At 71.2% G+C, this 57,671-nt stretch carries 49 protein-coding genes and 2 tRNA genes (2 of these 51 running past the window's edge); 14 read left to right on the forward strand and 37 right to left on the reverse strand.

Annotation, left to right across the window (positions count from 1 at the left end; translation table 11 throughout):
* The 14 genes from obgE to NI17_RS13675 all read right to left on the reverse strand — a co-directional run.
* Positions 1-648: the start of a GTPase ObgE gene (gene obgE, locus NI17_RS13610; RefSeq protein WP_068688822.1), read on the reverse strand. 717 nt of this gene lie to the left of the window's left edge; only the first 648 of its 1,365 coding nucleotides appear in the window; its start codon is at positions 646-648; its stop codon lies off the left edge, out of view.
* Between the two features lie 95 nt (positions 649-743).
* Positions 744-1,010: a 50S ribosomal protein L27 gene (rpmA, locus tag NI17_RS13615; protein WP_068688820.1), complete on the reverse strand. Its 267-nt coding sequence runs from the start codon at positions 1,008-1,010 to the stop codon at positions 744-746.
* Between the two features lie 15 nt (positions 1,011-1,025).
* The gene (rplU, locus tag NI17_RS13620) at positions 1,026-1,337 is read right to left on the reverse strand and encodes a 50S ribosomal protein L21 (protein ID WP_068688818.1); all 312 of its coding nucleotides are present in this window, start codon (positions 1,335-1,337) and stop codon (positions 1,026-1,028) included.
* Between the two features lie 229 nt (positions 1,338-1,566).
* Positions 1,567-4,320 carry an Rne/Rng family ribonuclease gene (locus NI17_RS13625; protein ID WP_068688816.1) on the reverse strand — a complete coding sequence of 918 codons (2,754 nt, stop codon included), beginning with the start codon at positions 4,318-4,320 and terminating at the stop codon, positions 1,567-1,569.
* Between the two features lie 113 nt (positions 4,321-4,433).
* The gene (locus NI17_RS13630; RefSeq protein ID WP_267887167.1) at positions 4,434-5,225 is read right to left on the reverse strand and encodes a TIGR03936 family radical SAM-associated protein; all 792 of its coding nucleotides are present in this window, start codon (positions 5,223-5,225) and stop codon (positions 4,434-4,436) included.
* Between the two features lie 475 nt (positions 5,226-5,700).
* The gene (locus tag NI17_RS13635; RefSeq protein ID WP_068688815.1) at positions 5,701-7,635 is read right to left on the reverse strand and encodes a TIGR03960 family B12-binding radical SAM protein; all 1,935 of its coding nucleotides are present in this window, start codon (positions 7,633-7,635) and stop codon (positions 5,701-5,703) included.
* Between the two features lie 31 nt (positions 7,636-7,666).
* Positions 7,667-8,068, reverse strand: coding sequence for a PIN domain-containing protein (locus tag NI17_RS13640; protein WP_068688814.1), 402 nt, complete (start codon positions 8,066-8,068; stop codon positions 7,667-7,669).
* Positions 8,069-8,332 carry a hypothetical protein gene (locus tag NI17_RS13645; protein WP_068688813.1) on the reverse strand — a complete coding sequence of 88 codons (264 nt, stop codon included), beginning with the start codon at positions 8,330-8,332 and terminating at the stop codon, positions 8,069-8,071.
* Positions 8,333-8,375: 43 nt separating this feature from the next.
* The gene (gene rodA / locus NI17_RS13650; protein WP_068688812.1) at positions 8,376-9,554 is read right to left on the reverse strand and encodes a rod shape-determining protein RodA; all 1,179 of its coding nucleotides are present in this window, start codon (positions 9,552-9,554) and stop codon (positions 8,376-8,378) included.
* A gap of 15 nt (positions 9,555-9,569) precedes the next feature.
* Positions 9,570-9,869, reverse strand: coding sequence for a hypothetical protein (locus NI17_RS13655; RefSeq protein WP_324609946.1), 300 nt, complete (start codon positions 9,867-9,869; stop codon positions 9,570-9,572).
* A gap of 162 nt (positions 9,870-10,031) precedes the next feature.
* Positions 10,032-11,066, reverse strand: coding sequence for a rod shape-determining protein (gene mreB / locus NI17_RS13660; RefSeq protein ID WP_068688811.1), 1,035 nt, complete (start codon positions 11,064-11,066; stop codon positions 10,032-10,034).
* Between the two features lie 296 nt (positions 11,067-11,362).
* The gene (ndk, locus tag NI17_RS13665; protein ID WP_068688809.1) at positions 11,363-11,770 is read right to left on the reverse strand and encodes a nucleoside-diphosphate kinase; all 408 of its coding nucleotides are present in this window, start codon (positions 11,768-11,770) and stop codon (positions 11,363-11,365) included.
* Between the two features lie 165 nt (positions 11,771-11,935).
* Positions 11,936-12,274, reverse strand: coding sequence for a DUF4233 domain-containing protein (locus NI17_RS13670; RefSeq protein ID WP_068689141.1), 339 nt, complete (start codon positions 12,272-12,274; stop codon positions 11,936-11,938).
* 2 nt (positions 12,275-12,276) lie between these two features.
* Positions 12,277-13,608: a bifunctional folylpolyglutamate synthase/dihydrofolate synthase gene (locus tag NI17_RS13675; RefSeq protein ID WP_068689140.1), complete on the reverse strand. Its 1,332-nt coding sequence runs from the start codon at positions 13,606-13,608 to the stop codon at positions 12,277-12,279.
* 205 nt (positions 13,609-13,813) lie between these two features.
* Between NI17_RS13675 and NI17_RS13680 the strand changes: the two genes are divergently transcribed.
* On the forward strand, positions 13,814-14,035 hold the full coding sequence (locus NI17_RS13680) for a hypothetical protein (protein WP_068688807.1): 222 nt from the start codon (positions 13,814-13,816) through the stop codon (positions 14,033-14,035).
* A 1,219-nt stretch (positions 14,036-15,254) separates the two neighbouring features.
* Here NI17_RS13680 and NI17_RS13685 read toward each other — a convergent pair.
* Positions 15,255-16,694 (reverse strand): LVIVD repeat-containing protein, encoded by a 1,440-nt coding sequence (locus tag NI17_RS13685; protein WP_119267938.1) that lies wholly within the window; start codon positions 16,692-16,694, stop codon positions 15,255-15,257.
* A 235-nt stretch (positions 16,695-16,929) separates the two neighbouring features.
* On the opposite strand from NI17_RS13685, the gene NI17_RS13690 reads away from it, so the two are divergent.
* Positions 16,930-17,622 carry a DUF305 domain-containing protein gene (locus NI17_RS13690; RefSeq protein WP_234401708.1) on the forward strand — a complete coding sequence of 231 codons (693 nt, stop codon included), beginning with the start codon at positions 16,930-16,932 and terminating at the stop codon, positions 17,620-17,622.
* Positions 17,623-17,773: 151 nt separating this feature from the next.
* Positions 17,774-18,361 carry a PepSY domain-containing protein gene (locus NI17_RS13695; RefSeq protein ID WP_068688805.1) on the forward strand — a complete coding sequence of 196 codons (588 nt, stop codon included), beginning with the start codon at positions 17,774-17,776 and terminating at the stop codon, positions 18,359-18,361.
* 64 nt (positions 18,362-18,425) lie between these two features.
* Here the strand turns inward: NI17_RS13695 and clpX are convergent, their stop codons facing one another.
* From clpX to NI17_RS13720, 5 genes are all read right to left on the reverse strand, one after another.
* Positions 18,426-19,700 (reverse strand): ATP-dependent Clp protease ATP-binding subunit ClpX, encoded by a 1,275-nt coding sequence (gene clpX / locus NI17_RS13700; protein WP_068688803.1) that lies wholly within the window; start codon positions 19,698-19,700, stop codon positions 18,426-18,428.
* A 591-nt stretch (positions 19,701-20,291) separates the two neighbouring features.
* Positions 20,292-20,960 carry an ATP-dependent Clp protease proteolytic subunit gene (locus tag NI17_RS13705; protein ID WP_068688802.1) on the reverse strand — a complete coding sequence of 223 codons (669 nt, stop codon included), beginning with the start codon at positions 20,958-20,960 and terminating at the stop codon, positions 20,292-20,294.
* Between the two features lie 53 nt (positions 20,961-21,013).
* On the reverse strand, positions 21,014-21,616 hold the full coding sequence (locus NI17_RS13710) for a ClpP family protease (protein WP_084012443.1): 603 nt from the start codon (positions 21,614-21,616) through the stop codon (positions 21,014-21,016).
* A gap of 229 nt (positions 21,617-21,845) precedes the next feature.
* Positions 21,846-23,270 (reverse strand): trigger factor, encoded by a 1,425-nt coding sequence (gene tig / locus NI17_RS13715; RefSeq protein WP_068688799.1) that lies wholly within the window; start codon positions 23,268-23,270, stop codon positions 21,846-21,848.
* Positions 23,271-23,492: 222 nt separating this feature from the next.
* A tRNA-Pro gene (locus NI17_RS13720) sits at positions 23,493-23,567 on the reverse strand.
* Between the two features lie 108 nt (positions 23,568-23,675).
* Here NI17_RS13720 and NI17_RS13725 point away from each other — a divergent pair.
* The 3 genes from NI17_RS13725 (at position 23,676) to NI17_RS13735 (ending at position 26,788) form a co-directional block, all read left to right on the forward strand.
* Positions 23,676-23,749: transfer RNA gene (locus tag NI17_RS13725), tRNA-Gly, on the forward strand.
* 482 nt (positions 23,750-24,231) lie between these two features.
* Positions 24,232-24,735, forward strand: coding sequence for an adenylyltransferase/cytidyltransferase family protein (locus NI17_RS13730; RefSeq protein ID WP_068688798.1), 504 nt, complete (start codon positions 24,232-24,234; stop codon positions 24,733-24,735).
* 172 nt (positions 24,736-24,907) lie between these two features.
* Complete coding sequence (locus NI17_RS13735) at positions 24,908-26,788, forward strand: ABC transporter ATP-binding protein (RefSeq protein ID WP_199859956.1); 1,881 nt, start codon at positions 24,908-24,910, stop codon at positions 26,786-26,788.
* Positions 26,789-26,896: 108 nt separating this feature from the next.
* On the opposite strand, the gene NI17_RS13740 is transcribed toward NI17_RS13735, so the two are convergent.
* The 4 genes from NI17_RS13740 to NI17_RS13755 form a co-directional block, all read right to left on the reverse strand.
* Positions 26,897-27,325: a (2Fe-2S) ferredoxin domain-containing protein gene (locus NI17_RS13740; RefSeq protein ID WP_369974849.1), complete on the reverse strand. Its 429-nt coding sequence runs from the start codon at positions 27,323-27,325 to the stop codon at positions 26,897-26,899.
* 150 nt (positions 27,326-27,475) lie between these two features.
* Positions 27,476-27,676, reverse strand: coding sequence for an antitoxin (locus tag NI17_RS13745; protein WP_068689133.1), 201 nt, complete (start codon positions 27,674-27,676; stop codon positions 27,476-27,478).
* 94 nt (positions 27,677-27,770) lie between these two features.
* Positions 27,771-29,114 (reverse strand): magnesium transporter, encoded by a 1,344-nt coding sequence (mgtE, locus tag NI17_RS13750; protein WP_068689131.1) that lies wholly within the window; start codon positions 29,112-29,114, stop codon positions 27,771-27,773.
* 296 nt (positions 29,115-29,410) lie between these two features.
* A complete protein-coding gene (locus NI17_RS13755; RefSeq protein ID WP_068688795.1) occupies positions 29,411-30,517 on the reverse strand; it encodes a PP2C family protein-serine/threonine phosphatase in 1,107 nt (368 codons plus the stop codon).
* 357 nt (positions 30,518-30,874) lie between these two features.
* Here NI17_RS13755 and NI17_RS13760 point away from each other — a divergent pair, with 357 nt between their 5' ends.
* Complete coding sequence (locus NI17_RS13760; protein WP_068688794.1) at positions 30,875-32,134, forward strand: GNAT family N-acetyltransferase; 1,260 nt, start codon at positions 30,875-30,877, stop codon at positions 32,132-32,134.
* Positions 32,135-32,451: 317 nt separating this feature from the next.
* Here NI17_RS13760 and NI17_RS13765 read toward each other — a convergent pair whose 3' ends face one another.
* From NI17_RS13765 to NI17_RS13780, 4 genes are all read right to left on the reverse strand, one after another.
* Positions 32,452-32,919 carry a ribose-5-phosphate isomerase gene (locus tag NI17_RS13765; RefSeq protein ID WP_068688789.1) on the reverse strand — a complete coding sequence of 156 codons (468 nt, stop codon included), beginning with the start codon at positions 32,917-32,919 and terminating at the stop codon, positions 32,452-32,454.
* Between the two features lie 98 nt (positions 32,920-33,017).
* The gene (locus tag NI17_RS13770) at positions 33,018-33,155 is read right to left on the reverse strand and encodes a hypothetical protein (protein ID WP_170163060.1); all 138 of its coding nucleotides are present in this window, start codon (positions 33,153-33,155) and stop codon (positions 33,018-33,020) included.
* Between the two features lie 89 nt (positions 33,156-33,244).
* Positions 33,245-33,412 carry a hypothetical protein gene (locus NI17_RS13775; protein ID WP_170163061.1) on the reverse strand — a complete coding sequence of 56 codons (168 nt, stop codon included), beginning with the start codon at positions 33,410-33,412 and terminating at the stop codon, positions 33,245-33,247.
* Between the two features lie 24 nt (positions 33,413-33,436).
* Positions 33,437-34,051, reverse strand: coding sequence for a mycothiol-dependent nitroreductase Rv2466c family protein (locus NI17_RS13780; RefSeq protein ID WP_068688788.1), 615 nt, complete (start codon positions 34,049-34,051; stop codon positions 33,437-33,439).
* Between the two features lie 217 nt (positions 34,052-34,268).
* Here NI17_RS13780 and pepN point away from each other — a divergent pair, with 217 nt between their 5' ends.
* Positions 34,269-36,809, forward strand: a complete 2,541-nt coding sequence (gene pepN / locus NI17_RS13785) for an aminopeptidase N (RefSeq protein WP_119267939.1) — start codon at positions 34,269-34,271, stop codon at positions 36,807-36,809.
* Between the two features lie 388 nt (positions 36,810-37,197).
* Here the strand turns inward: pepN and malQ are convergent, their stop codons facing one another.
* Positions 37,198-39,306, reverse strand: a complete 2,109-nt coding sequence (malQ, locus tag NI17_RS13790; protein WP_119267940.1) for a 4-alpha-glucanotransferase — start codon at positions 39,304-39,306, stop codon at positions 37,198-37,200.
* Positions 39,307-39,461: 155 nt separating this feature from the next.
* Between malQ and NI17_RS13795 the strand changes: the two genes are divergently transcribed.
* The gene (locus NI17_RS13795) at positions 39,462-40,688 is read left to right on the forward strand and encodes an MFS transporter (RefSeq protein ID WP_234401706.1); all 1,227 of its coding nucleotides are present in this window, start codon (positions 39,462-39,464) and stop codon (positions 40,686-40,688) included.
* 19 nt (positions 40,689-40,707) lie between these two features.
* Here NI17_RS13795 and NI17_RS13800 read toward each other — a convergent pair whose 3' ends face one another.
* Positions 40,708-42,138: an amidase gene (locus NI17_RS13800; protein ID WP_068689128.1), complete on the reverse strand. Its 1,431-nt coding sequence runs from the start codon at positions 42,136-42,138 to the stop codon at positions 40,708-40,710.
* 329 nt (positions 42,139-42,467) lie between these two features.
* Between NI17_RS13800 and NI17_RS13805 the strand changes: the two genes are divergently transcribed.
* Positions 42,468-43,154 carry a nuclease-related domain-containing protein gene (locus NI17_RS13805; protein ID WP_068689126.1) on the forward strand — a complete coding sequence of 229 codons (687 nt, stop codon included), beginning with the start codon at positions 42,468-42,470 and terminating at the stop codon, positions 43,152-43,154.
* Between the two features lie 228 nt (positions 43,155-43,382).
* Positions 43,383-45,254 (forward strand): dihydroxy-acid dehydratase, encoded by a 1,872-nt coding sequence (gene ilvD / locus NI17_RS13810; protein ID WP_084012441.1) that lies wholly within the window; start codon positions 43,383-43,385, stop codon positions 45,252-45,254.
* 57 nt (positions 45,255-45,311) lie between these two features.
* Here ilvD and NI17_RS13815 read toward each other — a convergent pair whose 3' ends face one another.
* Both NI17_RS13815 and NI17_RS13820 read right to left on the reverse strand, forming a co-directional pair.
* The gene (locus NI17_RS13815) at positions 45,312-45,515 is read right to left on the reverse strand and encodes an FmdB family zinc ribbon protein (protein WP_068688784.1); all 204 of its coding nucleotides are present in this window, start codon (positions 45,513-45,515) and stop codon (positions 45,312-45,314) included.
* Between the two features lie 180 nt (positions 45,516-45,695).
* Positions 45,696-46,241: an HNH endonuclease gene (locus NI17_RS13820; protein ID WP_068688782.1), complete on the reverse strand. Its 546-nt coding sequence runs from the start codon at positions 46,239-46,241 to the stop codon at positions 45,696-45,698.
* A gap of 296 nt (positions 46,242-46,537) precedes the next feature.
* Between NI17_RS13820 and NI17_RS13825 the strand changes: the two genes are divergently transcribed.
* The 3 genes from NI17_RS13825 to NI17_RS13835 all read left to right on the forward strand — a co-directional run bounded on the left by NI17_RS13825 (position 46,538) and on the right by NI17_RS13835 (position 50,398).
* On the forward strand, positions 46,538-48,631 hold the full coding sequence (locus tag NI17_RS13825) for a prolyl oligopeptidase family serine peptidase (protein ID WP_068688774.1): 2,094 nt from the start codon (positions 46,538-46,540) through the stop codon (positions 48,629-48,631).
* Between the two features lie 96 nt (positions 48,632-48,727).
* Entirely contained in the window at positions 48,728-49,162 is a 435-nt protein-coding gene (locus NI17_RS13830; protein ID WP_068688773.1) for an acyl-CoA thioesterase, read from the forward strand.
* A gap of 90 nt (positions 49,163-49,252) precedes the next feature.
* Positions 49,253-50,398, forward strand: coding sequence for an MFS transporter (locus tag NI17_RS13835; RefSeq protein WP_068688772.1), 1,146 nt, complete (start codon positions 49,253-49,255; stop codon positions 50,396-50,398).
* Positions 50,399-50,461: 63 nt separating this feature from the next.
* Here the strand turns inward: NI17_RS13835 and NI17_RS13840 are convergent, their stop codons facing one another.
* The 5 genes from NI17_RS13840 to NI17_RS13860 form a co-directional block, all read right to left on the reverse strand.
* A complete protein-coding gene (locus tag NI17_RS13840) occupies positions 50,462-50,953 on the reverse strand; it encodes a globin (protein ID WP_084012440.1) in 492 nt (163 codons plus the stop codon).
* A 109-nt stretch (positions 50,954-51,062) separates the two neighbouring features.
* Complete coding sequence (gene ettA, locus NI17_RS13845) at positions 51,063-52,727, reverse strand: energy-dependent translational throttle protein EttA (protein ID WP_068688768.1); 1,665 nt, start codon at positions 52,725-52,727, stop codon at positions 51,063-51,065.
* A 55-nt stretch (positions 52,728-52,782) separates the two neighbouring features.
* The gene (locus NI17_RS13850; RefSeq protein WP_119267941.1) at positions 52,783-53,844 is read right to left on the reverse strand and encodes a DUF4192 domain-containing protein; all 1,062 of its coding nucleotides are present in this window, start codon (positions 53,842-53,844) and stop codon (positions 52,783-52,785) included.
* A 64-nt stretch (positions 53,845-53,908) separates the two neighbouring features.
* Positions 53,909-55,255, reverse strand: coding sequence for a sensor domain-containing diguanylate cyclase (locus tag NI17_RS13855; protein ID WP_068688767.1), 1,347 nt, complete (start codon positions 55,253-55,255; stop codon positions 53,909-53,911).
* A gap of 623 nt (positions 55,256-55,878) precedes the next feature.
* Positions 55,879-57,671 carry the 3' portion of a YfjP family GTPase gene (locus tag NI17_RS13860; protein WP_119267942.1) on the reverse strand. The gene runs 334 nt beyond the window's last position, so 1,793 of the gene's 2,127 nt are visible here — the last part of the coding sequence; the start codon falls outside the window, past its right edge — the gene reads right to left on this strand; it ends in the stop codon at positions 55,879-55,881.

Genomic DNA, 57,671 nt, shown 5'->3' on the forward strand with positions numbered 1-57,671 from the left:
GAGCCCGGGCACGTCGGCGATCACGTACTGGGTCTGTCCGGCCTCGACGACGCCGAGGTTGGGCACCAGCGTGGTGAACGGGTAGTCGGCGATCTTGGGGCGGGCCGCGGAGAGGGCCGCGATCAGTGAGGACTTGCCCGCGCTGGGGAAGCCGACCAGGCCGACGTCGGCGATGGTCTTGATCTCCAGGCGGACGTCCAGCGCCTCGCCCGGCTCGCCCTTGAGTGCGAAGCCGGGGGCCTTGCGCCTGGGGGAGGCGAGTGCGGCGTTGCCGAGTCCGCCGCTGCCGCCGCGGGCGGCCACCAGTCGGGTCCCCTGCCCGACCAGGTCGGCGATGACCTCGCCGTCCAGGGTGGTCACCACGGTCCCCTCGGGGACCGGCAGCACCAGGTCGGCACCGTTGGCTCCGGCGCGGTGGCCGCCCTGGCCGGGGGTTCCGTTGCCCGCCCTGCGGTGGGGACGCCGCTGGTAGTCCAGCAGGGTGGCGGTGTTGCGGTCGACCTCCAGGATGACGTCGCCGCCCCGGCCGCCGTTGCCGCCGTCGGGACCGCCCAGCGGCTTGAACTTCTCCCGGTGGACGGAGGCACAGCCGTGCCCGCCGTCCCCGGCCTTGATGTGCAAGACCGCCTCGTCGACGAAATCGGACATGTCGCTGGCTCCTCGATGCCGCTGGACGAATGCACGTGAGGCGGGCCAGTGGCACTGGCCCGCCTCACGTTCTGGTACTGCGCCGTTCCCCGGACCTACTCGCTGGCGGCCGGGGTCGGGACGATGCTCACGGCCTTGCGGCCGCGCAGGTTTCCGAACTGGACCGTGCCCGCGACCAGCGCGAACAGGGTGTCGTCGCCACCGCGGCCGACGTTGTCGCCGGGGTGGAAGCGGGTGCCGCGCTGACGGACGAGAATCTCGCCGGCGTTGACGGCCTGCCCGCCGAAACGCTTGACACCGAGCCGCTTGGCGTTGGAGTCGCGTCCGTTACGGCTGGACGACGCGCCCTTCTTGTGTGCCATCTCGCGCTCCTCCCGCTACTTCGCGGCGATGCCGGTGACCCGGACCTGGGTGTACTTCTGGCGGTGCCCCAGGCGCCTCTTGTAACCGGTCTTGTTCTTGTACTTCAGGATATTGATCTTGGGGCCCGCGGTCTCGCCGAGGACCTCGGCGGTGACCTCGTATCCGCCCAGCTCGGCAGTGTCGCTGATGACCTTGCCGTCGTCGACGACAAGCAGCGGCTGCAGGTTGAGCGTGGCACCGGCCTCTTCGGCCACCCTGTCGATGGTCAAGACGTCATCGACGGAGACCTTCTCCTGTCGGCCGCCCGCTCGCACGATCGCGTACACCGGGAAACTCACTTCCTGCTCGCTTCAGAAAAGAATGCGCTCAAAATCGACCGCAGTCGTCAACCCGCTCGCCCCCCAAACGTGGTGGCGTGGGATTCGAAAGGAGGTCTCGGGCGCGCGAACATGTGGGGCGCGCCGACGCACCATAGTTCAGACTACCACTCGCCCGCCGGGGGTGAGCACGACGCGGTCGGGGCCGGGCGGGCGCGGACCCGCCCGGCAGTCCGAATCATCCGGCCTCGGCCACCGCCGTCTCGGGGGCGGCCACGCTCGCCTTGCGCCGGGTCCGGCGGCGGCGGGGCCGTTCGGTGACGGCGTCGGAGTCGGCCGCCTGGCCGTCGTCGGCCTCGGCCGCCGGAACGGACGCCACCTGCACGGCGGCGGGCGCTTCGGGTCCCGTCTCGTCGGGGCCCTGCCCCTCCGCCTCCGGCGGTGGTCCCGCGGCGCGCTTGGCCCGCCGGGTGGTGCGGCTCGACTTCTTGGGCTCCTGCGCGGCGGGCTCGGTCTGCGGAGCGGCCTCGACCTCCGGTGCGGACTGCGCCTTCTCCGCCGCAGCCGCCCTGTCCGAGGACTTGTCCGAAGCCTTGTCCGAGCCGTTCTTGTTCTTCTTCTTGCGTCCGCCGTTGCCGTTGGACCTGGTCTCGACGAGGTCGGTGTGCAGGACCAGGCCGCGGCCGCTGCACTGCTCGCAGGTGTGCGAGAAGGCCTCCAGCAGCCCCTGGCCGACCCGCTTGCGGGTCATCTGCACCAGTCCCAGCGAGGTGACCTCGGCCACCTGGTGCTTGGTGCGGTCCCGGGACAGGCACTCCAGCATGCGGCGCAGGACCAGGTCCCGGTTGCTCTCCAGCACCATGTCGATGAAGTCGATCACGATGATGCCGCCGATGTCGCGCAGCCGCAGCTGCCGCACGATCTCCTCGGCCGCCTCGAGGTTGTTCTTGGTGACCGTCTCCTCGAGGTTTCCGCCCTGACCGGTGAACTTGCCGGTGTTGACGTCGATGACGGTCATCGCCTCGGTGCGGTCGATGATCAGGGAGCCGCCGCTGGGCAGCCACACCTTGCGTTCCAGCGCCTTGGCGATCTGCTCGTCGATCCGGTAGGCCTCGAAGACGTCGCGGTCCTCGGTCCAGTGCGACAGGCGGTCGGCCAGGTGGGGGGCGACGTGGTCGACGTAGTCGCGTATGGTCTCCCAGGCGTCGCCGCCGGAGACGACGAGGCTGGAGAAGTCCTCGTTGAAGATGTCGCGGACCACGCGGGTGGTGAGGTCGGGCTCGCTGTTGAGCAGTGCCGGGGCGGTGGCCGACTTCGCCTTGCGCTTGATGGCCTCCCACTGCTTGGCCAGGCGGGAGATGTCGCGCTCCAACTCCTCCTCGCTGGCCCCCTCGGCCGCGGTGCGCACGATCACCCCGGCGCCGGTGGGCATGACCTTCTTGAGGATCTGCTTGAGGCGGGCCCGCTCCTTGTCGGGGAGCTTGCGGCTGATCCCGGTCATGGAGCCGTCGGGCACGTACACCAGGTAGCGGCCGGGGAGGCTGATCTGGCTGGTCAGGCGGGCGCCCTTGTGGCCGAGCGGATCCTTGGTGACCTGGACCAGGACGGACTGGCCGGACTTGAGCACCGACTCGATCCGGCGGGGCTGGCCCTCCAGTCCGGTGGCGTCCCAGTTGACCTCGCCCGCGTACAGGACGGCGTTGCGTCCCTTGCCGATGTCGACGAAGGCCGCCTCCATCGAGGGCAGGACGTTCTGCACCCGCCCCAGGTAGACGTTGCCGACGTAGGACTTGTGGTCGGCGCGGTCGACGTAGTGCTCGACGAGCACGTTGTCCTCGAGCACGGCGATCTGGGTGCGCTCACCGGTGCGGCGGACCACCAGGTCGCGCTTGACGGACTCGCGGCGGGCCAGGAACTCGCTCTCGGTGATGATCGGGGGGCGGCGGCGTCCCTGCTCGCGGCCCTCGCGGCGGCGCTGCCGCTTGGCCTCCAGGCGGGTGGAGCCGCGGACGGCCTGCACCTCGTTCTCGATCGGGCGTTCGGTGCGGGCGGGACGCACCCGGACCACCGTGTTGGGCGGGTCGTCGGGTTCGGGTTCGGCCGCGACCTCCGTTCCCGAGCGGCGGCGGCGACGGCGGCGGCGACGGCTGGTGCCCGTGGCCTCGGCCTCCTCGGCGGAGTCGTCCTGCTCGGAGCTGTCGGCACCGCCGGTCTCGGCCTGCTCGGCGGTCGCGGTCTCGGTGGTGGTCCCGGCGCGGTCGTCGGCGTCGTCGGAGGTGGTGGAGGCGTCGGCGGCCGTGGCCTCCGCGGTCTCGGTGTCGTCGCCGTTGCGCCTGCTGCGCCGTCCGCCCCTGCGACGGCGGCGGCGGGTGGACCGATCCTCCGCGGAGTCCTCGGCGTCGGATTCGGGTGTCTCCTCGGCATCCTCCGTCGCGGCGCCGGAGTCGTCGGCCGTCTGGTTCTCCTCCACCACGGGGGGTTGGAAGAGCACCATGGGCGGCTGGAAGGTGACCGCGGCCACGGCGGGGGGTTCGGCCGGTTCCGCCGCGCCGGTGTCCTGCGAAGCGCCTACCTCGGCCGTCTCGGGCTCGCTCGGCGCGTCCCGGTGGTCCGGCTCGGCGCCGTCGGCCCCGGCCGTGCCGGTCCTGCGGGTGCGCGTCCGCGGGCTCCGGGTCGCGGTCTTGCGGCTGCGCCGCTTCGGCTCCTCCGCGGCCTCCTCGGAGGCCGGTTCCGCTCCCTGCGGGACCGGGTCTGCGGGCACCAGTTCCACGGAGGAGGCGGCCACGGTCGTGGGTGTCGACGCCGGTGCCGGCTCTGGTTCGGGCGGCGGTCCGGCGGGTCGGCTCGCGGCACGGCCACGGCGCACCGGCGCGGCCGGGCGCACGGTGCTGGACATGCCTGCGGGGGCCGATCCGTTCGGCCTGGCGGTTGTCTCTGTTTCAGTTGTCCCCTCGGTGCCTCCGGCACCGTTGCTGGGCTCGTTCTCGAGCATCCGGGCGGTCTCCCGTCAAGTTCTCGGGCGCGGCCCGCACAAGGTGCCCGGCCGCGGCTCGCAAGAACTGTCGTTGTCAATATCCGCACCGACGCCGCACTGGGCGGCACCGGTCAAAGTCCTTGAGGTGCGCTCACGTTCCCCGATCCGGGCCGCGCGGGGGCGTGCCCGGCGTGTGCGCTGACGACGGTGGCGCCTGTCTCCGAGGCCGCGTCGTCCGCGGCGAGCGGGTCCGCGATGGTTCCGGAGTCCTCGTCGAGCGGCCCCTGCGCCAGTCGGGTCATCCTCGTCGATGACTGCGGCGCGAGTTCGGCGATCTGACGGAGGCCGGTCACCACGTCGTCGGGTCGTACGACAGGGATGGTATGCCGCACGATCAAGCGAAGTATGGCATATGTCTCTTGTTGTTCCGTTGCGGCGCGCCTGTCGACATCCAGTCGAAGGACCGGTGAGCGTGCGTCGAAGCGGCGGCGCCCCTTCTTGGTGAGCCGCTCCACCTCGATCCGTTCGGCCGCGAGGAACGCGGCCACGGCTGCCGCGGCGTCGTCAGGGTCGACACCCGGAAGTTCGATGCGCCACTCCGACGCCTCCAGACGGTCCGCCAGACCGCCCGCCGTCGCCGGGACCACGGTGAGGATGTCGATGCCCTCGGGCATCGCCTCGTCGAGTCGCGCGCGCAACTGTTCCGGGTCCATCGGCTCGGCCAGAGTGAGTTCGCAATACTCCGCCTCACTCGCCACTCCCGTGGGTGCGGCACCCGTGTAGGAGATCTTGGGGTGAGGCGAGAACCCCGCCGAGAAGGCCACGGGCACCTGGGCCCTGCGCAGCGCACGCTCGAGTGCGCGGGCGATGTCGCGATGGCTCGCGAATCTCATCCGGTGGCGTTTGGCGTACCGTACGCGCAACCGTCGGCCCTGGTTTCCGTTGGAGAGCGAATCGGCGCCCTCAAGTGCGGGGGGCAGCTCTGCTCCTTTCCTCGGACTCCCTCGGGGACCGGCACGGCGGCCCGTGCCTCTCCCCTGGGAGAGTTCGTCTTCTTTTCAGCCTACGGGGCGTACCGGCGACTTCGCGCCACCGCCCTGTTGATGTACAACCTGCTCCGGCGGACGCGTGTTCCGGCACTGTCAATGCTGTTCCCACTGCGACCGGAGTTGAAAAGCGCTGTTTGCGGCGCTCGGCGACGGATCGGAGCGCTCCACCGCCCGCCCGGGGCCCGATCCGGGGCCGCGCGGGGCTTTCTCGAAAAAATCCGAAACCTTTGCCAACCAACCCCGGACCCGGTACGTCCAAGTACGTGTACGGCCCGGCGCGAGCGGGGTGCCGGGCCGTACCTCCTCCTTCGGGGCCGGCCGCCCCGGCTCCCGCGCGGACCGGTCGCCCTCACACCACGCTCAGCGGCAGCAGTTTGCGTCCCGCCGTGTCGTGGGTCTGGATCTCGGTGCCCATGCTCGGGCAGACCCCGCAGTCGTAGCAGGGGCTCCACCGGCAGTCGTCGACCTCCACCGACTCCTCGCCGTGCAGGGCGTCCTGCCAGTCCTGCCACAGCCACCCGCGGTCCAGTCCCGCGTCGAGGTGGTCCCAGGGCAGCACCTCGTCGGCGTCGCGCTCGCGCACCGTGTACCAGTCCACGTCCACCGGCTCGTCGGCCAGGACCGCCTCGGCGGCCTCGATCCAGCGGTCGTAGGAGAAGTACTCGCTCCAACCGTCGAAGCGGCCCCCGTCGCGCCACACCCGCTCCACGACCCGGCCCAGTCGGCGGTCGCCGCGGGAGAGCAGTCCCTCGATGATGGAGGGGCGTCCCTCGTGGTAGCGCAGCCCGATCGACTTGCCGTAGGCCCTGTCCGAGCGCAGGGCGTCCCTGAGCCCGCGCAGCCGGGCGTCGACGACCTCGTGCGGGGTCTGGCCCGCCCACTGGAAGGGGGTGTGCGGCTTGGGCACGAACCCGCCGATGGAGACCGTGCAGCGGATGTCCCTGCGTCCGGTGACCTCGCGGCCGGCCCTGATGACCTCGCGGGCCAGATCGGCGATGGCCAGGACGTCGGCGTCCTCCTCGGTGGGCAGCCCGCACATGAAGTAGAGCTTGACCTGGCGCCACCCCGCGGCGTAGGCGGCGGTGACGGTGCGGATCAGGTCCTCCTCGGTGACCATCTTGTTGATGACCCGGCGCATCCGCTCGCTGCCGCCCTCGGGCGCGAAGGTGAGCCCGGAGCGGCGGCCGTTGCGGGTGAGCTCGTTGGCCAGGTCGATGTTGAAGGCGTCCACCCGGGTGGAGGGCAGGGACAGTCCGGTGTGGGTGCCCTCGTAGCGGTCGGCGAGGTTCTTGGTGATGTCGGCGATCTGGCTGTGGTCGGCGCTGGACAGCGACAGCAGGCCGACCTCCTGGAAGCCGGAGGAGCGCACTCCCTGCTCGACCATCCCGGCGACGGCCTGCTCGCTGCGCTCGCGCACCGGGCGGGTGATCATCCCGGCCTGGCAGAAGCGGCAGCCGCGGGTGCAGCCGCGGAAGATCTCGACGCTGTAGCGCTCGTGGACGGACTCGGCGATCGGGACGATCGGGTTCTTGGGGTAGGGCCACCTGTCGAGGTCCATGACGGTGTGCTTGTGCACCCGCCAGGGCACCCCCTCCCGGTTGGGCGTGTACCGCTCGATCCGGCCGTCGGGCAGGTAGGAGACGTCGTAGAACTTGGGCACGTACACCCCGCCGGTGGCGGCCAGGCGGGTCAGCAGGGCGTCACGTCCGCCCGGGGAGCCCTCCCGCCTGAACTCGCGGACGAGTTCGGTGACGGCCAGCGCGATCTCCTCGCCGTCGCCGAGGATGACGGCGTCGAGGAAGTCGGCGATGGGTTCGGGGTTGAACGCCGCGTGGCCCCCGGCCAGCACGATCGGGTGCTCGTCACCCCGGTCGACCGCGTGCAGCGGGATGCCCGCCAGGTCCAGCGCGGTGAGCAGGTTGGTGTAGCCCATCTCGCTGGCGAAGCTGACGCCCAGCACGTCGAAGGCGGCCAGCGGCCGGTGCGCGTCCACGGTGAAGTGCGGCACCCCGTGCTCGCGCATGAGCTTCTCCAGGTCGGGCCAGACCGCGTAGGTGCGTTCGGCGAGCACGCCCTCGCGCTCGTTGAGGATCTCGTAGAGGATCTGGATGCCCTGGTTGGGGACCCCGACCTCGTAGGCGTCGGGGTACATCAGCGCCCACCGCACCTCCGTGTCGTCCCACTCCTTGACAACGGAGTTCAGCTCACCCCCCACGTACTGGATCGGCTTTTGCACCTGCGGCAGCAGCGATTCCAACTGCGGGAAGACGGATTCGACAGGCATTGGTCCAGAACCTTTGACGGGAATTGTCGTGTTAGGGAGTGTGGATCGCCGGAACCATGCTGCGGCCCGACGCCTCGCACAGCTTGGCGATGTCCCCCGGATCACTGGTCACGATCCGGATGGCGGCTCGGTCGAAGGCGGCGGCCACCACCATCGCGTCCACCGCGTCGCTCAGTCCACTGCGTCCGATGAGCTCTCCTGCACGATATGCGAGCCTCTCGGTCGGCGCGAGAATCGAGCAGGTCTTCAGGAAGCGCGCCAGTCGCTCCTGACGCGCTCCGTTCCGCCATGCCTGCGCGAGGACCGGCGTGATGACGAGCAGCGACCGCCCCTGTCTGCAGAGCCGCTCGTGGCGATCCAGGAAGTGCTTGTCGTTGCGTTCGGCCGCGAGGAGGGCTCCCGTGTCGTAGACGACGGGAAGGGTGGTGCTCATTCAGGAGGCCATCCGCTCCGCGTTCAGGAAACGCGCCTCGTCTGCGGCGATCTCGGCGTCGATCTGCGCGGCCTCGGCGGGTGTCAGCTCGCCGATCTCCGCCCGGATCTCCGCCAGAATCGCGAGGGTCTCGGCCCGACGGTTGGCCTCCTGCGTCGCCTGGGCGAGATAGGCGGAAAGGGAGACTCCCTGCTCGCGGGCGATGCGGCGTGCCTCGCTGACAACCGCCTCCGGAAAAGTGACGGAGATCTTCTCTGTTGCCATATCCGAATCCTACCAGAAGGAACCCAGGGGGAATCATTCACTACTACTCCGCTTCCCTGTCATGCGCGCGGACGGCCAGCACCAGGCCGATCCCGGTGAGGTTGGCGACGGCGGCGGACCCCCCGTAGGAGACGAACGGCAGGGGCAGTCCGGTGACCGGCGTGAGCCCCAGGGTCATGCCGATGTTGACGAACGCCTGGAAGCAGATCCAGGCGGCGACCCCGACGCAGACCAGCCGGCCGTAGGGGTGGCCGCAGCGGGCGGCGACCCGCAGGACGCGCAGCAGCACCACGCCCAGCAGGACGATGGCGGCACTCCCCCCGACGAAACCGAGCTCCTCGGCCACGACGGTGAAGATGAAGTCGGTGTGCTGTTCGGGGACGAACTTCCCGCTCGTCTGCTCACCCCGGAACAGTCCGGAGCCCCCCAGACCACCCGAGCCGACGGCGATGAGCGCCTGGTTGACGTTGTACCCGGCGCCCAGCGGGTCGGCCCCCGGGTCGATGAAGGAGGCGAAACGTGCCACCTGGTAGTCCTTCAGCAGGTCGAACCGCCACACCGCGAGAGCGCCCAGCAGTCCGCAGCCGAGAAGGAGCAGCACCCAGCGCGGCGACGCGCCCGAGGAGGCGAGCATGGCCAGGTAGACCGCTCCCAGCACCATCGCGGTACCCAGATCGGGTTGCAGCAGGATCAGTCCCATCGGCACCGCCAGAACCGCCAGGCTGAACAGCACGTCCCGGGTGGTGGGGGCGGGCTCCCCGTCCCGGGGTTCGCCCAGCAGCACGGCCACCCCCAGGATCAGCGCGATCTTGGCGACCTCCCCCGGCTGGGCCTGCAGACCGCCGATCACGATCCACGAACGGGCGCCGTTGATGACCTCACCCAGCGGGGTGAGCACCAGGAGCAGCCCGACCGTGGCGACCGCGAACACGACGGGCACGCAGGCGCGCACCACCCGGTGGCCCAACGAGGCGACGGCGAGACAGACCAGCAGAGCGAGCACCAGGTGCCCCAGGTGCCGCCAGGCGTACTCGGTGAGCCCCGTCGACCCGTCGGGCGACAGGGTGGCCGACCACACCACCAGGACCCCCAGCACACCGAGGGCGAGCACCGCTGCCAGCAGCACCCAGTCCACACGGTGGGGCGCGGCCCACACGGCGAGCCGCCTGAGGCGCACCCCCGGGGAGGCCGGCCGCACGGACGTCTCGGAGCGAAGCGACATGCGATCCTCCCGGGGTCACTCGTCGAGGAGGCGGACGGTTCCGCCGGGACGGACCGTGGACGCCTGGGTGGACGACTCGCCGCCGGTGCGCACGTCCAGGGTCTGCCCCCGCGTGGCCGGAGCGGCCACCGCCTGGACGCGGTTTCCCTCCGCCAGCGTCCGGTAGTGCTCGCCCATCGGCACCTGGAGGTACCACAGTCTTCCCACCAGGACCGCCAGCAGGCACACGACCAGCACCTGGGCGGCGACCACCGGGCCGCCCCCGCCGGAGCGGGGACCGGTCCGGCTGTCGGGACCATCCGCCAGAACACCCATCAGGCTCTCCCCCTTCCTGGCCGCTGGGCACCGTCGATCGCTGCGAGGTCGCCGTCGGGGGGAGTGCGCGGCACCCGCACCGCCGCGTACCGCACGGCCGGGGCTGCGGTGGTCGGCGGCAACGCCGTTGCTCTCCGAGGTCGGACGGTGTCGCGGGTCATGTCAGCGCCGCCGCTCGGGAACCAGGACCCGGTCGAGCCGCTCGTAGTTCTCCGCGCAGGTGCCCGCGCCCACGGCCACCGAGTCCGGCGCGTTCTCGGCCACGTGGACCGGCATCCCGGTCTCGTGGCGCAGCCGCTCGTCCAGGCCGCGCAGCAGCGCTCCGCCGCCGGTGAGGGCGATGCCGCGGTCCATGATGTCGCCCGCCAACTCCGGGGGGCAGCGGTCCAGGGTGGCGCGCACCGCGTCGATGATGGCGCAGACGGGTTCCTCGACGGCCTCGCGGACCTGCGCCGCCGACAGGAGCACGGTCTTGGGCAGGCCGCTGACCAGGTCCCGGCCGCGCACCTCGGCGCGCAGCTCCTCGGTCGCCGCGGGATGGACCGAGGCGACGGCCTTCTTGAGCTCCTCGGCGGTGCGCTCCCCCACCGTCAGGGAGTGCTCCTTCTTGACGAAGGCGATGATGGCCTCGTCGAGTTCGTCCCCGCCGACCCGGACGGACCGGGAGATGACGATGCCGCCCATGGAGATGACGGCCACCTGGGTGGTTCCGCCGCCGATGTCCACGACCATGGTGCCGGTCGGCTCGTGCACGGGCAGTCCCGCTCCGATCGCCGCGGCCATGGGTTCTTCGATGACGAAGACGCGGCGCGCCCCGGCCCGGTGGCCGGCTTCCTTGACCGCGCGGTGCTCCACCGGGGCGACTCCGCTGGGCACCGCGACGACCAGACGCGGTCTGGCAAGATGGCGGCGCCGGTGGGTCTTGTGGACGAAGTACCGCAGCATCCGCTCGGTGGTCTCGAAGTCGGCGATGACGCCGTCCTTGAGCGGACGTACGGCGGTGATGCCTTCGGGGGTGCGGCCGATGATCTGCTTGGCCTCGGTGCCGACCGCCACGATCCTCCCGGTCGAGGTGTTGAGGGCCACCACCGAGGGCTCGTTCAGGACGATTCCCCGGCCGCGCAGGTAGACGAGGGTGTTCGCGGTTCCCAGGTCGACCGCCATGTCACGGCTGAGAAAAGCGGGTCTGGTGGTCATGCGGCGTCCTCAGCGGCGTCGAACGGGATGCGGCTCGTCAGGGGCGGGTGCGGTGCGCTTCGTGCCTCCGTCACCCGCAAGAATAACTCCGCGCATCCGACTAGTTACACAAACGCGCCGGTTTGTCGCGAGGCGCCGAAAAACGCGACCGCGGCCGGACGGAGGAATCCGTCCGGCCGCGGTCGGTGAAGCGCGGTACCGGTGCCCTGGTCGCCGCCGGTCGGGCCGGACCGGGCGGCGGGCAGCCCCCGCGAGACGCCGTCGAGGGCCCCTCCCGCGTCGGCGGGCGCCCCGCCTCAGGCCAGGTCGGGGAAGAACAGCTTGATCTCGCGCTCGGCCGAGTAGGTGGAGTCCGAGCCGTGCACGATGTTGGCCTGGACGTCCAGGCCGTAGTCACCGCGGATGGTGCCCGGAGCGGCGGCGATCGGGTCGGTGGTGCCGGCCAGGGAGCGAAACGCCTCGACCGCGCGGTTGCCCTCCACGACCATGGCCACCAGCGGGCCGCCGGTGATGAACTCGACCAGCGAGGGAAAGAACGGCTTGTCGGTGTGCTCCTCGTAGTGGGTCTTGGCGGTCTCCTCGTCCAGGGTGCGCAGTTCGAGGGCGGCGATCTTGAGCCCCTTGCGCTCGATGCGGGAGATGACGTCGCCGATGATGTTGCGACGCACGCCGTCGGGCTTGATCAGGACAAGGGTGCGCTCCACGGTTGTTCTCTCCTCGACGGATCGTTCACTGGGCCACGGTGTCACCGGTGCGGGGACCGCCACTGCCGCGGTACGCACCGCCTCCGGTGGTGCGTACCCTACCGGTTCCGCGGCCCCGGGCCCGCCTTCCGCGACCGTGGCCCGCCGGGCCCTGCGGGTGCCGCCTCAGGCTCCGCCCGCGTCCCCGGACGCGGTCCGCACCGCCTCGACCCGCCGTCCGAGGACCACTCCGGCGATCCACAGCCCGGCGAAGACGATCCCCAGGTAGGTCAGCCCCGGTACGAGCAGGCTGCTGGCCACGAACGCCACCTGGAGCGCGCACGCGGCGTAGAAGCCCCAGGCGAAGCGCTGCGTCCCGGCCAGAACCAGCGCGGCCAGGGCGAGACCGCCCCAGACCCCTCCGGCCAGGCCCGGCGAGTGTCCGCCGAGCTGGATGGCGACGGGGATGGCCAGGCCCAGCACCACCGCTTCGAAAGCCAGGACAACGGCGCAGACGGTCCGCACGGTCACTCCCTCTTCATCAGGTGGGTGGCGTCTCCGGCGGTGACGACCGAACCGGTCACGAGCACCCCGGCGCCACCGAACTGCGCGTCCCGCTCGGCCAGGGTGACGGCCTGGTCGATGGCGTCGTCCAACCGGGCGGCCAGGTGGACGCGGTCGGCGCCGAAGACCTCCTCGGCGATCTCGCGGAGCTCCCGCGGCGGCATCGCGCGCGGCGAGGAGTTGGCGGTGACCACCACCTCGCCGAGCAGCGGCTCCAACGGTTCCAGGATGCCCTCGACGTCCTTGTCCGCCAGGACCGCCACCACCCCCACCAGCCGGTCGAAGGTGAAGGACTCGCGGACCGCCTCCACGGTCGCGGTCATCCCCGCGGGATTGTGCGCGGAGTCGACGAGGACCGTCGGACTGGTCCGCACGATCTCCAGCCGTCCCGGAGAGGAGGCCTTGGCCATGGCGGTGCGCACCAGGTCGGGGTCGAGTCCCTCCTCCCGGTCGGAGGGAACGGCGAACGCCTCGACGGCGGCCAGGGCCACGGCGGCGTTGGACGCCTGGTGGGCGCCGAACATCGGCAGGAAGATCCCGTCGTAGCCGGAGCGCAGCCCCTTGACGGCGATCTGCTGTCCCCCCACGGCGAGGTCCCTGTGGAGGACGCCGAACTCCAGCCCCTCACGGGCGACCTCGGCTCCCACCTCGGCGGCCCGGCGCAGCAGCGTCTGCGCGGCGGGCAGTGTCTGCTGGGCGAGCACCGCGACGCTGCCGGGTTTGATGATGCCCGCCTTCTCCTCGGCGATGCCCTCGACCGTGTCGGAGAGGTAGCGGGTGTGGTCGACGGAGACGGGGGTGACGACGGCGACGTCGGCCTCGACCACGTTGGTGGCGTCCCACGTGCCGCCCATGCCCACCTCGACCACGGCCACGTCCACGGGCGCGTCGGCGAAGGCCGCGTACGCCATGACGGTGAGCACCTCGAAGAACGACATGGGCACGTCGCTTCCCTCGTCCACCATCCGCACGTACGGCAGGACGTCGGCGTAGAGGTCGACGAACGCCTCCTCGGAGATCGGCTCACCGTCGATCACGATGCGCTCGCGCATGCTCGTCAGGTGCGGACTGGTGTAGCGTCCGACCCGCAACTGCCGCTCCCGGAGCAGGCCGTCGATCATCCGCGCGGTCGAGGTCTTGCCGTTGGTCCCGGTCACGTGGATGACGCGGTAGTTGCTCTGGGGGTGGCCGAGCAGGTCCATCGCCGCGCGCATGCGGTCCAGCGTGGGATGGATGACCGACTCCCCCGCGCGCGCGAGGATCCCGGCCTGCGCCTCCCGATAGCGCGAATGCACCTGTTCCCTGTTCACAGCGTCGGTCCCGTCGACTTGTCCACCGTCTCAGCCTACTCACCCGCGGGACCGACCGGGGTCGGGCGGCCCCCGCGCGGGACCCGTACACGGTGGCCTTGGTGTTTCTTTGCCGACACGGACGCGTGGGGCGGACCGCTCCCGGACAGCGGGCACAGCGGCACCACCGCCGACACGGGAGGAGATCCCCATGCAACGGAAGAGGAGCACCACCGGGTTCGTGGCCGCCGTGGCACTGGCGCTGGCCGCGTTGAGCGGCTGCGAGACCGGCGTGGACGACACCGGCGTGGAGGAGAACGGCGTGGAGGAGAACGGCGTGGACGACAACGGCGTGGACGACAACGGCGTGGAGGAGAACGGCGTGGTCGAGGAGACGGCTCCCCAGGAGGAGATGACGGAGGAGGAGCAGTAGGAGCCTCCGTCCCCACGGCCGCAGCCGAACTCGACGCTGCCGTGGCCGTGGCACCGGTCGAGTACGGCGCCGTACCGGTGGAGCGGCCGGTTGACCTGACGCTGCGGCGGCGCGGCGCGGAGACCGAGGAGCCGGAGGTGTGCAGGCGGTCATCGGGTCGCGCGTGCCGGCCCCTCCTCTCTCCGCATGCGGACGGCAACCGGGTGCGGGACGCGGCCGCCGGGGAAGGCGCCGCGGGACCACCTCACGACGGCGGCCACCAGTGCCGTGCCCCCCTGAGCGGGACCGCCGCACATCACCGACAGCGGTGCCTCCTCGGCGAGGACGCGCGGCCCCGAGCACCGGTGCCGCGGAGGGCAACCCGACGCAGCCGCTGGATACGCCGCGCCGTCGCGACCCGCTCCTGGCTCAGGCAGCCTGTCCGTCCGCCCACGCACCGGCGCTGAATCCGGTGGAGGACGTGTGAGCAGGTCTCAAACGCACTGCGTCGGCCGACCTCGCCGCGTCGGGTCTTGCCGAACCCGCCGCTGTCGCCCGTGCCGCACCGCATCCGGCAACGCTCCGACCTGCCCGCGCAGTTCCTCTCCCGGGCCGGACCCAGCCCGAGGCCAGTGGCCCGACTCCGGTCGGCCCCTCGCCCGCAGGGCCGACCGGAGTCGGGCGGCCTCCGCGCGCGGACGTATGCGGTGGCCTTGGTGTTTCTTTGCCGACACGGACGCATGGAGTGAACGCGCCCAGACAGCGGGCACAGCGACACCACCGCCGACACGGATCGGAGGTCCCCATGCACTGGAAGAGGAACACCACAGGATTCGTGGCCGCCGTGGCACTGGCGCTGGCCGCGTTGAGCGGCTGCGAGACCGGCGTGGACGACACCGGCGTGGAGGAGAACGAGTAGGAGTCCGCGTCCTCCGCGGCCGCAGGCGAAGAGGAGACCGGGAGGTGTGCGGGCGGTCACCGAGGAGGCGTCCGGGACCACCTCACACGGGCAGGGGCCACCTGTTCCGTGCCCTGCCGACCGGGCCTGCCGCTCCGGGAGCAGCCCGTCGGTCATCCGCGGGGCCGGGGGCCTGCCGCCGGCCCCGGTCACGTGGAGGACCCGGTAGCCGCTCCGGGAGTGACCGAACAGGTCCGTCGCCACGCGCACCGCGCACACGGCCGGGCGGCCCGCCGTCGGCGGGCCGCCCGGTACTTCGGTCGGGGACGCTCGGCGCCCGGATCAGTAGGAGTACTGGTTCTGCGGGTTGAACTCGTCCATGGTGACCTTCTCGGCGTTCTTGAGCCGCCGGTCGGTCACCTTGAGGACGTCGAGGCCCATCTGGATGTCGCTGGAGTAGATGTAGCCGTTGTAGTAGTAGGCCGACCAGCTTCCGCCCAGCACGAGCCGCTGGTCGGAGAGCGGACCGCGGTCGAAGTAACCGATCTCCTCGGGGCTGTCGGGGTCGTTGAAGTCGATGACGGACACGCCGCCCTGGTACCAGGCCTGCACGAAGTAGTCCTTGCCCTTGACCGGGATGAGCGAGCCGTTGTGGGCCACGCAGTTCTCGGTGGCGGCCTGCGTCCGGGGGATCTTGTAGTAGCTGTCGAAGGTGAGCTTGACGTTGTGCTTGCCGTTGGACTTGATCTTGCCCTTGATCGTGTAGACGCCGTTGGCGCCGTGCGTCTCGCCGATGCTCGGCATGCAGGTGGCGCCGCCTCCGCCGCCCAGTTCGTCGGTGAAGATCACCCTCTTGCCGTCGTTGCTGAAGGTCGCCGAGTGCCAGAAGGCGAAGTTCTCGTCGTCGCGGACCGTCTCGACCACGGTCGGGTCGGCCGGATCGGAGATGTCGAAGATCACACCGTCACCCATGCAGGCGCCCGCCGCAATGTTCTTCTCGGGGAAGACGGTGATGTCGTGGCAGCCGGTGGTGGCGGAGACCCGGTTGCCGCCGTGGGTGCCGCCGGGGTTGCCGCCGTCGGGGAAGAGCACCGGCTCGTTGACGACCGCCGCCGCGGCAGGGTTGTCGACCGGGACCTCGATGACCGAGATCTTGTCGTGCGGGGGTTGGCAGTTGGGGAAGCGGGACGAGGGCGAGTAGGAGGAGACGTAGAGGTAGTCGACCCCGTTCTCCTCGTCCTTGAGCAGGGTGTGGGTGTGTGAACCGCAGTCGGTGCGCACCGCGGCCACGTACCGGGGGTTGGCCTTGTCGGAGATGTCGAAGACCCGCACGCCCTCGAAGGCGTCGGGGTTGGTGGCGCTGGCGGAGGGGCTGCCGCAGTTCTCGTCGACCCGCGGGTAGTCGACGGAGAAGTAGAGCAGGTCACCGCTGACCGAGACGTCTCCCTGCCCGCCGGGACACAGCACCTGGCTGACGACGGAGGGGTTCTCGGGGTCGCTGATGTCGTAGATGACGAACCCGTCGTAGTTGCCGCCGATGGCGTAGTCGCCGGTGAAGGCCAAGTCGCTGTTGTAGGAGGCCTGGCCGGCGAACGGGCCGCTCTTGGGGATGTTCGCGACATGCTCGACGTTGCCGCTGGTCACGATCTCACCGACACCGGGGATCTCGTCGGCTGCGGCCGGGGCGGCCGGAGCGGTGGTGAACACGAACGCGGCGACCGCGGCCAGAGCGCCAATGCGTCTCAGGGGCCGCTTCGGGGATACAGGGGGGATCATCGGCATGGGGGGCTCCTGTTCAGTGCACGCCGAAATTACCGCAAAGGTAACCGGTCATCCCACGTGTTGAACAGATGGTTGAAAATTGGTGAATGTGACGTTTTGTAGTATCCGCAGCTCAATCCACCCATACCGGTCCGATATTTTTCTGTCACTCCTGGACACTCTGGACAAAGTCCCGTGTCTTGCGTAGACAGTCCGCATCGGTGTGACGTGACCGGCAAGCGAAAGGACGGCCTCTGTGCGGCAGAACCTCATGGTCGTGGCGGGCGCGGTGCTGCTCGTTCTGGGCGGCGCGGGCTGCGCCGGCAACGGACCGGATCCGGTCGGCGGCGCCCCGGTGCTCGCCCCCGGCGCGCCGGGCGACCCGGCCTCCCCGGCCAGCGAGGAGCAGCTCGCCGCGGCCGTCGAGGACGCCGGACACAACGACGCGGACGTCGAGTACGTCCTGGCGATGATCACCCACCACGAACAGGCGCTGGAGATGACGGAGCTGGTCCCCGACCGGGCCCGCGACGAGGGCGTGCGCTCCCTGGCCGAACGGATCGAGGCCGCCCAGCGGCCGGAGATCGAACTGATGGAGGGGTGGCTGGAGACCTACGTCGACGACACCGAACTCCAGCGCCACTGCGGTGGCCACGAGGGCGGCTCCCACCACCACGGCGACGGCGGTGACGACTGTGCGGGCCACGGCCACTCCGACATGCCGGGCATGGCCACCCCCGAGCAGATGGCGGCCCTGGAGGACGCCTCGGGTGAGGAGTTCGACGCACTCTTCGTGGAACTCATGGTGACCCACCACGAGGGCGGGATCAGCATGGCCGAGGACGTTCTGGCCGACGGCAACCATCCGCAGGTGCTCGGCATGGCCAACGACCTCATCACCGACCAGCGTGTCGAGATCGGCCGTCTGGAGTCGGTCCTGGACGACTGAGGCGACCGCCCGGGTCGGCGCCGCCCCGACCCGCCCTCGCGGCCGCCGTCCGCACGGAGCGAGCCTTTGTGCTTCTTTGCCTTTGCCGGCGCTCTGTCTCCTCCCGGCCGGACAGTGGGCCAGCGAACCACTTCGACGAGGGGAGTGTCGTATGCGTCGCGAGGGGATCACCGACCGGAGGCGTCTCCGACTGGCGGGAACGCTGGCGATCGCGCTGGCCGTGACGAGCGGGTGCGGCCAGGATGCCACCCAGGAGGAGGGCGGCGCCAATCCGCGTCCCACCGGGGCGCTGGAACAGGAGGAGACCACGCAGGGCTCCCCCTCACCGCAGGCCACGGAGGGAGACGTCGACCTGCTGGGCGCCCGGGACGCGGCGCTCCGGGAGTACCCCGGAGGCACGGTCTACGACGTCGAACTGGAGGAGTTCAACCAGCAGTGGAGCGTGGAACTCGTCCACGAGGAAGACGAGCTGGAGCTTGAGATCGACGCGCAGAGCGGTGAGATCGTCGAGGCCGAGGAGCAGATACTGGACGAGCCGGACGTGGACCTGTCCGGCCTGCCCGAGGACAGTCTCGTCACCGCGGTGGAGGCCGCCCTGGAGGAGAGCGGCGGCGACCAGGCCACCGAAGCCGAGCTGACGGAGGAGGGCGGCCGACGGATCTGGGAGATCGAGATCGACGACGAGCAGACGTTCGGTGTCGACGCCGAGACCGGGGAGATCAGGACGACCGGCTCCTGACCGGCTTTCCTCCGACGGGTGTTTGCGGCCCGGCGGCACGGGCCGCGCACCCGTCGGAGGGGGATCAGGCGCTCTTCTCCTCGCGTTCGGGCGGCAGCGAGGTGCGCGGCACGATCGTCGGGTAGACGTGCTCGAGAACCGCCTCGCGGGTGATGATCACCTGCGCGACGTCCTCTCGGCTGGGCACCTCGTACATCACCGACAGCAGCACCTCCTCGATGATGGCGCGCAGCCCCCGGGCGCCGGTGCCGCGGATGATCGCCTGTTCGGCGATGGCGTCGAGTGCGTCGGGGGTGAACTCCAGTTCCACGTTGTCCAGTTCGAACAACCGCTGGTACTGCTTGACCAGGGCGTTGCGCGGCTCGGTGAGGATCCGGATGAGCGCGGCCCGGTCGAGGTTGTGCACGCTGGTGATGACCGGCAGCCGCCCCACGAACTCGGGGATCATCCCGAACTTCAGCAGGTCCTCGGGCATGACCTCGCGGAACAGGTCGGTGCCGTCCGACTCCTTCTTGGAGCGCAGCACCGCGTTGAAGCCCATTCCCTGCTTGCCGGTGCGGGCCTCGATGATCTTCTCCAGACCGGAGAACGCCCCACCGCAGATGAAGAGCACGTTGGTGGTGTCGATCTGGATGAACTCCTGGTGCGGGTGCTTGCGGCCGCCCTGCGGGGGGACGCTCGCGGTGGTGCCCTCCAGGATCTTCAGCAGCGCCTGCTGGACGCCCTCGCCGGAGACGTCGCGGGTGATCGAGGGGTTCTCGCTCTTGCGCGCGACCTTGTCGACCTCGTCGATGTAGATGATGCCGGTCTCGGCCTTCTTGACGTCGTAGTCGGCGGCCTGTATGAGCTTGAGCAGGATGTTCTCGACGTCCTCGCCCACGTATCCGGCCTCGGTCAGCGCGGTGGCGTCGGCGATGGCGAAGGGGACGTTGAGGATCTTGGCCAGTGTCTGGGCCAGCAGGGTCTTGCCCGAACCGGTGGGGCCGAGCAGCAGGATGTTGGACTTGGCGATCTCGACGTCCTCGTCACGGGGTCGGTCCCCCTCGGACTGCACCCGCTTGTAGTGGTTGTAGACCGCCACGGACAGGGCCTTCTTCGCCTGCTCCTGCCCGATGACGTAGGAGTCGAGGAATTCGTAGATCTCACGGGGCTTGGGAAGACTGTCCCATTTCAACTCGGTCGCATCCGCGAATTCTTCCTCGATGATCTCGTTGCAGAGGTCGATGCATTCATCGCAGATATACACACCGGGGCCCGCGATGAGCTTCTTCACCTGCTTCTGGCTCTTGCCGCAGAACGAGCACTTCAGCAGGTCTCCACCGTCGCCGATGCGTGCCACCCAGCCACTCCTTAAAACGTCGGCCGTCCCGTCACACGCCTCCTCCCCACTACCGCGGGGGTCCGAACACACCCAAGGCGTCCGACGCGATCCGCGGAAGGCGGGGCGATCCCGGCTCACCGGACGACCACCGATTTCCAGGATATGCCTTCCCCGTGGAACCATTAACGGGACAGTCTGTGCGTCGTTCCTTCGAGCCTAAGCGACGGAGCGGACCGACTTCGCCGTCCACGCCGTCCGGTCGGCTCCGGTCTCCTCCTCGGTGATCCTGGGACGGGGGCCGACGCATGCGTCGCGGACACCCGTCCCGGCCTTTGGGACGAGCCCCCGCTTACGGCCCGTGCCGCACAACGGGCGTCCCCGGGGCGCCGGTACGCGGCATCCGGTCGCTCCTTCGGACATCGGGTCCCGTCGCACGGCTCCGGTCCACCCGGCGGCCACCGGTTGCCGCCCTGTCGGCACGGAGTCGCTGACGGAACGGTCTGTGTGTCGTCGTGTCGGGCCCGGGGGAAGAAGCGGGCCGGCCTCACCGCTCACGGTGTGCGGTCGGGTCCGACCGGCCCCGCCTTCTCGCCGCCTCCACCCGGGGTCCTACTTGGCCGACGCCTTGCGGTAGGGGAGCACGTCGTCGACGATGCCGTACTCCTTGGCCTCCTCCGCGGTGAGGATCTTGTCCCGCTCGATGTCACGGGAGATCTCCTCGACGGTGCGGTCGGTGTGCCGCGCGAGGGTGGTCTCCAACTGGTTGCGGATGCGCATGATCTCGTTGGCCATGATCTCGACGTCACTGGCCTGCCCGTGCGTTCCCTCGGTGGCGGGCTGGTGGATCAGGATCCGCGCGTTGGGCAGCGCCGTGCGCTTGCCCTTGGTGCCGCCCGCGAGCAGGACGGCCGCGGCCGAGGCGGCCTGGCCCACGCAGACGGTCTGGATGTCGGGCCGCACGAACTGCATCGTGTCGTAGATCGCCATCAGCGAGGTGAAGGAACCGCCGGGCGAGTTGATGTACAGCGTGATGTCGCGGTCGCTGTCGATGTGCTCCAGCGTCATCATCTGGGCGATGATGTCGTTGGCCGACGTGTCGTCGATCTGCACCCCCACGAAGATGATCCGCTCCTCGAAGAGCTTGTTGTAGGGGTTCATCTCCTTGACGCCGTACGTCGTGCGCTCGACGTAGGAGGGGAGGACGTAGCGGCTCTGCGGAGCCGCCGGCGCCATCCCACCGCCGTGGCGGTAGTAGGGGCTGAGGTTGTACTCGCTCATTTCCTGGCCTTCCACACTGCGCCGGTCCACAGGACTGTTGGTTCGGGGGTCGTTCAGGACCGACCGCCCGTGACGTCGGGGGTGTTCGACAGCACCTCGTCGATGAAGCCGTACTCGAGAGCCTCCTCGGCGGTGAACCACCGGTCCCGGTCGGCGTCCTTCTCGATCTGCTCGACCGTCTGTCCCGTGTGCAGCGAGATGCGCTCCAGGAACATCTTCTTCACGTAGAGCAGCTGGTCGGCCAGGATACGGATGTCGGAGGCGGTTCCCCCGATGCCACCCGACGGCTGGTGCATCATGATTCGGGTGTGCGGCAGCGCGTAGCGCTTGCCCGGCGCACCGGCGCACAGCAGCATCTGGCCCATGGAGGCGGCCAGACCCATGCCGACGGTGCGGACGTCGTTGGGGATGTACTGCATGACGTCGTAGATCGCCATTCCGGCGGTCACCGAACCGCCGGGCGAGTTGATGTACAGCGTGATGTCCCGGTGCCGGTCCTCGGCGGACAGCAGCAGCAGCTCCCCGACGATGCGGTTGGCGATGTCGTCGTCGACCTGCTGGCCGAGGACGACGATGCGCTGCCTGAGCAGGCGCTGCGACGTCTGGTCGAACATCGGCTGCATAGGTGCTTCGGCAGTACGGGCTTCGGTTTGCATGGACTCATTATGGGTCGGCGGCACTCTCGTCACCTGCTCCGGAAATCGAAACGGTTGCGACGCTTGCGACACTAACGCTGTTGCCCGACCGGCTCGCACCAGTTCACGGCCCTGTTCGCTTTCAGCGCAGGTACCCCCGCCGGTGACCAGGGAGTTTCGCGCCTGGCGAAACGCCGGTGGGCCCCGCACCCGTCGAGGTGCGAGGCCCACCCGTGGTCGGCTCCGGCGGTCAGGCCCTGGTCTCGCCGTCCCCGTCCGCGGAGTCGGTGTCGGCGGAGTCGGCGGCGGTCTCCTCCGCGTCCTCCTCACCTGAGGAGACCGTGACGGTCTCGGTCTGGGCGGCGGGGACCGCCGGCGGCTCGATGGTGTTGCCGGACTCGTCGGTGATCCTGGCCCTGGAGACCACCAGGTCCAGCGCCTTGGCGCGCACGACCTCGACGTAGACCAGCTGCAGCTGGTTGGCCTGCATCAGGCTCTGGAAGAACTGGTCGGGCGAGATCCCCATGAGCTGGGCCTGCTCGACGATGTACTGGGTCAGCTCCTCGTTGCCCGCGGCCAGCTCCTCCTGGGAGGCGAGCTGGTCGAGGATGAAACCGACCTTGACGGCCTTGGCGGCGTTCTCGGAGAGCTCGGTCTCGAACTCCTCCTCGGTCTGCTCCTGGGCCTCCAGGTAGGACTCCTTGGTCAGCCCGCTCTGGGCGAGCTGCCGCTCCAGGCTCTCGCGGCGGCGGTCGGCCTCCTGGGCGACCACGCTCTCCGGCAGCGGGACGTCCACGGACTCCACGAGCTTGTCGAGGACGCGGTCGCGGGCCTGGGAGAGCTGCTGGCGGCGGCGCGTCTCGCCGAGCCGCTCGGCCTCGCTGGCGCGCAGCTCCGCGATGGTGTCGAACTCGCTGGCCATCTGGGCGAACTCGTCGTCCAGCTCGGGCAGCTCCTTGACCTTGACGCTGTGCACGGTGACCGTGACGTCGGCGTCGCGGCCCTCGTACTCGCCGCCCACCAGCTTGGTGGCGAAGGTGGCGGACTCGCCCGCGCTCAGACCGGTGATCGCGTCGTCGAGGCCCTCCAGCATGGTGTTGGTGCCGACCTCGTAGGAGATCCCGTTGGCCTGGACGTCGTCGAGCTTCTCGCCGTCGATCGCGGCGGACAGGTCGATGGAGACGTGGTCGCCCTCCTGGGCGGGCCGGTCGACACCGGTGAGGGTGGCGAAGCGCTGCCGCAGGGTGTCGAGCCGCTCGTCGACCTGCTCGTCGGTGACCTCGGCGTCGTCGACGGTGACCTCGATGCCCTCGTAGTCGGTGACCTCGAACTTGGGGCGGACGTCGACCTCGGCGGTGAAGGCCAGTTCCTGGCCGTCCTCCAGCTTGGTGATCTCGACCTCGGGCTGGCCGAGGGCGAAGACCTCCTCCTTCTGGACGGCCTCGTTGTAGAGCTCGGGAACCGCGTGGTTGACGGCCTCGGTGATCACCGCTCCCCGGCCGACGTAGCGGTCGATGAGCCGCGCCGGAGCCTTTCCGGGCCGGAAACCCTTGATCCGGACCTGCTTGGCGAGCGACTTGTAGGTCACGTCGAAGGCGTGGTCCAGTTCCTCGAACGGAACCTCGATGGTCAGCTTGACCCGGGTCGGGCTCAGCTCCTCGACATCGGTCTTCACGGGGCGGTACTCCTAGGTTTCCGGCGATTGCGCCCGGCATGCGGAACGGTGCCCGACCGCGACACGGCGGTGGCCGACGGGCGCCGACCGGCGGGGCGTCACGAGAGACTGCTGTGGTCTCCAGCGTGGTTCTGCGGTCTGCGATCACGCTCAGTCTAGGGCAGACACGAAGGGGACGACGGTCCCGTCGGGCCGGAGCTCCACGCGGACCGTCGAGTCTCGTCGGGGAGGCGGGATTCGAACCCGCGGCCTCATGCTCCCAAAGCATGCGCGCTAACCAAGCTGCGCCACTCCCCGTGAACCACGCGGGTCCGTCGAAAAGTGCGCGACCCGCACCGCGGAGGCGGTAATGTTGTCTCCGTCGGCTCCACGAGTCTAGAGGAAACTCGGCGGTTGCCGCGCCATGCGGGTGTAGTTCAATGGTAGAACTCCAGCCTTCCAAGCTGGTCGTGCGGGTTCGATTCCCGTCACCCGCTCCAAGCCCGAAGGGCCAGGTCAGCAGTGGTTTCCCACGCGGCCTGGCCCTTTGTTCTCTCTCGACCGGTCCCCCGGGGAGACCGCGGCGCCGACCGCGCCCCCGCCCCGGCAGCGGACCGCGCGGCACCCTGACCCGACCGGTTCGCCCCGGTTTCGTTCCGTCACGGATCCCCCGTCGGTCCCTCCGCACACCGGCGCACCACAGATGTGTTCTGCATCACTTTTCTGTGTCGACCGGCGCCGGCCTCGGGGGAGGCGCCGCGCTCCCGCCCCGCTCCGGCACCTCCCCACCCTTTCCAGCGCTTTCCCGTCCCGCCCCGCCCACCGGCACGGCACACCGGCGGCCAGGCTGACGGCACGGCACGGGGGCAGAGGTATCGTCAGTGGTCAGGACCGTATGTCAGCGCCCGTCACGGAACCTCCGGGATTCTCGGGCGCCCCTCAACGTGCACGGTGGTGTGCCAGGGCTTTCGATGGGTGGGAAATGACGGGAACCGATCCGACGCGGGAGGCCGCGCCCTCACTGACGCTGGACTGGGTCTCCCAGCCGGCCGGCACGGAGCGTCCCGCGGTCGTCACCGGGGCTTTCGACATCCTGCACGTGGGACATGTCCGCTACCTCAAAAGCGTGCGGGCCCGGGGCTTCCCGCTGGTGGTCGGGGTGGAGTCCGACGAGCGGGTGCGCGCCTGGAAGGGGCCGGGGCGGCCGGTCAACCCCGCCGAGGAACGCGCCGAGGTCCTCTCCGCGCTGGCCTGCGTGGACGGGGTGTTCATCGTCTCGGGGCCGCCGGAGGCCGCCAGCTGGCGGCACTACACCGACCTGCTCGCTCCGCTGCGTCCCGCGGCGCTGGCCTACACCGAGGGCGACCGCTACGCCGAGGCCAAACGGCGTGGCGCGGAGGAGTTGGGCGCGGTCGCCTGGGAACTGCCGTTGACCCTGGGGCGCTCCACCACCGCGACTCTGGGCCAACTGGCCCGCTCCCTGTGATCCCCGCACGTCAGGGACTGGCGGGCTCCCGAGCTCTCCGCCGCCTCGGGGCCGCGTCGACGCGTTCTCCGGGGGGAGGAGGCGGAATGGCGACCGGCGCGGCGGACGTTGACTCCGGGCAGCGCGGTCGGTCTCTCCCGCCGTACGCCGCATGAAGGGGGGCACAGCGATGATGATGGGCGGCCCGCCCACAGTCCGGACACTGGTCAACGACGGTTCGGCCAAGAACGCGTCCATCCGCCCGGACACCCTGCGGCGGGTTCTGGGATACGCCAGCCCGCACTGGCGCCGCATCCTGGCGTTCGTCCTGGTGACGTCGGCCGGCGCGGGCATCGTCGTGGCCAATCCGCTGCTGCTCAAGGCGATCATCGACCACGGGATCGGCGGCGGCGACCCCTCGCTGGTGACCTGGCTGGCGCTGGCCGTGGCGGCCCTGGCGCTGGTGGAGACCGCGCTCAACCTGACCGGACGGTGGCTGTCGGCGAGCATCGGCGAGGGCGTCATCTACCTGCTGCGCACCCGGGCGTTCACGCACGTGCAGCGCATGCCGCTGGCCTTCTTCACCCGAACCCAGACCGGATCGCTGATCAGCAGGCTCAACACCGACGTCGTGGGGGCGCAGAAGGCCATCACCTCGGTGCTGCAGTCGCTGGTCTCCAACGTGGTGAGCGTCGTGGCGGTGCTCACCGCGATGTTCGCGCTGTCGTGGCAGATCACCCTGGCCGCTCTGGTGGCGATCCCGCTGTTCCTGGTTCCCGCCAAGTACCTGGGCCGCCGCCTGGCCGGGGTGCACCGCGAGAGCATGGACCTGAACGCGGACATGAGCTCGCTCATGACCGAGCGCTTCAACGTCGGCGGCGCGATGCTGGTCAAGCTGTACGGCCGCCCCGAGGAGGAGAGCGCGGAGTTCGCCGACCGGGCCAGTCGGGTGCGCGACATCGGGGTCACCCAGAGCATCTACGGCGGCCTGCTGTTCTCCATGCTCGGTCTGATCACCGCCCTGGCCACCGCGATGGTCTACGGCGTGGGCGGCAACCTGGTGCTGGGCGGCACGCTCGAACTGGGCACCCTGGTGGCGCTGGCGACCCTGCTGACCCGGCTGTACGGTCCGGTCACCGCGCTGTCCAACGTCCAGGTGGACGTCATGACGGCCCTGGTCAGCTTCGATCGGGTCTTCGAGATCCTGGACCTGAAGCCGTCGGTCGCCGAACCGGACGCCCCCGTTGACCTGCCGGGGGGCGGACTCTCGGTGGAGTTCGACCGGGTCTCCTTCCGCTATCCGGGCGCCGAGTCCTCACTGGAATCCCTGGAACTGGTGCCCCAACCGGAGCTCTCCGAGGACACCCAGGTGCTCAGCGACGTCTCGTTCACCGCGCGCCCCGGGCAACTGGTGGCCCTGGTCGGCCCGTCCGGAGCGGGCAAGACGACGCTGACCCACCTGGTGTCGCGGCTGTACGACCCCACCGCGGGGACGGTCCGCATCGGCGGCGTGGACCTGCGCCGGGCGCGCGGCCGGTCGCTGCGGGACGCGGTCGGGGTGGTCACCCAGGACACCCAGCTGTTCCACGACACCATCGGGGCGAACCTGCGCTACGCCCGTCCGGACGCCACGGACGACGAGCTCGTCGAGGCGATGCGCGCCGCCCAACTGGGGGCGCTGCTGGAGGCGCTGCCCAACGGGCTGGACACGATGGTCGGGGACCGCGGCTACCGCCTGTCGGGCGGGGAGAAGCAGCGTCTGGCCATCGCCCGCCTGCTGTTGAAGGCTCCGGCGGTGGTGGTACTGGACGAGGCCACCGCGCACCTGGACTCCGAGTCCGAGGCGGCGGTGCAGGAGGCGCTGGCCAAGGCGCTGCGGGGACGGACGTCGCTGGTCATCGCCCACCGGTTGGCCACCGTGCGCGAGGCCGACCTGATTCTGGTGCTGGAGGACGGCCGCGTCCTGGAGCGCGGCACCCACGAGGAACTGCTGGCGCGCGGCGGCCTGTACACCGCCCTGTACCGGACCCAGTTCGCCTCGCAGGACCGGTCACGGCGCAGCGCGGCGAACTGACCCCGGGGCGGGCTCCCGGTGCGGCACCGGCTCCACGGGGCTTGGAACCCCAGCCCCGTGGGGGGTGGGTCGGCAGCGGGGCGGGGTGCCCCGGGCGCCGTCCCGGCCTCAGGCAGCCGTCTTCCCGGCCCTCTTGCCCTTCTTGCCCTTCTTGCGCTTCTTGCCCTTCTCCGGCTTCTCGGTCGCGCGCGACCGCGTCTCCTCCGCCTTCCGCTTCCCGTTCTTCTTCGACTTCTTCGCCTTCCGCTTCCCGTCTTTCTTCGGCTTCTTCGCGTCCTTGCCGGTCAGATGGGGGCGAAGCGCCGGAGGCAGGGCAGCCAGGCCCGGTCCTCCGGCAAAGATCCAGTCGTCCAGCTCCCCGATCAACCGGTCCTCGGTGAAGTCACCGAGCCAGACCGGCCGCCCTCCGGCGGCCCTGCCCCGGGCGGACGGCTGGACGACCACCACGTTGGCCCTGAAACAGATCCCGAGGCACGTGCTGACCCGGACCGGAACGGCGCGGTCCTCGTGGTCGCGCAGCGCGCCGAGCCGCGCCAACTGCCCCTTGTGGTCGACCCCCGGCCGTTTCTTCCTCGTCCCGCAACAGCAGCCCCGACAGACCACGAGCCGACACGGCTGCTCCCCAGATGCCATGGCATCACAGTAATTTCCCCGGTCAAACCGGCCGCCGCCGGACGACGCTCCGCGTCAGCGTTCCGGGTCCCGGCCGCTGCTCCGGTCCCTGACGTAGTCGCTGGCGCGCTCGCTCGCCTTGTCGATGTGCTCGTCGTACTTGCCGCCGGTCCGCCGCTTGGCGTACTCGGCTCCCCTGTCGAGCCCCCGGTCCACCTTGTCGCTGTGCTTTCCGGCGAGTTTCCTGGCCCTGTTGAAGGCGTCCTTCAGTCCCATGCTCATCCCCCCGTGGGAAGAGGCGAAGTCCCCACTTCGCGTCCGACCGCTCCCCCTACCCCGCCGATCAGGGGTTATGTCCGTTTCAGGAATCTCACACCCCCAGTACGGCGCGCGCCACGGAGAAGTAGATGAGCAGGCCGGTGGCGTCCACCAGTGTCGAGACCAGCGGCGCGGACACCACCGCGGGGTCGACCCCGACCCTGCGGGCCAGCAGCGGCATGGTGCTGCCGATGATCGCCGCCCACGTGCAGATCGCCACCACCGACAGCGCGACGGCGGTCGCGATCCCCGCCCCCACCAGCAGGGAGCCGATGACCAGCGCGATTCCGGCGAGCATGAACCCCAGCAGCAGGCCGACCCGGGACTCCTTCCAGATGACCCGGTGCAGGTCGCGCAGGCGCACGTCGCCCACTGCCAGAGCGCGCACGACGGCGGTGGCCGACTGGGACCCGACGTTGCCCCCCGTCCCGGTGAGCATCGGAACGAACAGGGCCAGCGCGGTCACCTGCTCCAGGGTCGCCTCGAAGCCCTGCATCACGTTGACGGTCAGCGTGGAGGCGACGATGAGCAGCAGCAGCCAGACCGAGCGGGCGCGGGCCAGCCGCAGCACGCCGACCGCGACGTAGTGCCCGTGGACCGGCTGGGAGGCGGACTGGCGGGCGATGTCCTCGGAGTCGGCCGCCTCGATCAGTTCCAGGGCGTCGTCGAAGGTGAGCAGGCCCACGAAGCGGTCCTCGGAGTCGACCACGGGCAGTGCGACGAGGTTGGCCTCCTGCATGAGGCGGGCGGCGTCCTCGGCGGAACCGGTGGCGTGGGCGCGGGGCGTGAACACGTCCACCAGGTCCTTGAGGAGGCTGTCGGGGGCACTGGTCACCAGATCGCTCAACTGCACCATCCCGGAGAGCCGGCGCCCGTTGTCGACCACGGGCAGCACGTAGACGGTCTCGGCCTCGGCGCCCTTGGCGCGCACCACCTCGAGCGCCCGCGCGACCGTGAGGTCGCGGTGCAGGACCACCGTGTCGGGTGTCATGTAGCGGCCGACGGAGCCCTCGGGATAGCCCAGCAGGGCCGCGGTCATACGGCGCTCGGCGGGGCTGAGACCGGCCAGCGCCCGTGTGGCGATCTTGGCCGGGGCCTCCTCGATGAGCCGGGCCCGGTCGTCGGGGTCCATCTTCTCCACCAGCTCCCGGAAGGCCGTGTCGCGCAGCCCCGCGAGGATCGCCTGCTGCTGGCCGGGGTCGAGCTCCTCGAAGACCTCCAGTTCCCGGTTCTTGTCCAGCAGGCGGAAGGGGATGATGGCCCGTTCCGGGGGCATGCGGGCCAACGCGTCGGCGATCTCGTAGGGGGGATGCTCGGCCAGCCACAGCCGCATCCCGATCAGATCATCGGTGTCGAGCAGGTCGGCCAACTCGATCGGCTTCTCGGCGTCGGTCATCTGATTCGCGGTGTGGGATCCCGTGCCCGCGCGGGCCGGGGACACCGCACCTCCTCACAGCGGTCAGCGGCGGGTGTGAACCGTGGCACAGCGACTGGTACGGGTGTCGCCGCCGTCGGGAGTGCGCGGACGGCACGGCGCGCGACCGCGGCGGCGTCGCCGGGACTGCGGAGAGGTGGCGCGCCCGCACGGGCGGGGCGGACCTCAAGGAGAGTCTTCCCAACGGGCGGTCAGCGACGCAACGGCGGGTGTGGCCGTGCCCCAGAAAACCGTACGCCGCGCGGAGGGCACGGGGATCAGCGGGTCCGCCAGAGCACCACGAGGGCGCGGTCGTCGTTCTTGTCCTTGCTCAACGTGTCGACCAGGCGTTCGGTGCCGGGGCCGAACCCCACCGCGACCAGGCTCTCGGCCGCTCCCAGAAGCCGGTCCACACCGGCGTCGAGATCCTCCCCCGGAGTTTCGACGAGGCCGTCGGTGTAGAGCATGATGGCGTCGCCCGGACGCAGCCGGCCGCGCACCGGCGTGTAGCTCATCGACGGTATGACGCCGAGCACGACGCCCTTGGCGTCGGCGGTGCCCCACTCGCCGGTCGTGTGGTCGAACTGCACGGCGGGCGGGTGCCCGGCCGAGCTGAGGAGGTACTCCCCGGTCGCCAGGTCGACGCTCAGGTGCACCGCGGTGACGAAGCCCTCACCCACGGCGGTGCGCATCAGGTAGTCGTTGCAGTGCTCCAGGAACTCGCCGCGCGGAACCGCGCCGATCAGGCCGCCGAAGGCGCCCGAGAGCAGCAGCGCGCGGGTCCCCGCGTCGACGCCCTTGCCCGAGACGTCCACCACCGCGATGTCGAGTTGGTCGTCGCGGAGCATGGAGACCACGAAGTCGCCTCCGAAGGAGGACCCGCCCGCCTGCCGCAGCACCTTGGCGGAGTGCCATCCCGCGGGCAGGTCGGGCAGCCGCCCCTGGGCGCGGATGCGGTCGCGCAGTTCGAGGAGCATCTTCTCGCCGTCGAGCCCGTGCACTCCGAGCCGCTCCCGCACCCCCGACAGCAGGTAGGCCACGACCGCGGTGACGCCGATGGTGACGGCCAGTCCCGGTCCCACCTGGCTGAGGTCCAGCGCGTAGGCGGTGAAGGCGAGGACCACGGCCACGACCCCGAGCAGGAAGGCCAGGCTCCTGCGTTTGAGCAGCAGCCCGCCCGCCAGGACGGTGAGGATGACGGCGCTGGGCGGGAACCAGCCCTGCGGGCCCCACACCGCGCCGACGCCGATTCCGACGGCCAGCATGACCAGGGTGATGAGGACGAGCCGGTAGCGGAAGAGCACTTTGCGCCGGAGCAGCGCAACGGCGCGCTGCACCAGCGAGCGGGTGGAGCGGAGGAGCCTGGCGGGCGGAGAGGTGCTCATCGCTGCCGAACTGTAGCGCGCGAAACCCACCCAAGCACGTTGCCCCGCGTCCACTCACCACGAGACTTCACATAACGGACCAACCGATATCCGCCCAGCGCACACACGGGGAAACTCACAGAACAGCCCATGATTAAGTATGCGCATCCCCAACCCCATCCGTCAGGTCCACGGCCCGATTCCCACTCGCGAAACCGCGCGGTAAATCTCTCACGTCTCCCGCCGACCCCACCCGCCGCGTCTCTTCCGCCACTTTCCGCCACAGCGTTCCCCTCCCGCCCCAAAGCCGCTCTGACGCGGGGATTCGGACGGAAAAACCGGTGGCGGGAACGGCTTGTCGGCGGTAGGCAGGAGGCCATGTCCACTCCACACCACTCATCCGCGTCGGACGCGCTGCCGGTCCGTCCCGTGGCCGATTCCGAGTTCGCCGAGTTCTGCCGGACCTTCGGCGAGGCCCTGCTCTTCCCCTCCCCCGAGGAGGAGGTCGAGTCGCTGCGCGCCTACGTCGACCTCGACCGCACGCTCGCCGCCTTCGACGGCGACCGGGTCGTCGGCACCGCGATGCTGCTCTCCTTCGAGGCGACTCTGCCGGGCGGGGTCCGTCCGGTCGCGGGTGTCTCCGCTGTCGGCGTCCTGCCCACACACCGCCGCCGGGGTGTGCTCACCGCGCTGATGCGCCGCCAACTGCACGACGTCCACGAACGCGGTGAGGAGGCGGTGGCCACGCTGTTCGCCTCCGAGGGGGGCATCTACGGGCGGTTCGGCTACGGTCTGGGCTCGATGCTGGGCACCGTCACCGTCCACCGCGGCGAGGGGGTGCTGCGCGCGGACGCCCCGCGTGATCCCGCGCTGCGGACGCGTATGGTCACTCCCGCCGAGGCACGCGAGGAGGCGGCCCGGGTGCACGAGACCGCCCGTCTCGACCGTGTCGGCGAGTTCCGCCGGAACGGGTGGTGGTGGAACCGGGTGCTGCGCTCCCCCGGCGGGCAGGACGGTTTCGGCCCGGCCAAGTGCGTCGTGGTGGAGAACGACTCCGGGGCGGCGGGATACGCGCTGTACCGGACGCGGCAGGGCTTCGACGCCTTCGGCAACGCCGACTCCGCCCTGGAGGTGGTGGAGGTGCACGCCGTCCGACCCGCGGCCCTCGTCCGGCTGTGGGAGTTCCTGCTCAACCGCGACCTGGTGGGCAGCGTCACCGCGAGGCTGCGCCCGGCCGACGACCCGCTGCTGTACCTGCTGGCCGACCGCCACCGGGCGCGGTGGACCCCCAACACCGGGTTCTGGGGGCGACTGGTGGACGTGCCCAGGGCGCTGTCGGAGCGCTCCTACGCGGCGCCGGTGGACGTGGTCGTCGAGGTCACCGACGCGGTGTGTCCGTGGAACCGGGGGCTGTGGCGGTTGCACGCCGACGGGGACTCCGCGCACTGCGAGCGCACCGACCGTCCCGCCGACCTCTCCCTCGACGTGGAGGTGCTGAGTTCGGCGTACCTGGGCGGCGAGCCGCTCACCGGCTACGCGGCCGCGGGTCTGGTGCGCCAGTCGCGTCCGGAAGCGGTCCTGGCGCTGTCCGCGGCGCTGACCACGCCGACACTGCCGCACTGCTCGGTCATCTTCTGACGCCGAACGGTTCCGGGCGGGGTGAGGGACTTGTCGCCGTCGGGGGACTGTGCGGTCGGCGTGTGACGCGCTAGCGTCGGTGTCGCACCGCGCCGAATGCCGTACCCCCCGGCAGCCCGTCCGCCGCGATGCGGACGTGTGAGGCGCACGATCCGGCCGGGCTCCCCGCTTCGGAGCGCGACCCCCCGTGCGCGCGGAGCACGGCCCGGCCGCCCGGGGAGGCGAGGGGGAGTCCGTGTCCCAGACACGGCAGCGCAGCGGATTCCCCGTACGGCTCCCCGGTGTCGGCCGAGTGCGGATGCGTACCGGCTTTCCGCCTACGGAAGCGGCGGCAACTGGCCGGTGGCCTCGTAGTCGGAGAGCATGCCGATACGGCGACTGTGACGTTCCTCACCGCTGTAGGGCGTGGTGAGGAAGACCTCGACGAACCCGGTGGCCTCGTCGGGCGAGTGCATCCGGGCGCCGATGCTGATCACGTTGGCGTTGTTGTGCTCGCGGGCCAGGCGGGCCGTCTCCGCGCTCCACGCCAGGGCGGCACGCACGCCCTTCACCTTGTTCGCGGCGATCTGCTCGCCGTTTCCCGAACCGCCCAGGACGATGCCGAGCGCCCCGGGGTCCTTGGCGACCCCCTCGGCGGCGCGCAGCACGAACGGGGGGTAGTCGTCGACCGCGTCGTAGACGGCCGGGCCGGCGTCGACCACCTCGTGTCCCTGCTCCCGGAGCCAGGAGACGAGGTGCTGTTTCAGTTCGTAGCCGGCGTGGTCAGATCCGATGTAGATACGCACGGCCCCAGTTTCGCAGGCCGCCCGGGCGGACGTGTGTCCGGGAGCGCCGCCCGGCGGTCGCGGACCGCCGGGCGGCGCGGAGCCCGTCCGCGGACCGCTCAGCCGGCGGCGAAGGTGACCGCCGCGCCCAGCAGGCCGAAAACGGCGGCGGACACGAGGAAGACCAGGTTGATCAGCACCAGGAGCTTGATGTCCTTGCTCAGCGGAACCGCTTTGGACTCCGTCTTCTTGCTCAACTCACACCACCTCGACGGGAACGGACAAAACACTCACCAAAGACGATGCTAGCGCTCCCCACCAGCTGGTATGGGGAGGGTAAAGCCGGTCAGGCCCAGTGCGGCGGAACGTCGTTCAGCAGCTCCTCGATGCGGGACGTCCCGTCCCGGTCGGTCGCCTCGCCCCAGCCCGGTCCGTACTCGTCGGACGTGGTGTCGGGCAGGATCTCCAGGTCGTCGTCGAAGACGACCAGGCGCTCTTCGTCCGGTTCGCTCATGTTCGCTCCTTCACGCCGTCGCGGCTAGTCGAAGATGGGTTGGCGGGTCCGGCTCCGCTTGAGTTCGAAGAACCCGTCGGTTCCCGCGACCAGCAGGACGCCGTCCCACAGCCGGCCGGCGGCCTCGCCCCTGGGGGCGGGGGACACGACGGGACCGAAGAAGGCGACGTTCCCGACCGAGATCACGGGGGTGCCGACCTCCTGGCCGACCCTGTCCATGCCGTCATGATGCGACTTGCGCAGGGCCTCATCGTAGTCAGTGCTCCGCGCGGCTTCGATGAGGTCCGCCGGTTGACCGGCGTCGGCCAGCGCCGCCGCGACGGTCTCCAGGGAGCGGGGCTGGGCGCGGTTGTGCAGGCGGGTGCCCAGGGCGGTGTAGAAGCGCCCCAGTTCCTCGTTGCCCAGGCGCTGTTCGACCGCGACGGCCACGCGCACCCCCCACCAGGACTGCTCGCGGAGCATTCTGCGGTAGTCCTCGGACACATCCTTGTCCTCGTTGAGCACGGCCAGGCTCATGACGTGCCAGCGCGGGCGCACCGGGCGGACCCTCTCGACCTCCAGCAGCCAGCGCGACGCCATCCACGCCCACGGGCACAGGGGGTCGAACCAGAAGTCCGCGCGAACGCGTTGCTCGGTCACCGTTTGCCTCCTCACATCTCACCAAGAAACTGGACAAAAACCTTAAAGTGCCCAGTTCTTCCTGCGAAAACCACGGGTATCAGTTCCGCATTCCAGCCCTTGGCGTGGCAGGATCGAACCGGATCATCAGACGGTGGCCGCCCGTCCGCGTTCCGTGGGCACGGCGACGGCCGACCGAGGCGGTCGACACCGACGACAGCTGTGAAGGGAGCGGGTCGTGGCAGGCAACCTGACACGTGAGGAGGCACGGGAGCGGGCGCGGATTCTCGACGTCGACTCCTACGCCGTGGAACTCGATCTCACCTCGAGCGACCAGACCTTCACCTCCACCACCGCGATCCGGTTCCGCTGCTCCGAACCGGGCGCGGCGAGCTTCGTGGACCTGACGGCCCCGACCGTACACGAGGTCCACCTGAACGGGAGCGCGCTCGACCCGGCCGAGGTGTTCGACGGGGAGCGGATCACCCTGCCCTCGCTGCGGGCCGACAACGAGCTGCGCATCGTCGCCGACGCGGCCTACATGCGCACCGGCGAGGGGCTGCACCGGTTCGTCGACCCCGTCGACGGCAACGTCTACCTCTACACCCAGTTCGAGACCGCCGACGCGCACCGGATGTACGCGTGCTTCGACCAGCCCGACCTCAAGGCGACGTTCGAGCTGGGCGTCCTGGCCCCGGCGGACTTCGAGGTCGTCTCCAACACCGCGCCCGACGTCGTGCGCGAGCCGGCCGGAAACGGCACCGCGGTGCGCTGGCACTTCCCGCCGACCGAGCGGATGTCGACCTACATCACCGCTCTGGTGGCCGGCCCCTACCACGTGGTGCGCGACGAGCACGACGGCATCCCGCTGGGCGTGTACTGCCGGGCCTCGCTCGCCCAGCACCTCGACGCCGACGCGATTCTCGAGGTCACCAAGCAGGGCTTCGACTTCTACCACCGCCTCTTCGGCATCCGCTACCCCTTCGGCAAGTACGACCAGCTGTTCGTCCCGGAGTTCAACGCCGGGGCGATGGAGAACGCCGGAGCGGTCACCTTCCTGGAGGACTACGTCTTCCGCTCGCGGGTCACCGACGCCCGCTACGAGCGCCGCGCCGAGACGATCCTGCACGAGATGGCCCACATGTGGTTCGGTGACCTGGTCACCATGCGCTGGTGGGACGACCTGTGGCTCAACGAGTCGTTCGCCACCTTCGCCAGCGTGTACTGCCAGGCCGAGGCCACCCGGTGGACGGACGCCTGGACCACCTTCGCCAACGTGGAGAAGGCGTGGGCGCTGCGCCAGGACCAACTGCCCTCCACCCACCCGATCGCCGCCGACATCCCCGACATGCAGGCGGTCGAGGTCAACTTCGACGGCATCACCTACGCCAAGGGCGCCTCCGTGCTCAAGCAACTGGTGGCCTACGTGGGCGTGGACGCGTTCTTCGCCGGGGTGCGCGCCTACTTCGCCGAGCACGCCTGGGGCAACACCGAACTGTCGGACCTGCTGGTCAAGTTGGAGGAGGCGTCGGGCCGCGACCTGTCGCACTGGTCGCGGGAGTGGCTGGAGACCGCGGGCGTCAACACCATGCGCCCGGACTTCGAGGTGGACGCCGACGGCAACTTCACCTCCTTCGCGGTGCTCCAGGAGGCCCCGGCGAACCACCCGACGCTGCGCTCGCACCGGCTGGCCATCGGCCTGTACGACCGGACCGACAAGGGCATCGTGCGCCGCGGGCGGGTGGAGCTGGACGTCAGCGGCGAGCGCACCGAGGTGCCCGAACTGGTCGGCACGGCCCAGCCCGACCTGGTGCTGATCAACGACGACGACCTCACCTTCATCAAGCTGCGCCTGGACGAGCGGAGCCTGCGCACGGTGGTCGAGCACGTCGGCGAGATCGCCGAGTCGCTGCCCCGGACGCTGGCCTTCGCCGCGGCCTGGGACATGACCCGCGACGGCGAGATGCCCGCACGCGACTACGTGCGCCTGGTCAGTGCCAACCTGAGCGGGGTCGGCGACGTCGCGGTGGCCCAGACGCTGCAGCGCCAGGCCGTCTCCACGCTGGTCAACTACGTCGCCCCGGCCTGGCGGGCGGAGGGCTTCGACCTGCTGGCCACCCGGCTGCGCGAGCTGCTCAGCTCCGCGGAGCCGGGCAGCGACCTGCAACTGGTCTACGCGCACGGGTTCGCCGACGCCGCGCGCTCCCCGGAGCACCTGTCGCTGCTGCGCGGCATCTACGACGGCGCGATCGAGGTCGACGGGCTGAAGGTCGACACCGACCTGCGCTGGACGCTGCTGCGCCGCCTGGTCGCGGCCGGGGCTGCCGGTGAGGCCGAGATCGCCGCCGAACTGGAGCGCGACCCCACGGCCGCGGGCGAGCGGGCCGCCGCGGGCTGCCGGGCCGCCATCCCCACCGCCGAGGCCAAGGCGGCGGCCTGGGAGCGGCTCACCGGCGGCGACCTGGCCAACGCGGAGTTCCGCGCGACCCTCGGCGGCTTCACCGAGCCCGCGCACAGCGAGCTGCTGCGCGAATACGTCGACCGCTACTTCGGCCTGCTCGGCGAGGCGTGGGCCAAGTGGACCGGCGAGTTCGCCCAGACCTTCGCGGAGTTCGCCTACCCGGGGTACCTGGTCGAGGAGGAGACGCTGCGCCGCACCGACTCCTACATCGAGTCGGAGAACCCGCCCCCGGCCCTGCGCCGCCTGCTGCTGGAGGGCCGCGCGGGCGTGGAGCGCGCCCTGCACGCCCAGGCAAGGGACGCCGAGGCCGCGGGCTGAGCCCCGGTCCGACCGCCGTGAACGGTGGCCGCCGCGCGAAGCGGCGGCCACCGGAGAAGTATCAGGGTCACCCCGACCCGAGAGGGTCTTTCACCTCAGCCCGTGGGGGTGGGCGGGCAATTGTCGAGGAGGCGCTCGCCCCGGGGGGCGCGCCGGCAGCCCGTGGCCGCCCCCCGGACCACATCTCCGGAACGCCCCGTCGTCTCTCTCCACCTCCCGGCATTGGTTCCACGCCGGCCGGGGCCGCCCCGGCGGGCGGCCGTGGTGAGTGGGCAGAACCGGGCGCGCGACCCCAAAGGCATTTCATGTGGCCACGGGATCACGCTCCGTTGTTTCCGGGAACAGACCCGCTGGCGGGAACCGAGACCGGCACCTCCGGGTTCCGCCACTACTGATGAGTCGGCCGCGGACCGAGCATCGGGCGGCGGGGCGCGGGCAGTTCTCCTCCCGCCTCCGGGCGCGGAGCCAGGTCGGCCAGGTCACCGAGAGCGGCGCGCACCGCCGCGCCCCGCTCCGGGTGGGTCGCCAGGTCCTCCAGGAACACCGGTTCGCCCTCGCCGTTGGTCAGCGGGATGCGCCAGTTCGGATATCCGCCGCTGGTCCCCGGCTGGTTCTGCATGCGGTGGTCGCCGACCAGGTCGGTCAGGGCGACGCCGACCAGCTTCGAGGGGGTGCGCCTCAGGTACCCGTGCAGGGCGGTGACCACCGCGGCGGGGTCGGCCACCGGGTCGACCGAGGGGTCGAGCAGCCCCAAGTCCACCAGGAGCGCGCGCCAGGCGGCGACCCGCTCCTCGGCGTCGGCGCGCTCCTCCTCCACCGGGCGGGTCAGCAGGTCGAGGTGGGCGCGCAGTTCGACGTGCTCGGCCGTGACGTAGGAGGCGACCGGCGGCAGGTCGTGGGTGGCGACGGTGGCCAGGCAGTCGGTGCGCCAGGTCTCCGGGCGGCGCGGGCGGCCGTTCTCGTCGTGCTCGAACCACAGCACCGAGGTGCCCAGCACCCCGCGCTCGTCCAGGTGCTCGCGGACCCACGGTTCGACGGTGCCCAGGTCCTCGCCCACCACCAGCGTGTCGGACTCGTGGGCGGCCAGCAGCAGCGCGCCGACCGTCCCCTCGTGGTCGTAGCGCACGTAGGCGCCGTCGGCCGGGGAGGCGCCCTCGGGCACCCACCACAGCCGGAACAGCCCCATGACGTGGTCCATCCGGACGCCGCCCGCGTGCCGCATCACCTGCCGCAACTGCTCCAGGAACGGCCGGTAGCCCTGTTCGGCGAGGCGGACCGGATGCCACGGGGGCTGGCCCCAGTCCTGGCCCTGCTGGTTGAACTCGTCCGGCGGGGCCCCGACGTGGATTCCCGGGACGAGCGTGTCGCGGTACATCCACGCGTCCGCGCCGCCGCTCTGCGCGCCGACCGCGAGGTCGTGCACGATCCCGATGTCCATTCCGGCCCGGCGGGCGCCGGACTGGGCCGCGGCGAGCTGCCCGTCGAGGATCCACTGCGCCCAGCGGTGGAAGTCGACGGTCTGTCGGCGGCGCTGCGCCTCGGCTCGGACCGCGGCGGAGTCGGCGGTCCGCAGCGGCTCGGGCCAGCGGCGGTAGTCGAACCCGTGCTCCTCGGCGATCGCGCACCAGGTGGCGTAGGACTCCAGCGCCTCGCCCTCACGGGCCAGGTAGGCGCGCAGCTCCTGCTCCCGGTCGGCGGAGCGCCGCACGTGGAAGAGGATCTCCAGCGCGCTGCGCTTGGCGTGCCAGACCGCGTCGCGGTCCAGCAGGTCGGCGGTGCGGCCCTGTTCGCGCAGCGGGCGGGCGAGGCGCTGGACCGTCTCGCGCTGCATGGAGTTCAGGCGCGCGTACTCGGGGATGTCCTCGACTCGGACGTAGAGAGGGCTGGCGTAGCGGCGGCTGACCGGCAGGTAGGGGGAGGCTTCGAGGGGCGGCAGCGGCTCGGTGGCGTGGAGCGGGTTGACGAGGGTGAAGGAGGCGCCCAGGTCGCGTGCCGCCCAGGCGGACAGTTCGGCGAGGTCGTGCAGGTCGCCCATCGCCCAGGAGACACGGGAGCGGACCGAGTACAACTGCGCCATCAGGCCCCACATCCGGCGCCCCGCGAGTTCCGGCAGCCGGTCGGGCACCACCAGCAGGGGCGCCTGTTCGTGGCCGCGGTCGTGCTCCACGTGCAACCGGTGCGCTCCCAGCGGCAGCCCGTCTCCGGGATCGGCGCGTCCTCCGTCGGCGAGTTCCACCCGGGCGCGGGCCCCCTCGGGAAGCGCGAGCCGTGGGGCGCGGCCCCGGCGGGCGACGACGGCCGGGGGCAGCAGGCGTGCGGCCCGGCGCTCCCGGTGCTCCTCGAGGGCGGCGCGGGGGTCGCTCACGTCGACTCCCAGGGCGGTGAGTACGTGGCGCAGGGTGGGCGGGGGGACCGTGGTCCGGTCGCCCCGCCAGTCCACGTAACTTGTCGAGACGCCGTGTTCCTCGGCCAGTCGGACCAGCTCAGCATCGCTCACACCACCCGATGATGCCGCAGAGGGCCCCGAATCGGCGGTATCTGTGACCGCCAGTCGTGAACACGGACAAGATTTCTCCGCGTTATCGGATCTTCACGCTCCGTTCTCCAAAAATACGAGAGAAATCATCCCATGAATGCGGCCATACTTGTCTGGTGCTCAAGTCCTACCGTCCGCTGCTGTCGGTTCCCCACCTGCCCGGGCTCTTCCTCTGGTCGCTGGCCGCCCGGTTGAACATCGCGGGCCTGCCGATCGGGATCACCTTCCTGGTGGCCGACTGGACCGGCTCCTACGCCCTGGCCGGGGCGGTCAGCACCACCCTGACCGTGGGCGCCGCGGTGGCGGGGCCGCTGCGCGGCCGCAGCGCCGACCGGGGGCGCACCGACCGGCTCATGGCCGTGTGCGGACTGTGCTACGGGACCGGTCTGGTGGTGCTGGCCCTGCTGCCCGCCCCGCTGTGGTGGCTGTCCTTCCCCCTGGCCCTGGCCACCGGCCTGTTCACCCCTCCGGCCTCCCAGGTGGGCCGGGCGCTGTGGCCGCACCTGACCTCGGGGCGGACGCGCACGGCCATGTACGCGGCCGAATCCACCTTCCAGGAACTCGTGTTCGTCGTGGGACCGCTCGTGGCGGCCGCGGCCGTGGGCGTGGGCGGCGGCCGCGGCGCCGTGCTGCTGATCGCGGTGGTGACGGTGGCGGGCTCCGCGGGGTTCGCCCTCGCGATCCGCCGGGCCGGTCTGGCCACCCCGCCGCGGCCCGCGACCGGCGCCGCCCCCCTCACGGGGAGGCGCCGGTCGCTGCTGCTGCAACCGGAACTCGGTCTCCTGGTCGCCGTGTGCATGCTGCTGATCGCCGGACTGGCCGCCGTGGACCTCGTCATCGTGGCCTGGGCGCGGGAGTTGGGCCGTCCCGGCATCGCCGGGGCGCTCGCTGCCATCTGGTCCGTCGGGTCGCTGGTCGGCGGACTGGTCGCGGGCGGACTGGCCGGTCCGCCGCGGATCAGCCGCCGCGCGTTCGCCGCCGCCGCGGGCACCGTGCTGCTGGTCCCGCTGCTGCCTCCGGTGCTGGTGCTGCCCACGCCGTGGCTGCTGGCCCCGGTGCTGTTCGTCGCGGGCCTGGCGATCGCCCCGACGCTGGCGGCGGCCACCGAGCGGATCAGCGACGTGGCCCCCAACGACCGGCGCGCCGAGGCGTTCGGCTGGATGAACACCGGCATCACCACCGGAGTGGCGGCCTCCGCGCCGCTGACCGGGTGGCTGGTGGACGGGGGCGGCCCCGCTCTGGGCGTGGTGGGCGGCGCGGCCATGGTGCTGGGGGCCGCCGTGCTGACACTGGGGGTCGGGCGGACTCCCCGGCGGTGCTCCGATCCGGTGCCCGCCGCCTGACCAGTCCGCCGGACCGGCCCTACCGGCGCCAGATCTCCGGAACGCGGCCGTGCCACGGCAGGGCCGCCTCCAACTGTGCCGACAGGGAGATGAGCGTGCCCTCCGCGCCGAGCCGTCCGGCGAGCATCACCCCCACGGGCAGCCCGTCGGCGGTGGTGTGCAGCGGGACGCTCACCGCCGGCTGCCCGGTGATGTTGTAGACGTTGCCGAAGGGGGTGAAGACGTTCATGCGGGCGAACTCCTCGGCGGGGTCGCCGGTGGCGTCGAAGTACCCCACGGGAACCGGCGGCATGGCCAGTGTGGGGGTGAGGACCGCGTCGTAGGGGGCGAACACGGTCAGCGCGCGGCGGGCGAAGCGCCGCAGCCCCGCGGCGGCGTCCAGGTAGGCGGACGCCGACGTGGCCCGTCCCCGTCCGCGCAGCCAGCGGGTCAGCGGACGCAGCCGGTGCTCGTCCTCGGGCGGGACCGGGGACCGGGCGGCCGTCACCGCCCACACGGTCGCGAAGTGGCGCATGTGGGAGCCGTCGAAGGGCGGTTCGATCTCCTCGACGTCGTGCCCCAGTTCCGCCAGCAGCCGGACGGTCTTGTGGTAGGCCGCCAGGACGTCGGGATGCACCCGCACCTCGGGCAGCGGCGGAACGGCGAAGCACGCCACCCGCAGCCGCCCCGGATCACGTCCGGCGTGGGCCAGGAACGTCTCTCCCCCGGCGGGCGGCGGCGCCGGGTAGGGGTCGCCGAGGCCGTTGACGGCGATGGCGTCGAGCAGCAGGGCCGCGTCGGCGACCGTGCGGGCCAGCGGCCCGGTGACGGCCAGGCCGAGCAGGTCGGTGCGCAGCGGTGCCGTGGTGACGCGGCCCCGGGTGGGTTTGATCCCGTAGATCCCGCACACGCTGGCGGGGATGCGGATCGAACCGCCGCCGTCGCTGCCCTGGGCGAGGGGGGCCAGCCCGGCGGCCACCGCGGCCGCCGCCCCGCCGCTGGAGCCGCCCGCCGAGCGGGTGGTGTCCCACGGGGTGCGCGCGGGAGGGGCGACCTCGTTCTCGGTGTAGCAGGGCAGGCCGAACTCGGGGGTGTTGGTCTTGCCGGGGATGACGGCTCCGGCGCGCCGCAGCGCGGCGACGTAGCCCTCGTCGGCGTCGGCGACGTGTCCGCCGAACACGCCCGACCCCAGGGTGCAGCGCACTCCGGCGACCATGTCCAGGTCCTTGATCGGAACGCTCAGGCCCAGCAGAGGGGGCAGCCGTTCCGGAGCCTCGGACAGCACCCGCCTCTCCGCGATCCGCGCCTGCCGCCGCGCCAGTTCCGGGGTGACCGTAACGAAGGCCCCCACCTCGTCACCGAGCCGTTCGATCCGGTCCAGGTAGTGGTCGGTGATCTCGACGGGGGACAGTTCCCGGCGCCTGACCAGCTCCGCCTGCCGCACCGCGGTGAAGTCGTGGATCTCGCTCACGAACATCGAGGTTAGACGGGTGGCGGCGGAGGTTCCGGCGGCGGAAAGTGTCCTGCGCTGCGCGCGCCCGCGCGTGAGGGATCATTCTTCCCAGGTCGGCCGCTGGCGACACGTGTAGGAAAGCGCCATCGGGGGAACAAAAGTGTACGTCCCAGTGGACTAGGACCTGACACGGAAGCGAACTACCCTACTCAGACGTGGAATCGGCAACCAGCACCAAACCGGACGAGCCCTCGACCGCCGACAACGAGAGCCGGCGTGGGAACGGGTCCCCCTCATCCTTCTCCCGGCCCACCAGCAGGCCGGCGGCGCCCCGGACGGACGCGCTGCTGCGGACCTACCGCTCACTGCTGAAACCGGACACGGCACGCCGCTGGCTGCCCAGAGCACTCGCCTGTCTGGTCGCGGCCGTGGCCGTGGGACTCCTGTCCGGGAGCTGGCGGATCGGTGTGACGGCCGGAGCCGCGGTGCTCATCGGCTTCATCGTCCACACCTCCCAGCGCCGGTCCGAGATCCCGCAGTGGCGCAGGCCCTCCTCCGCGCGGCGGCGCACCGAGGCGCAACTGAAGGTCATGCAGCGCTTCGGCTACCGGGTGCTGCACGCCCGGCGCATCCAGGACGGCAACGGCCAGATCGACCACTTCATCGTGGGACGGCGCGGCGCCTTCGCCATCGACTCCGAGACCTGGGACAAGCGCCTGCCGCTGCGCAACAAGCTGGAGAAGCTCTACCACGGCCGGTTCTCCAAGAACGAGCGCATCGACGAGGCGCTGGCCGAGGCGCGCAACGCCGAGCGGCTGATCAGCCAGGAGCTGGGCCGCGAGATCAGGGTGCGCGCCGCGCTGGCGATCTACGGCCCCAGCATGCCCTGGGACAGCCACCGGCTGCGCGGGGTCGACATCATCGTCGGCACCAAGGTCCGCAAGTGGCTGCGCAGCGGCAAGGACCGGCTGTCGGAGGAGGAGATCAAGGAGATCTACCAGGCCGCCAAGAAGGTCCTGCCTCCCCTGTACTGAACCGCTCCTCCGCGCCCGCGGGGCGGCACGCGCCACCCCGCCGTGTTCCCCGGAGGCGGGTGTCCGCGACCCCGACGGTTGGCCGGGGGGACTACCATCGGGAGAACGACGCCAGTTTCGACTCAGGGCGGCACCCCGGACAGGGCACGCCGCGCGGATCGCCGGCGGGTACCCCACCGTCTCCGTCTCGCCGCCGGTCCCGGTTCTTCTCGACGGGAGCAGACTTCCATGCCCGCGCTTCGTTCACGGACGGTCACCCACGGCAGGAACATGGCCGGTGCCCGCGCGCTGCTGCGCGCCACCGGCGTGGCACGTGAGGACTTCGGCAAACCCATCGTGGCGGTGGCCAACAGCTTCACCCAGTTCGTGCCCGGACACGTGCACCTGCGCGAGGTCGCCGACGTCGTGGCCGACGCGGTGCGCGAGGCGGGCGGCGTACCGCGCGAGTTCAACACCATCGCGGTCGACGACGGCATCGCCATGGGGCACGGCGGCATGCTGTACTCCCTGCCCAGCCGGGAGCTGATCGCCGACGCCGTCGAGTACATGGTCAACGCGCACTGCGCCGACGCGCTGGTGTGCGTGTCCAACTGCGACAAGATCACCCCCGGCATGCTGCTGGCCGCGCTGCGGCTGAACATCCCCACCGTGTTCGTCTCGGGCGGGCCGATGGAGGCCGGGAAGGTCACCGTCGTCAACGGCTCCGCCACCACGGTGCGCAAGCTCGACCTGATCAACCCGATGATCGCCGCCGCCGACGAGAGCGTCTCCCAGAGCGAGCTGGACGCCATGGAGGAGGCGGCCTGCCCCACCTGCGGCTCCTGCTCCGGCATGTTCACCGCCAACTCGATGAACTGCCTGACCGAGGCCATCGGCCTGGCGCTGCCCGGCAACGGCACCGTGCTCGCCACGCACACCGCGCGCAGGCGGCTCTACCAGGACGCGGGACGGCTCGTCGTGGAGGCGGCCCGGCGCTACTACGAGGACGACGACGCCTCGGTGCTGCCGCTGTCCATCGCCACCCCGGCCGCGTTCGGCAACGCGATGGCGCTGGACGTGGCCATGGGCGGCTCCACCAACACGATCCTGCACCTGCTGGCCGCGGCCACCGAGGCGGGCGTGGACTTCGGGCTGGACGAGATCGACGCGCTGTCGCGCCGGGTGCCCTGCCTGTGCAAGGTCGCGCCCAACACCGACAGGTACCACATCGAGGACGTCCACCGGGCGGGCGGCATCCCCGCCATCATGGGCGAACTGGCGCGCGGCGGCCTGCTGGACACGTCGCTGCCCATGGTGCACGGCATGACGGTCGGCGAGTACCTGGACGCCTGGGACATCGCCTCGCCGGACGTGCGCTCCGAGGCGGTGGAGCTGTTCCACGCCGCCCCCGGCGGCAGGCGCAGCGCCGAGGCGTTCTCGCAGGAGGCCCGGTGGGAGTCCCTGGACCACGACCGTGAGTCCGGCTGCATCCGCTCGGTCGAGCACGCCTACACCAGGGACGGCGGCCTGGCCGTGCTCAGGGGCAACCTCGCTCCCGACGGCGCGATCGTCAAGACCGCGGGCGTGGAGGAGGAGCTGTGGACCTTCAGCGGCCCGGCCAAGGTGTTCGAGAGCCAGGAGGACGCCGTGGACGGCATCCTCAACAAGCAGGTCGAACCCGGTGACGTGGTCGTCATCCGCTACGAGGGCCCCAAGGGCGGTCCGGGTATGCAGGAGATGCTGTACCCGACGAGCTTCCTCAAGGGCCGCGGTCTGGGCAAGGCGTGCGCGCTGATCACCGACGGCCGCTTCTCCGGCGGCACCTCGGGGCTGTCCATCGGGCACGCCTCCCCCGAGGCCGCGGCCGGGGGCGACATCGCCCTGGTCGAGGACGGCGACACCGTCAGCATCGACATCCCCAACCGGTCGATCACCCTCGACGTCCCCGAGGACGAGCTGAACACCCGCCGGGAGCGTCTCCTCAAGGAGCTGGGCGGCTTCCGGCCGCGCAACCGGCAGCGTCCGGTGAGCGCGGCGCTGCGCGCCTACGCCGCGATGGCCACCTCGGCCTCCACCGGCGCGGCCCGCGACGTCAGCCAGGTCGAGCGGGTCCGCCCGTAGCGGACAGCGAAAGGGAGGGCCCGGCGGCCGGGCCCTCCCCCACGCACCGGGTGCGGGTCAGCCGCAGCAGCCGCCCCCGCAGCAGCCACCCCCGGCCGGGCGCGGTGCCTGGGCGACACCGCCCACCCCGACGGTGGACAGCAGTTTGACCGTGTCGTCGTGCCCGTGCGGGCATTCGGCCGGGTCGTTGGCCTCGGCCATGGGCCGGGACAACTCGAAGGTCTCGCCGCAGGCGCGGCAGCGGAACTCGTATCGAGGCATGGCACCAGGATACGACCGAAGGGAACGACTGTTCCGGCGCTCCTCGGCGCCGCAGGAGACACGTCCGGGGACGTCGCACTCCGTCGGGCGACGTCCCGGTCGGCTACCCGAAGCCGTGGACGGGGCGCCGGGACACCCGGGACCGGGCTGGGACCGGACCCGGTCCCGGTGTCTCAACGCTCAGACCACTGCTTTGGCCATGTAGGGCGCCCAGAGAGGATCGTTGTGGTTCTCGCTGTTGATGAGGCGCCAGTGGACGCCCCGCGGAACCGTGGGTGTGACGTTCAGCTTCCAGCCGAGTTCGTCGAGGAGCCGGTCGGCCTTGCGGTGGTTGCACGTCTTGCAGGACGCCACCACGTTCTCCCAGACGTGCTGGCCACCGCGGCTGCGGGGAATGACGTGGTCGATGGTCTCGGCCCGCTTGTCGCAGTAGGCGCAGTGGTAACCGTCGCGCCGCATGAGCGCCACCCGGGTCAGGGGGACCCTGCGCCGGTAGGGCACCCGGATGTAGCGGCGCAGCCGGATGACCGAGGGCACCGACAGCACCGTGGTGGTCGAGTGCAGCACGGCGCCGGTGGAGTCACCGTGCACGACCTCGGCCTTGTCCCGCAGCACCAGCAGGATCGCGCGGCGCAGCGGTACCGTTGTCAGTGGTTCGTAGCTGGCGTTGAGCAGCAGTACGTGACGGCGGACTGGACCGCCCTCCGTACCGCGTGAGGCGTTCATGAGCGCCTCCGGGCCGCCGACGTGTCGGCCGCCCGTGTCTCTTCCCCGGCCAGCCTGTCGGCCAGCCAGGAGACCTCCCTGTGGACCGGCCAGACGACCGGCACCCTTCGCGTTGCCACACGGACCTCCCGTGGGTGGTTCCCGCCGAGTGATGTCCCTCATTCAGTTTGCTTGGTCGAGGCTGATCATCGCCACCCCATTTCGCCACAGCGTCACGAAAAACCCTCGGGACGGCGTACCCGGGGGGAACGGACGCCCGCGGCGGACGCCGCCATGCCGCGGATAGAGTTCCTGGCATGCTCGACTTCCCCTCCTACCCGCCCGCCGAACGCCAGAGTCTCACCGAGGTCCTGCACGGACGTCCCGTCGCCGACCCCTACCGGTGGCTCGAGGAGGCCGACTCCGCCGCCGCCAAGGAGTGGTCGCGGGAGCAGGACTCCCTGTACGCCACGGCCTCCCGCGCCTGGTCCGGCGGTGACTGGTTCCGCGACCGGCTGCGTGAGCTGATGGGCGCCGGATACGTGGGCTCGCCCGTCTGGCGCGGGGAGCGCCGCCTGTTCGTCCGGCGCGCCGCCGGCCAGGAGCACGGTGTCCTCCACGTCCGCGACGCCTCCGACTCCGAGCGGGTGCTCGTCGACCCCACCGAACTCGACCCGGAGGGCACCACCACCCTGGACTCCTGGGTTGCCGACCACGAGGGGCGCCTGCTGGCCTACCAGTTGTCCGAGAGCGGCGACGAGCAGTCCCGGCTGTGGGTCATGGACATCGCCACCGGCGAGACCGTGGACGGTCCGATCGACCGCTGCTCCTACTCCCCCATCGCCTGGCTGCCCGGCCAGGAGGCTTTCTACTACGTGCGCAGGCTGCCCCCCGAGCAGGTCCCGGAAGGTGAGGAGCAGTACCACCGGCGGGTCTACCTGCACCGGGTGGGTTCCTCCCCCGACTCCGACACGCTGATCTTCGGGGAGGGGCGGGACAAGACCGAGTACTTCGGGGTGTCGGTCAGCCGGGACGGACGCTGGCTGACGCTGACCGCCTCTCCGGGCACCGCTCCGCGCAACGACGCCTGGATCGCGGACCTGACCGCGGCGCCCCCCGAGGCGCCCCGGTTCACCGAGATCCAGACGGGCGTGGACGCCGAGGTGTTCCCGTACGCGGGACGGGACGGGCGGCTGTACCTGTTCACCGACCGGGACGCGCCGCGCGGACGGCTGTGTGTGGCGGACCCGTCCCGCCCCGGGTACCCGGACTGGCGCACGCTGGTCGCCGCCGACCCCGAGGCGGTGCTCGGCGGTTACGTGATCCTGGACGGCGCGGAACTGGACGCGCCGGTGCTGCTCGCGCTCTGGAAGCGGCACGCGATCAGCGAGATCAGCGTGCACGACCTGGAAACCGGGCAGCGGGTGCGCACTCTCCCGCTGCCCGGTCTGGGTTCGGTGGGCGACATGACCGCCCGGCCCGAGGGCGGTGCCGAGGCCTGGTTCCACTACACCGACCACACCTCGCCGACGGCGGTGTACCGCTACGACGCGCGTACCGGCGAGGTGTCTCTGTGGGAGGGGCCGCCCGGGGCGCCCCGCGCCCCGCGGGTCCGCACCGAGCAGGTCACCTACACCTCCCGGGACGGGACACCGGTGCGGATGCTGGTGATCTCCCCGCCCGACGCCGACGGCCCCCGCCCCACCGTCCTGTACGGCTACGGCGGTTTCGCCATCTCGCTGACCCCCGGCTACTCGGCGTCGGTCCTGGCGTGGGTGGAGGCGGGCGGCGTCTACGCGGTCGCCTCCCTGCGGGGCGGACTGGAGGAAGGCGAGGAGTGGCACCGGGCCGGGATGCTCGGCAGCAAGCAGAACGTGTTCGACGACTGCCACGCCGCCGCCGAGCACCTGGTCGCCACGGGGGTGACCACACCGCAGACGCTCGCCGTGATGGGCGGCAGCAACGGGGGGCTGCTGGTCGGCGCGGCGATCACCCAGCGCCCGGAGCTGTACGCCGCGGCGGTGTGCTCGGCACCGCTGCTGGACATGGTCCGCTACGAACGGTTCGGCCTGGGGCGGCTGTGGAGCGTGGAGTACGGCAGCGCCGACGATCCCGAGGCACTGGAGTGGCTGCTGGCCTACTCGCCGTACCACAACGTGCGCGAGGGGGTGCGCTATCCGGCGACCCTGTTCACGGTCTTCGACAACGACACCCGGGTGGACCCGCTGCACGCCCGCAAGATGTGCGCGGCGTTGCAGCACGCCACGTCCGCTCCCGTGGCGCAGGCCCCGATCCTGCTGCGCCGCGAGGCCGAGGTCGGGCACGGCTCCCGTTCGGTGAGCCGCAGCGTCCGACTCGGCGCGGACCAGTTGGCCTTCCTCGCCCACCACACCGGTCTGCGTGTTCCGTGATGTGCGGGGAACGGGACGGGCACCCCTGGGCGCGGTGGCCGTGACGGGGCTTGCCACAATCGGTGGGGAACCGCGACCGATGGGGGCAGGACAGCCGTGCGCGACAAGGTGACCGACCAGACGGCGGCCGGGCTTCGACACGTCCATCTGGGACGCGTCCGCTTCGCCGACCTGGACCCGCTGAACCACGTCAACAACGTGCGGATGCTGACCTACCTGGAGGACGCCCGCATCTCCTTCCTGCGCTGGGACAACGAGGACGGCCCGAGTGTCTTCGGGAATCTGGTGGTGGCCCGGCACGAGGCCGACTACCTGCGTCCGCTGACGCTGCGCCGCGCCCCCTTCCGGGTGGAGACCTGGGTGACCGAGATCAGGAACGCCAGCTTCACCCTGCGCTACGAGGTCCTCGACGACGACGCGGTGTACCTGCGGGCGCTGTCGGTGCTGGTCGCCTACGACCTCGCCGAGCAGCGTCCGCGCCGCCTGAGTGCGCAGGAGCGCGCCCACCTGCGGCGGTACCTCGCCGAATGAGACCTCGCCGCCGGGGCGGCGCGCCGCCCCGTCTAGCCTTTCGCCGTGGGTAGACGTTGGTTGGTCCTGTGTCTTGCGGTCGTCGCGCAGATGGCGAGCCTGTCGGCGCTGTTCGGGGTGGCGTTCGTGCTCCCGGAACTGCGGCAGACGTACGGGATCACCATCACCCAGGCGGGCACCCTCGCCGGACTGCCCAGTCTCGGACTGCTGCTGACCCTGCTGGGCTGGGGCGTGGTCATCGACCGTTACGGTGAGCGTTTCACCATGACGGCGAGTCTGGCCCTCACCGCGCTCCTTCTCGCCCTGTTTCCGACGGTGGAGGGGCCGGTGGGCGTGGGGAGCCTGCTGTTCCTGGTGGGAGCCGCCGGTGGTCCGGTGAACGCGGCGGGCGGCCGACTGGTCATGGGCTGGTTCGCGGTGCGGGAACGCGGGTTGGCGATGGGGCTGCGCCAGACCGCCCAGCCCCTGGGCATGGGCCTGTCTGCGGCGTTGATGCCGATCCTGGCCCACCACCACGGTTTCGCGGCGGCGATGCTGCTGCCGGGGGTTCTCGCGGTGGCCGTGCTTCCGCTGGTGGTGCTCTTCGCGGTTCCTCCTCCGGACTCCGCCGCGTCGGGTTCCGCCGGGGCGGGGCGCTCTCCGGCCACCTCCTCTCCCTACCGGCACGCCGCGATCTGGCGGGTGCACGCGGTGAGCATGCTGCTGGGTGTTCCGCAGTTCACCGTGGTGACGTACGCGCTGGTGTACCTGGTGGAGCAGCACGGGTGGAGTGCGCCGACGGCGGGGGCGCTGATGGCGGCCGTGCAGATCCCCGGTGCGCTGGCCAGGATGGGGGCGGGGGTGTGGTCGGACCGGGCGGGCAGCCGCCTGGGACCGGTGCGGGTCGTCTCCGGATGCGGGGCGGTGACGCTGGTGCTGCTCGCCGCGGCGTCGTCGCTGTCGGAGGCGGCCGTGGTGCTGCTGGTCGTCGGCGCGGTGCTGACCATGAGCCACAACGGGCTGACCTTCACCGCGGTGGCGGAGACCGCGGGAATGGTGTGGGCGGGCCGGGCGATGGCGGCGCAGAACTCGCTGCAGGCGGTCAGTTCGACACTGACTCCCGTCCTGATGGGGGTGCTGATCGACTGGTTCGACTACCGTGCGGCCTTTGTCGCCGCAGCGGTGTTCGGGGCCGCCGCGATCGCTGTGATTCCCCGCACGCGACGGGTCGGCGCCCGTGCGGCGCGGCAGCCGTGACGGTGCCGGAGGCGTCGCCGCGCCCGGACCACCGTCCAGGCCGCCGCGGGCGACGCCGTACCGTCAGCTCAGGGAGATGCTGATCGTCTCGCCCTCGTCGTCGTCCCCCCGGGACCGGTCGGTGACGGTGACCACGCGGTTGACGGCCGGCGGCCGGGCGTCCTGGGGCACGTTCACCATGCTGTGGGCGGCGTGGACCAGGTACTCCCACAGCGGCTGCTCCAGGCGGGGCGGCAGGGCGAGATCGTCGACGGCCGCGCGCATGTGCGCCAGCCAGCGGTCGCGCTCCTCGGCTCCGATGCGGTACGGGAAGTGCCGCATGCGCAGTCTCGGGTGGCCGCGCCGCTCACTGTAGGTGTGGGGGCCGCCCCAGTACTGCATGAGGAACAGTCGCAGCCGCTCCTCGGCGGGCCCCAGGTCGGCCTCGGGATACATCGGACGCAGGACGGGATCGGCCGCGACCCCCTCGTAGAAGCGGCGGACCAGGCGGGTGAACGTCTCCTCGCCCCCGACCGCCTCGAAGAAGGTCACTTGGTCATCGTGCTGGGAAGTCATAGCGCCTACAGGGTATGTGCTGTCGGCCCGTCCGCGCCCCGCGGCTGTCGGGGGCGGACCGGTCGGCGCGGGTCCCCGGGGCGGCGTGCCGCCCCGGGGTGTGCCCCGGTCAGTTGCGGGTGAGCTTGCGGTGCGTGACGGCGTGCGGGCGGGCCGCCTCGGGGCCGAGGCGTTCGGTCTTGTTCTTCTCGTACAGTTCGAAGTTGCCCTCGAACCAGAACCAGTTGGACCCGCCCTCCCAGGCCAGGATGTGTGTGGCGACGCGGTCCAGGAACCAGCGGTCGTGGCTGGTGATCACGGCGCAGCCGGGGAAGTCCAGCAGCGCGTTCTCCAGCGACGCGAGGGTCTCGACGTCCAGGTCGTTGGTGGGCTCGTCCAGCAGCAGCAGGTTGCCGCCCTGCTTGAGGGTGAGGGCCAGGTTGACCCGGTTGCGCTCGCCGCCGGAGAGCACCCCGGCCATCTTCTGCTGGTCGGATCCCTTGAATCCGAACGCGGCCACGTAGGCGCGGCTGGGGATCTCGACGTTGCCGACCCGGATGAAGCTCTCGCCGTCGGAGATGACCTCCCAGACGTTCCTGTTGTCGGCGATACGGCCGCGGTACTGGTCGACGTAGGAGATCTGGACGGTCTCTCCGATGGAGATCGAGCCGCTGTCGGGCTGCTCCTCCCCCACGATCATCTTGAACAGGGTGGTCTTGCCGACACCGTTGGGGCCGATGACACCGACGATGCCGTTGGGAGGCAGCGAGAAGGTGAGGTCCTCGATCAGCAGACGGTCGCCGAAGCCCTTGGTGAGGTTCTTCACCTCGACCACGGTGCTGCCCAGGCGCGGCCCCGGCGGGATCTGGATCTCCTCGAAGTCGAGCTTGCGGGTCTTGGCGGCCTCTGTGGCCATCTCCTCGTAGCGCTGCAGACGGGCCTTGCTCTTGGACTGCCGGGCCTTGGGGTTGGAGCGGACCCACTCCAACTCCTCCTGGAGGCGCTTCTTGCGCTTGGCGTCCTTGGCTCCCTCGACTTTGAGCCGGTCGGCCTTGGTCTGCAGGTAGGTGGTGTAGTTGCCCTCGTAGGGGTAGAGCCGACCGCGGTCGATCTCCAGAATCCAGGTGGCGACGTTGTCCAGGAAGTAGCGGTCGTGGGTGATCGCGATGACCGTCCCCGAGTACTTCTCCAGGTGCTGCTCCAGCCACTGGACGCTCTCGGCGTCCAGGTGGTTGGTGGGCTCGTCCAGCAGCAGCAGGTCGGGCTGCTCCAGCAGCAGCTTGCACAGCGCGACGCGGCGCTTCTCACCGCCGGAGAGCAGCGAGATCTCGGCGTCGGCGGGCGGGCAGCGCAGCGCGTCCATCGCCTGGGCGAGCTGGCTGTCCAGGTCCCAGGCGTTGCGGTGGTCGAGGGCGTCCTGCAGCTTGCCCATCTCTTCGAGGAGTTCGTCGGAGTAGTCCGTGGCCATCTTCTCGGCGATCTCGTTGAAGCGGTCGAGCATCGCCTTGGTCTCCGCGACACCGTCCTGGACGTTCTCCAGGACCGTCTTGGCGGGGTCGAGGTGCGGCTCCTGGGCGAGCAGACCGACGGTGTAGCCGGGCATGAGACGCGCCTCGCCGTTGGACGGCTGCTCGATGCCGGCCATCAGCTTCAGCAGCGTGGACTTGCCCGCGCCGTTGGGTCCCACGACGCCGATCTTGGCACCGGGAAGGAAGGAGCCCGAGACGTCGTCCAGGACAACCTTGTCACCGTGCGCTTTACGCACGTTTCGCATCGTGTAGATGTACTCCGCCATGTCTTCCAGCCTAGGGTGTTCGGTCCCCTGCACCGGCCAACTCCGCACCGGCCGGCTATCCGGCCTCGGTGCCGTCGGCGACGGGGGCCTGTTCGGCGAGCCACTCGGGGGTGAACCCGTCCCAGTCGCGCGGGGAGAGGCCGGAGTGCACCGCCCTGCGGACGAGTCCGGCCATGGAGTAGTCCGGCTCGGCCGCCACGGCCCGGTCCAGTGCCGCGTCGGCCAGGACCGGGTCGTCGTTCTGCCACGCGGCGAACGCGAGCAGCGAGGCGGGCGCCGCGGCGTAGGCGGTGTCCACCCGGCGCAGCACGTGCGACCACAGGCTGATGTGCGCGGCGATGCGGGACCGGTCGATGTGCGCCCACGCCTCGTCCCGGGTGCGCAGGTCGACGAGCAGCACCCCCAGCCAGGCCACGGTTGCGGGGGCGGGCGGCGGCTCGCCGTTCAGCGCGGCGGCCACCACGGTCCGCACCGTGCGGATTCCCTCGGCGGTGAGGGAGGCCCGCCCGGTGGGGCCGGACTCCCCCCACAACCGGGCGCAGCGCTGCTCGGCGTCGCGGGTGGCCCGGTCCATCGTCTCGCGTTCGGCGCCGGTGACGGGGTCGGTGAGGGAGAGGATTTCGGCGCGGTCGGCGCGGACGCGCACTCCCGCCGCGACCGCCGTGGCGGGAATGGTGGAGTGGTGGATGTCATAGGGGACCCCTTCGGGGTCGCAGCGGTCGGTGCCGGCGCACTCGTAGGACCAGTAGCGGTCCTTCGTCACACGGAGCGCTTCCGCGACGGTGACGCCGAGGCTCCTCAGGCGGGTCCGGGCGGCCAGGAGGCAGGGGGTGACGAGTTCGTCGGCGCCGTAGGCGATGAGGATCGCGCTCCGGCAGCTCCGGGTGGTGAAGGGGACGCACAGGCGTCCGGCGAGGCCGGAGGGGTCGTCGACGGCTCCGGTGAGCGGCCCGCATCCGGATGCGAAGTCGACGGAGCCCTCGTGGCCGTCGGTTCCCAGCGCGATGACGCAGTTCTCCGGGTGGAAGCCGACCAGGTAGGGCACTGCCGCGATGAGGTCGACGGGGGTCTTGACGGAGAGCCGGACGGGGAACCGGAAGATCTCTTCTGTATCCATGCCCCCACTCTCCGCCGCCGCTCACACGCCGCCGCAAGCCGAGTCGGCGGCCTGTGGACGGCGGTCAGCCGCCGCGGGTGTCGGCGGGCGGATCGCCGGCGGACCGGACGGTGGCGCCCACCGACTTGGCCACCGGCAGGCACACGCGGTCGCGCCCGGAGTCCTTGGCCCGGTAGAGCGCGAGGTCGGCGGCTGCCATGAGTTCCAGCAGGTCGCGTCCGTGCACCCGGAGCAGGGCCACCCCGATGGAGACGGTGACGGTCACCGTGGTGTCGTTGACCGGCAGCGCCATACGGCTCACCCGGGTGCGTAGCCGCTCGGCGGCCCGGCAGGCCTCGGCCATGTCCGCCCCGGGCAGCAGGACCACGAACTCCTCCCCGCCGAAGCGGCCGATCACGTCGTACTGGCGGAGTTGGTGGCTGAGCGTGGTGGCGACGCCGAGTAGCACCTGGTCGCCGAACAGGTGCCCGTGGGTGTCGTTGACCTTCTTGAAGTGGTCGATGTCGACGATCAGGACCGCCAGGGGGCACCCGGTGCGCAGGGCCCGCGCCAGTTCGGTCTTGGCCACCCGTTCCCAGGCGACCGCGTTGAGCAGCCCGGTCTTGGGGTCGGTGCGCGCCGCGGTCTGCAGTTGCTGGAAGAGCAGGCTGCGCTGGAGCAGCAGTACCGGAGGCAGCACGACCAGCAGGAGGAGGAGTGACAGCGCGCACAGGACGGCCACGATCAGTCCCACGCACACCTCGACCGCGTCCAGCAGCAGCGACTCCGAATCCCACACCGTGGTGCGGCGGGGCTCCTCGGGAACGCTGAGCCGGATCGCTCCGGCGATGAGGACGGTGTTGCAGAGGGTGAACAGCACGGCGCACAGCACGGCGGCCCCGATTCCCTCACCGGTGACCAGCGCGCTGCCCTCGGCCGAGCCCGAGACCCCGCCGAGCAGGACCACCGGCCCGGGGACGAGGGCGTGGAACACCGACGAGGCGGAGAAACCGGCGAGCGCGACCACGGCCGCGCTGAACACGCGTCGGAACATGACGGCGCGCTGGATCCGGTACTGCATCAGCACGTAGAGCGGTATCGGCGTGATGAGGGAGTACAGGGGCGGCAGGAGCAGCAGGACCGGAATCCACCAGGCGCCCAGCAGGTCGCGGACCATCCCCTGGGGCATGCCCAGGCGGCGCATGGCCTCGACGCAGACCGCTCCCGAGAGGACGAGGGCCGCGGCCGTGAGCGCCTCCTCCGCGCGTGGGACGGTGGTGTACAACCCGACCACGGCCAGCAGCACGTCGACGACGACGAGCCCCACCACGAACCCCACCACGGCGCGCGGCTGGGCGAAGAGCGCCCACTCCCCGGGGCGGAGCAGCACTCGGCGGTGGCGGTCGGTCATCGGATGCCGGGTGAGTGTCATTGGGGCCCCCTCGCTGTCGGTCGACCCGATACGGCGGGCCCACCGGCTCCGCCGCCGCCCGGTCCTGGCCTCCGTCTCCCCCTCGGAAACGGAGCACCAACGGAAGACTACTTTAGGTAATATTCTAATTGCCAATCGTGAGAGCCGCTGGAAAACAAGCACATTGGAAGGCGCCCCCCCGGCATGTGGGGCGAGTCACCCGGAGAACGCCGGAGCCCCCGCCCCGGGAGTCTTGTGGCCCCGCCCTCGGGGGAAGGGCGGGAAGCGGTGCGGGAGAGGCCCGCCGAAGGGGGCTGGCGACGGAGTGGTGAGGCGCCCCCGGCACCGACCCACCCGCGCCCCCGCCGACGGAGAAGCCAGGGGGGCACCGGCCACCACAGCGCCCCGGCCCCGCGGTTGGGGACCATCTGCGCAGCGCGGGAGGGTGGAGGTGCGGGCGGGGTCGGGTGCCGCGCGCGCCGCCCGACCCCGCCAGCCCCCTCCGGCGCGGCACCCCCGAAACGTCCCTCCCCCGGAGGGCCGGCGGTCCACGACTCCCTCACGCCCCTGCCGCCGTACACGCGACGGCGCCGGCCGGGAGGAGGTCTCCCGTCCGGCGCCGTCGTGTCGCCGCTCGGCGGCGGTCAACTCCGTCCTGCGGGCCGCACCTCGTGCAGCGCCTGGCAGTACCGTTCGTAGTTGCTGATCTCGGCCTCGATCGGCGCCACGACCCGCTCGACCGCGATCCGCTTGACCTGCTCGGTTCCGTGCGTCTCGACACGCTCACGGCGACGGGCCGCCTCGACCGTGACGAGGTTGCGGCAGCCCACCCCGGTCAGCCATCCCAGCAGCAGGGCCCCGATGGTCACCGCGGCGGCCAGGACCAGCAGCGCCGGTTCGGTGAGTCCGCCGCCGATCCAGCCGACCAGCAGCGCCCCGAGCCACACCAGTCCCCCTCCGGCGAGCGCCACCAGCAGGTACTGCACGACCCGCACCGCCTGCCACCAGGAGGGGGAGACGCTCTCGTCCGGCACCGTGCTCGCGATGGCCGCGCCCAACTCGTCGGGCAGCGTCTCCAGGTTCGTCCGCCCCGCCTCGCGCACCCGCTGCGGCCACGGATCCGGCAGGGAATCCGCCGCGGCGGACGCCGCCGCGGCGATCGCGGTGTCGATCTCGGCCCGCTGCGCTCCCACCGGTCCGGTGCTCGCCTGCACGTCGTCCGAGGTGAGGAACCCCAACTGGGCCGCGCGCAGCGGATCGCGGCGCAGCCGTCTCGCCCACCGGACCAGCGGCCATCCCACAGCGCGGGCGCCGCGACGCTCGTGCACGCTCTCGACCGCGTCCGCGATCGCCTCGACCCCGCTGGCCTCGGCCAGCCGGTCCACCAGCGCGGCCCGGGCCGGTGGGGGCAGTTCCGCGGTGGCGCCCGCGACCCCGTAGGTCTCGAAGTCCCCGACGACCTGCTCCAGGTCGGCGACGAGCCGGTCGATGGCGGCGCGGCGCTCGGCGACGGTCTCCACGAGCAGTTGGCGCAGCTCGCGCAGCCCCTCCCCGGTGACCACCGAGGTGGTCAGCACCCGCGGCTGGACCCCCGACTCGGTCTCCAGCAGCCGCCGCAGGTCGGTCAGGAGTTCCTCGACCTCGTCGGGGTCGATCCGGTCGATCTGGTTGAGCACCGCCACCATCACCGCTCCGTGCCCGGCCATCTCGGCCAGGTAGCGGTGGTGCACGGCGGCGTCGGCGTACTTCTGCGGGTCCAGGACCCAGATCAGCAGGTCGGCGGTCCTGATGAGATGGTCGGACTCCGCGGTCTGCGCGGCTCGCACGGAGTCGTGGTCGGGCAGGTCCAGCAGGATGAGCCCGGTGAGGTCGGAGTCGCCCCTGTCGAGTTCGCTGACCCGGGCGTGCCGGTAGCGGGGCGGCACCCCCAGCCAGCCGAGCAGGTTGTCGGCGCCCTCGAGGCCCCACACGCAGGCGTGCGCGGCGGTGGTGGTCGGCCGGGTGATGCCCACCCGCGACAGCTCCAGCCCGCACAGCGCGTTGAACAGCGAGGACTTTCCGCTTCCGGTGCCACCGGCCAGCGCGATCACGGTGTGGTCGGCGGACAGCCGCAGCCGCGCCCCGGCGTGCTGGAGCAGCCCCCGGGCGCGTTCGACGAGTCCGGGGTCGAAGTGGCCGCGCCCCAGCTCGACGAGGACGGCCAGGGCGTCGAGCCGGGAGATCAGCTCCGCGCGGGTGGTGGCCGGCATCGGCTGCCAGATCTCGCGGCGGGCGGGCCGGTACTCCTCTTCCTCCTCCGCGTCGTCGGCGGAGGGCTCCCAGTCGGGCTGCGGGGCCGGTGCCTGCGTCCGGTCGGGGACCGTGGGCACGGGGCCGGTGCGCCGCCCGGCGATCGTGTCGTCCTCGTCGACCGCTCCGGCGAGACTGCCGACCCAGC

The sequence above is a fragment of the Thermobifida halotolerans genome (genome assembly GCF_003574835.2).
GTDB lineage: Bacteria > Actinomycetota > Actinomycetes > Streptosporangiales > Streptosporangiaceae > Thermobifida > Thermobifida halotolerans.

Coding starts and splice junctions, on each gene's coding strand:
- NI17_RS13645 (WP_068688813.1), bottom strand. CDS start 8,332: ATGGCAACAGAGAAGATCTCCGTCACTTTTCCGGAGGCGGTTGTCAGC.
- NI17_RS13850 (WP_119267941.1), bottom strand. CDS start 53,844: ATGGATACAGAAGAGATCTTCCGGTTCCCCGTCCGGCTCTCCGTCAAG.
- NI17_RS13625 (WP_068688816.1), bottom strand. CDS start 4,320: ATGCTCGAGAACGAGCCCAGCAACGGTGCCGGAGGCACCGAGGGGACA.
- NI17_RS13835 (WP_068688772.1), top strand. CDS start 49,253: ATGGCGAGCCTGTCGGCGCTGTTCGGGGTGGCGTTCGTGCTCCCGGAA.
- NI17_RS13855 (WP_068688767.1), bottom strand. CDS start 55,255: ATGACACTCACCCGGCATCCGATGACCGACCGCCACCGCCGAGTGCTG.
- rpmA (WP_068688820.1), bottom strand. CDS start 1,010: ATGGCACACAAGAAGGGCGCGTCGTCCAGCCGTAACGGACGCGACTCC.
- ilvD (WP_084012441.1), top strand. CDS start 43,383: ATGCCCGCGCTTCGTTCACGGACGGTCACCCACGGCAGGAACATGGCC.
- NI17_RS13710 (WP_084012443.1), bottom strand. CDS start 21,616: ATGCAAACCGAAGCCCGTACTGCCGAAGCACCTATGCAGCCGATGTTC.
- mgtE (WP_068689131.1), bottom strand. CDS start 29,114: ATGACCGACGCCGAGAAGCCGATCGAGTTGGCCGACCTGCTCGACACC.
- NI17_RS13640 (WP_068688814.1), bottom strand. CDS start 8,068: ATGAGCACCACCCTTCCCGTCGTCTACGACACGGGAGCCCTCCTCGCG.
- NI17_RS13635 (WP_068688815.1), bottom strand. CDS start 7,635: ATGCCTGTCGAATCCGTCTTCCCGCAGTTGGAATCGCTGCTGCCGCAG.
- ettA (WP_068688768.1), bottom strand. CDS start 52,727: ATGGCGGAGTACATCTACACGATGCGAAACGTGCGTAAAGCGCACGGT.
- mreB (WP_068688811.1), bottom strand. CDS start 11,066: ATGACCACCAGACCCGCTTTTCTCAGCCGTGACATGGCGGTCGACCTG.
- NI17_RS13760 (WP_068688794.1), top strand. CDS start 30,875: ATGTCCACTCCACACCACTCATCCGCGTCGGACGCGCTGCCGGTCCGT.
- NI17_RS13825 (WP_068688774.1), top strand. CDS start 46,538: ATGCTCGACTTCCCCTCCTACCCGCCCGCCGAACGCCAGAGTCTCACC.
- NI17_RS13755 (WP_068688795.1), bottom strand. CDS start 30,517: ATGAGCACCTCTCCGCCCGCCAGGCTCCTCCGCTCCACCCGCTCGCTG.
- rodA (WP_068688812.1), bottom strand. CDS start 9,554: ATGTCGCTTCGCTCCGAGACGTCCGTGCGGCCGGCCTCCCCGGGGGTG.
- NI17_RS13815 (WP_068688784.1), bottom strand. CDS start 45,515: ATGCCTCGATACGAGTTCCGCTGCCGCGCCTGCGGCGAGACCTTCGAG.
- NI17_RS13775 (WP_170163061.1), bottom strand. CDS start 33,412: ATGAGCGAACCGGACGAAGAGCGCCTGGTCGTCTTCGACGACGACCTG.
- NI17_RS13705 (WP_068688802.1), bottom strand. CDS start 20,960: ATGAGCGAGTACAACCTCAGCCCCTACTACCGCCACGGCGGTGGGATG.
- NI17_RS13680 (WP_068688807.1), top strand. CDS start 13,814: ATGCAACGGAAGAGGAGCACCACCGGGTTCGTGGCCGCCGTGGCACTG.
- NI17_RS13820 (WP_068688782.1), bottom strand. CDS start 46,241: ATGAACGCCTCACGCGGTACGGAGGGCGGTCCAGTCCGCCGTCACGTA.
- NI17_RS13695 (WP_068688805.1), top strand. CDS start 17,774: ATGCGTCGCGAGGGGATCACCGACCGGAGGCGTCTCCGACTGGCGGGA.
- NI17_RS13735 (WP_199859956.1), top strand. CDS start 24,908: ATGATGGGCGGCCCGCCCACAGTCCGGACACTGGTCAACGACGGTTCG.
- NI17_RS13745 (WP_068689133.1), bottom strand. CDS start 27,676: ATGGGACTGAAGGACGCCTTCAACAGGGCCAGGAAACTCGCCGGAAAG.
- NI17_RS13655 (WP_324609946.1), bottom strand. CDS start 9,869: ATGGGTGTTCTGGCGGATGGTCCCGACAGCCGGACCGGTCCCCGCTCC.
- NI17_RS13685 (WP_119267938.1), bottom strand. CDS start 16,694: ATGCCGATGATCCCCCCTGTATCCCCGAAGCGGCCCCTGAGACGCATT.
- NI17_RS13840 (WP_084012440.1), bottom strand. CDS start 50,953: ATGACTTCCCAGCACGATGACCAAGTGACCTTCTTCGAGGCGGTCGGG.
- NI17_RS13730 (WP_068688798.1), top strand. CDS start 24,232: ATGACGGGAACCGATCCGACGCGGGAGGCCGCGCCCTCACTGACGCTG.